The organism is Streptomyces sp. SudanB5_2050 (genome assembly GCF_964272335.1).
GTDB lineage: Bacteria > Actinomycetota > Actinomycetes > Streptomycetales > Streptomycetaceae > Streptomyces > Streptomyces rochei.
This window is the reverse complement of record NZ_OZ186760.1, coordinates 7,776,395-7,833,318: the sequence shown is the minus strand read 5'-3', so window position 1 is coordinate 7,833,318 and position 56,924 is coordinate 7,776,395. Positions and strand designations below refer to the sequence as shown.

The window sequence follows — 56,924 nt, the reverse complement described above, 5'->3', positions numbered from 1 at the left end:
GGGCCGGGCTCCGACGGGCGGGTCGCGACCGGCATGCGTGACCTGTACACCTGGCAGTCACGCCGAGTGCTTCTGCACCACGACGCGGACGGCGTCCACGGTGTCGTCCTCGGCTACGGCGATCCCCTCCCTTCCCGGAACCTGCACCGCAGCGAGCCGATGACCGCATGGCGGCGCAGCCCAGCGCAGGAGAAGAAGCTGGGGCAGTCGCCGGTGTTTCTGCCGCTCGAACACGATCCGGGCCGCTCGGCCTGGCGGGGCATCGCCGCGCTCCTCGCCGATCGGCTGGAGGAGGGCGGGGGCGGCGAGGGGCCGTCGCGGCTGCGGCCGCGGGCCCTCGAGTGGGTGGCTCGGCTGGTGACCGAGGGCCATCTGCCCCGTCGTTTCCTCGTCCGTGCCCGGGTAGTGGGTGTCAGGTACGGGACCCAGCAGTCCGTGGTCGACGAGGTGGTCGACGACCGCTTGGTGATGCCGGTCGTCCTGCTGCATGGGCAGGACCCCGCCTACGCCGCGCAGGCCATTGCTGCGGCCGAGGACGCCGACAGGGCGGTGCGGGTCTTGGGGGATCTCGCGGCCGATCTGGCCCGGGCGACCGGATCCGAGCAGGAAGGGCCGAAGGCCGCCGCTCGGGCCGAGGGGTTCGACGCGCTGGATCACCGCTACCGCGGCTGGCTGTCCGACATGGTGGAGGCTCCCGACCCCTTCGAGCACCGGTACACCTGGCAGCGACAGGTGCGTGAGGTCGTCGGCCGTCTCGGCGACCGTCTCATCGCCGTCGCGGGGGACGCCGCCTGGGAAGGACGGTTGCACACCGACAACAAGGGCGGCGTCCATTGGCTGAACGCCGGACTGGCCGACGTCTGGTTCCGTGGACGCCTGGCCAAGGCGTTGGGAGACCCCGACGCGCCGGGCTGCCCCGGCCCCGGCGGAAAGGCCACCGTCTCGGTCGACGACGGTCCGCCCGGGCCGGAGCCTGCCGACCCGACGGGAACCGAACACGCCGCGACCGACCCGGAGGTGCACCCATGACAACCACCGCATCCACATCCGTCCTGCCCGCTGCAGCCGCGGTACAGCAGCGCGTCGCGGACCTCGCCGCCACACACATAGCCCCCTGGCAGGAGGGCTACCTCAAGGACCGGTCCAACGCGGTCGCCGCTCTCGCTCGGTTGCGCCGCGGTGCGGGCCGTGAGGCGGGCGAGACACCCGACCTGTGGAGCCTGATCGACACCGATCCGCTCCACACTCCGGTCGCCGGCAGGGGACCGTTGAGCGAGCAGGAACTGGTGCGTGCCGAGAACGCGCTGCACGCGGCCCTCACCCTGTGGGCGTTCCACCAGCAGTCCCGCGGGGCCTCCATGCACCACCGGCACACGCGTGAGCGGCCGGGTGGTCTGGGCGCCGCGGTCCGGCGCCTGATGCCGGCCGACGGCGTTGACGAACCGGTCCGCAAGCGTCTGGTCCGCGCGGGAACCGCCGCCGACCTCGCCGCGCTCACCCAGCGGCTGCGCGACATCGTCGCCCTGCTGCGCCGCGAGGGCATCCCGCTCGACTACGCGCTCCTCGCCGGCCAGCTCTACGTATGGCAGTGGCCCGACGGCCCCGCCGCCGTACGCCGACAGTGGGGCCGTTCCTTCCACGAGCAGCGACGGACCCGGCCGGCTCCCGACGAGACCACCGCCCCGTCCTCCGACGAGGACACCACCCCGGACACTGACAAGGACGCCTCGTGAACCGCATCTTCCTGGACGTGCACGCCCTGCAGACCGTTCCGCCCAGCAACCTCAACCGGGACGACACGGGCGCGCCCAAGACGGCCGTCTACGGCGGAGTCCCCCGCGCCCGTGTCTCCAGCCAGGCGTGGAAGCGGGCCATCCGCACCTGCTTCGCGGATGAGCACCTGCTCGACCCCGCCGAGCTGGGCGTGCGCACCAAGAAGATCGTGGAGCTCATGGCCGAGCGGATCACCGGCCTCGACCCGTCCGTCGAGCAGGAGACGGCGCTGAAGCTCGCCGACGAGACGGTGCGGGCCGCCGGCTTCAAGACCGAGGTCCCCAAGCGGAAGGCCGACCAGGCGAAGAAGGACGGAGATCCTGCTCCCGCCCCCGAGAGCAAGTACCTGGTCTTCCTCAGCTCCCGGCAGCTCGACGGCCTGGCGCGCCTCGCGCTGGAAGGGGCGGACGACATCACGGCGTTCATGAAGGCGAAGGAGAACAAGGCCCGGGCCAAGGAGCTGGCGGACACCCGGCACTCCGTGGACATCGCCCTCTTCGGCCGGATGGTCGCCGACGTGGCCGACATCAACGTAGACGCCGCCGTGCAGGTCGCCCACGCGCTGAGCGTCCACCGGGTCGACAACGAGTCCGACTACTACACGGCCGTCGACGACAAGAACAAGGACGAGGAGACCGGCGCCGGAATGATCGGCACCGTCGACTTCAACTCCGCGACCCTCTACCGCTACGCCGCCCTGGGCGTACACCTGCTGGCCGACAACCTCGGCCAGGGCCTGCGCGACGAGGAACCGCGCACCGAGCCGGTCCGCCGCGCCGTCGAGGCGTTCGTGCAGGCCTTCGTCGACTCGCTCCCCACCGGGAAGATCAACACCTTCGGCCACCACACCGAGCCCGACGCCGTGGTCGTCAAGCTCCGCACCACACGCCCCATCAGCTACGTCGCCGCCTTCGAGGACCCGGTACGCAGCGACGGCGGCGGACATCTACGCGAGGCCGCCGACCGGCTCGCCGCCTACGCGTCCGACGTCGAGCGCGCCTACGGGGACCCCGAGACCACCCTCACCTGGGTTCTGCGTGTCGGCCCCTCCACGCAGAAGCTCGCCGACCTCGGCACCGAGTCCGGAACGCTGCGCGAACTCGCCGCAGCCGTCGGACAGGCCGTCGCCGAACGCCTGGAGAAGCCCGCATGAGCCGCACCGGCGTGCTCGTCCTTCGCCTGGCAGGCCCCCTGCAGTCCTGGGGGGCCTCCTCCCGCTTCACCCGCCGCACCACCGAATCCGCCCCGACCAAGAGCGGCGTCGTCGGCCTTCTCGCCGGCGCGGTCGGCATCGAACGCGGCGACGACACGCGCCTGGCCCCCCTGGCCGCACTGCGGTTCGGCGTCCGCATCGACCAGCCCGGCACCCGTATCCGGGACTTCCACACCGCACACCACGGCGTCACCGGTGCATCGATGCCGCTGTCCGAGCGGTTCTACCTCGCCGACGCCGTCTTCGTCGCCGCCGTCGAGGGGGACCACGCCCTCCTCACCGGCCTGCACGACGCCCTGCGCGCCCCGGTCTACCCCCCGTACCTCGGCCGGCGTTCGTGTCCGCCCTCCGAGCCGGTCGACCTCGGACGGTACGAGAACACGACGCTCGAGGACGCGCTGACGAGCGCGCCCTGGCAGGCCTCCGCCTGGTACCGCACACGCCACCGGCCCCCGCAGAACCTGACCGTGCTGCGCGAGACCACCGCCACCGAATCCGCCGAGTCAGCCGACGTCCTGCGCGACCAGCCCGTCAGCTTCGACGCCGCCCACCGCCGGCACGCGCTGCGCACCGTCGTCACCACCGCTGTACCCACTCCACTTCCCGCTGGCGACGGCAGCCCGCACAGCGCACACGACCCGTTCGCAGCCCTCGACGTTCTGGAGAATGAGAGCGCCTGATGTTCCTCTCCCGCTTCCGCGTCAACACCGCGCGGCCCGGCGCTCGCCGCCTGCTGTCCTCACCCCAGGCCATGCACGCGGCCGTCATGTCCTCCTTCCCCCACATCCTGCCCTCCGACAGCCCGCCACCCGACGCACCGCGCGTGCTGTGGCGCCTGGACCAGCGAGCCCGCGCAGAGGTGCTCCTGTACGTCGTCAGCCCCGACCGCCCCGACCTGACTCACCTAGTCGAGCAGGCCGGATGGCCCGCCGTCGCCGACCCCGAGAACCCCGGCTGGCAGACCCGGCCCTACGCCCCACTGCTCGACCGCCTGGCCGCCGGCGACCGCTGGGCGTTCCGGCTGACCGCGAACCCCGTACACACCGTCCGCCGCAAGGAGGGCGAACCCCGCAAGCTCACCGCCCACCTCACTCCCGTCCACCAGATGCGCTGGCTGGTCGACGAGGAACGGCAGAAGCGTCTCGGTTTCCGCGTCTGCGAGAAACCGGCCGACCGGCGGCTGCTGCCCGACGGCACCACCCACCACAAGCAGCCCCACCCCGGCGACCGCTACGAGCTGGCCGTACAGGACACCCGGTCCCTCGCCTTCGACAAGTCCCGCGGCTCCGACGGCCGCCGGGGCAAACCGGTCACCGTCGTCACCGCCACCTTCGAAGGGCGGCTGGAAGTCACCGACCCCCCAGCGCTGCGCCGCGCCCTCACCCAGGGCATCGGCCGGGCCCGCGCCTACGGCTGCGGGCTCCTCACCCTGGCGCCCGTCGCCCAGCCCACCCACGCACGGCCATGAGCACGGTCTCCCGCCGCCCGGCGCTCACTCCCAGGCAGCTCACCCGTACCGGTGAACGCCTCTCCTTCGTGTACCTGGAACGCTGCACGGTCCATCGCGACGCCAACGCCATCACGGCTCAGGACGCGGAGGGCACCACCCACATCCCCTCGGCGACCATCGGCACCCTCCTCCTCGGCCCCGGCACCCGCGTCACCCACCAGGCCATGAGCGTGCTCGGCGAGACCGGTGCGGCGGTCTGCTGGGTCGGCGAACACGGCGTGCGCTACTACGCGTCCGGCCGGGCCCTCAGCCGCTCCTCCGCCCTCATGGAAGCCCAGGCCCGGCAATGGGCCAACCCACGCAGCCGCCTCGCCGTGGCGCGAGCGATGTACCGGCTGCGCTTCCCGGACGAAGACCCCGCCGGCCTCACCCGCCACGAACTCCTCGGCCGCGAGGGAAAGCGCGTCAAGGACTGCTACCGGGTCCAGGCCGCCCGCACCGGCGTCCCCTGGCGCGGCCGCCGCTACACCCCCGGCGACTTCACCAGCGGCGACGCCGTCAACCAGGCCATCACCGCCGCCGCCCAGTGCATGTACGGCATCGCCCACGCCGTCGTCACCTCCCTGGGCTGCAGCCCGGCCCTCGGTTTCATCCACTCCGGACACGAACTGTCCTTCGTCCTGGACATCGCCGACCTCTACAAGACGGAGATCGGCATCCCGCTCGCCTTCGACGTGGCCGCACAGGACGAGGAAGACATCGGCCCGCGCACTCGCCGCGCCCTACGCGACCGCATCAACGAGCTATCCCTACTGAACCGATGCGTCGACGACATCAAACACCTACTTCTCCCGGAAACGACCGGCTCTTCCGCCCCGGGCGACGACCGGGACGTAGTCACCCTCCAGAGCGACCACGGCCACCAGGTCGCCTCAGGCGTCAACTACGACGGCCCAGAGGACTACGGAGACGAGCTCTGGTGACCGTCATCGTCCTGACCAACTGCCCAGCCGGCCTACGCGGCTTCCTCACCCGCTGGCTACTGGAGATCTCCGCCGGCGTGTTCGTGGGCAACCCCTCCGCCCGGGTCCGCGACGCCCTCTGGGACGAAGTCCGACAGTACGCGGACCAGGGCCGTGCTCTGCTGGCCCACACGACGAACAACGAGCAGGGCTTCACCTTCCGCACCCACGACCACGCCTGGCAGCCGACCGACCACGAAGGCATCACCTTGATCCACCGCCCAGACCCGAACGCACCCACCGCCACCCCAACTCCCCGGAACGGTCCGCCATCCGGCTGGAGCAGAGCCTCCAAACGCCGACGCTTCGGCAGAGGCTGATGCAAGCCGAGTCACGCATGCCCCATTTGCCGGAATCGCAGCAAGTGCTCGAGAACGGCCTGCAGCGCCAGTAAAGCCGCAGGTCACCCAGTCTGCTCCCCGCACCCGCGGGGATGGTCCCTGATTAGCCCAGACATGCTCATAAGACGCGTACTGCTCCCCGCACCCGCGGGGATGGTCCCCAGCCCCGCGCGATCCGGCTACTGAAGGAGGCCTGCTCCCCGCACCCGCGGGGATGGTCCCGCCGGCGGCGTCCTGGTGGACCTGTGGGAGCGCTGCTCCCCGCACCCGCGGGGATGGTCCCGCGCGCCGCGGCATGGACACCGTCACCGCCTACTGCTCCCCGCACCCGCGGGGATGGTCCCTGATATCAGTTCGCCACAACTCGCTGAGCCTCCTGCTCCCCGCACCCGCGGGGATGGTCCCGCACGGCGCAAGTAGCGTCGGAGAGGGAGGGTCTGCTCCCCGCACCCGCGGGGATGGTCCCGACTCGGGGGCGAGGCTCACGCTGCCGTAGCCCTGCTCCCCGCACCCGCGGGGATGGTCCCGGACAACCCGAGAAGCCGCAGGCCAGAACGACTGCTCCCCGCACCCGCGGGGATGGTCCCCTGGCGGGTCATGTCGCCGCCGAAGTTGGTCTCTGCTCCCCGCACCCGCGGGGATGGTCCCACCTTCGCGGTGATGTGGATGTCCGGCACGTACTGCTCCCCGCACCCGCGGGGATGGTCCCGGTGATCTGCTGCTCGCGGCCGAGGACGTGCGCTGCTCCCCGCACCCGCGGGGATGGTCCCTCGTGGCAATCATCCTCCAGACCGCGGCAGCACTGCTCCCCGCACCCGCGGGGATGGTCCCTCATCACTGAAGTTGAATCCTCGGATGAGTGTCTGCTCCCCGCACCCGCGGGGATGGTCCCACCATCGAAGCCTTCCGGATGGCCGACCAGCTCTGCTCCCCGCACCCGCAGGGATGGTCCCTCCTGCTTCAGGGTGGACAGGGCGACCGCTGCCTGCTCCCCGCACCCGCGGGGATGGTCCCCCGGCAGGCGCGACCCGCATGGCACGCCTGCCCTGCTCCCCGCACCCGCGGGGATGGTCCCGACGGCTCCTCCGTGGACGAGCCCTGGATTCCCTGCTCCCCGCACCCGCGGGGATGGTCCCGGGGCACCACACCCCCCGTCGCGCCCGCCGCGCTGCTCCCCGCACCCGCGGGGATGGTCCCACCCTCGTGGACTTCGGCCCCCGCGACGAGACCTGCTCCCCGCACCCGCGGGGATGGTCCCTCCCCGGTGTGGGTGCAGCTGAAACTGGCCGCCTGCTCCCCGCACCCGCGGGGATGGTCCCAAACCTTCGGTGTTCGGCATGGCTTCCTTGGCCTGCTCCCCGCACCCGCGGGGATGGTCCCACCGACTCGTGGGCCACGATCACCCGGGCCCGCTGCTCCCCGCACCCGCGGGGATGGTCCCCCCACCGCGGGGTCCGCCGTCGTGGCATCGGTCTGCTCCCCGCACCCGCGGGGATGGTCCCTTCTCCAGGTCCACGGGCTGCTTGCCGACGATCTGCTCCCCGCACCCGCGGGGATGGTCCCCAGTTCCAGCTTGGTAAACGGCTGGTTTTCGTCTGCTCCCCGCACCCGCGGGGATGGTCCCGCGCTGGACGCCGGGGCGTACAAGCTGCTCGGCTGCTCCCCGCACCTGCAGGGATGGTCCCCCGGCGAGGCCGTGGCCGTCGCGCACCTGGTTCTGCTCCCCGCACCCGCGGGGATGGTCCCGCCCGGCTTCAGGACGTGGTCGGCGGCGCGAACTGCTCCCCGCACCCGCGGGGATGGTCCCTGGGTGCGCGGCCTTCCGGGTCGGGCCCGGGACTGCTCCCCGCACCCGCGGGGATGGTCCCGTCCTCGATCTTGAAGCCGAGGGCTTCCAGCTCTGCTCCCCGCACGCGCGGGGATGGTCCCACCACCGACCGGCGTCTCGAGGCGGCCGCGGTCTGCTCCCCGCACCCGCGGGGATGGTCCCAGGCGCCGGCGGAACGCAGCGTCGAGGGCCTTGCTGCTCCCCGCGCCCCCGGGGATGGTCCCGTCGGCGTCTGGTGGCAGCACCCGGGCCTGAACTGCTCTCCGCACCCACGCGGGTAGCTCCAGGCGCTGCGCCGACAGCTCGCGGTACCGGTCGTCGTCCCCGCACCCTCGGAGGTAGCTCGCGGCCTGGGTGGGTCGGCGGGAAGGTCCCCCGCGACGAGGCGACCAGGTCGTCCCGGCGCCAGCGAGGGTTGTCCGGTGGTGCAGGCCCACGCCGACTCGGTATCAAGTCGTCCCCACATCTGCGGGGGTAGCTCAAAGGCCGGGGCCGGCGAGCACACACCGGGCCAGTCGCCCCCGCACCCGCGGGAGTTGCTCCGCGCTGATCGGCTCGCCCCGGACGGCGAGGCCGTTGTCCCCCCCCAACCGCGGGGTAGCTCTGTCAGCCCGGCTCGTACGGTGATCGCGAGGTCGTCCCCGTGCCGGGGGGGGGAGGGTCCCTGGAGCACCTGATCAGACGGACGCTGGGCTGGTTGTCCCCGCACTGCGGTGGTAGCTCCTGTTCGACGGTTCGCTCGGGTGGGCACACCAGGTTGTCCCCTGGGAGCCATGCCGATGGCCATTACGACAGCTCCCAAGGGATGTAGCCGAGGTTCAGGTGCCCGAGTCCAGCCAAGCGCTGCACCTGATCAATCAGGCGCACGGTGAACAGGCGCTTGGCCGACGCCTCGCCGTACCGGTCGACGTGGTCGAACACCACCTGCGGGTCCTTCATCGCGCGCACGCGCCAGTCACGGATCTGATTGCGGGTCAGGTTCTCAAGGATGAGGCCCGGCTCCTGGTCGACGACGGCCATGTCAGTCGCGGCGACCGGACGCAACCCGGGCTTCACGACCGGCCTCACCGATGCGGCCTGGTCGGCGGGTACCTGCCCGGCTGCGGCATCGACGCGGGCTTTGACTGCTGCTTGCCGGGCGTGAACCTGCTCCCGCTCGGCTACGCGGGCCCACGTCCTGGCCATCACCTCCTGGTGGAGCTGTTTGGCGGCGACCACCCGACGCTCGTCTTCGGAGACGTGCGGCAGTGCAGCCTCCACGTCGCCTGCGACCTTCCGGCGCTGCGCCCGGCGGTCTTCGCGTCGGTCCTCGCACCGGGGGCAGTCCCGGCCTGAGTCGAGCAGTATGCGATCGTCGCACCGGACGTCGCCGCACTGCTGGCGCTGTGGCAGTCCCCGGCCGATCAGCCATCCCACCGGGTCATTGATTGGGCCCCCAGTGCGCAGCTGCTAGCTCAGACGCCGGACGAGCCGGTCGGCGAGCACCTTAGGCGCGTCGGTACGGCCCGTGAAGCCCTCCACTCGGGTCAACTCGCATCGGACGGCAGCCTCCACCAGGCGGCGACTGGCCGGACGCTCCAGCCTCGCCCACACCAGGTCCACAGGGGCCAGGACGGCCCGCAGGTCCACCGGCGGCAAAGGCACCCTCCCCCGCTGCTGCCTCCCCTTGCTCCCGCCGTCCACGACCCGCATCGAGGCGCCAGCCACCGGCCGGCGGCTGGACTTCTCGCTGATCGGCGGGGACTTCTCCTGCTGTTCCCCGCGCAGCGGGCCGTCCTCGCGTACGCGCGCGAGGTCCGGCCGACGGCGGTTCCCACCACGGCCTTCGCCGGAAAAGCCATCAGTGAGCTGCGAAGGGACGACGGAAGTAACTGGGTGAGGGTGGTCAGTGTGAAGGGCTACCGCAACATCGGGATCTGCAACCTCCGCCACATCCGCCACCAGCACGCCACTGACCTGCGGTTCCGACTCCACCACAGGCGCCTCACAGGGCCCTGCCACATCGTCGGGGTCTGAAAACTCCGGCTCCAGGGCTTCCGCACGGCTCTCCTGGACATCGCCGACGACCGAACGGCCATGCGCAGCGGCGACCGCCGGCACCATCAGCCGCGACCGATGCGCCAAGCCCGAACCCGTCTTCAACCGCACACGCAGCACCCGCCGTGGAAGACCCTGATGGATTCCTCGTCCAGGTGGGCGGTGACGACCTGGTGAGCGGGCCACCACCGCTGCTGCCCCGCCCGGCCAACGGATCGCCGAGGCGTGCGTCCTCGCGGCGGTCGCGTGGGAGGATGTTGGTTGAGGGTCGGTTGTGTGCCGCTCCTTGTGAGCGGCTCTCTGCTGGGCCTTTCAACTGCCTCTTCCACTGCTGGACCTGGCGCGGGCTGCGGAGCCTGACGACCTTGACGCCGCGGTCGGCGGTCTCCGCGACCTGGCGAGCGTAACGGGGCCGGCTGCGGTACTTGCAGATGGCGAATACGCAGCAGCGACCGACAGGTGCAATGAACGAGGCCTCGCCCAGTGCGAGCATGGCCATGGCCCACGTCCGGGAGACAGGAGCGCGGACCGCACCTGGCTTCCCGCCTCGTTGCATCCGGCCTGTACCACCACACCCAAGATGACATGGTCAGTCGATGAGCACAGACTTCAGAAGGGAACGGCCAGCCCAGCTTCTCGTAGTCCAAGCAAGGCCCTGCCCATGCACTCGGCGGCCGAGGCCCCATCAGCCCTCATCCCACCCTGCAAGGGCCCACCAGAGGCTGCGAAGGTCCACGCCGGCCGGCCATCCCGCAAACGCTCCGCATCCACCCGGATCATGGCACCCACACCCTGCTCACCGAGCCATTCCAGGATGAGTACCGTCGCGTCCTCGACGCCACTGCCCAAACCCACCTCGGGCCGCCGCCCCATCCCCTTAGCCATGGCCACAACCCTACTCAGGGGCCGGGCTGGCCTTGCCGCACACTTTCAGGCCGCTCAAAGAACAAGCTGGTAAGCCATCCGCCACTTACCGGCGCCCTGGCCGAAAGCCCGGGCCCACCATCTTCAGGACGCCCTCGACAACCAGCTCCTGCGTCGGCTGAAGCACGGAGGCCCCGGGCCGACGCGCAACAGGCAAGCCCCGCCCCGATCCCCCGGCACACCCCCGTACCACCCGTCCCGCCCCTTCCCTTCTTCTTTCTTCTTTCCGGTCCCGGACCAGCGCAGGGGGTGTGCAGAGGGGGATGTCGGGCTCTCGACCACGGCCCTGTAGGTGTGGTGACCTGCGGTTACGTCGCCAGGACCGCGAAGGGCGCGGACAGTTGTCGGCGGGGTTGTCGGGCCGGTCCGCGGTGGGGTTACGGGCCTGGTCAAGGGCGGTGTTGTCGCATCGTGACCACGGTTGGGCTCTAGCTGCCCGGATGAGTCGCGTGCGGCACTCTGCCAGCCAGCCGATCACGGGTCTGGCCGTGCTGCAGAGCGACTCGCAGGGGCCGTGGATATCGCTACAGACGGCGCCTGTTGCGCAGGTACCGAGGCACGAGGAATCTGGGCCTGTTGCAGACCGCGATGGAGAGGACCCCGCCGAGAGAGGCCAGCATCAGAGCGAAGAACACCCCTCCCGCAGCCTCTAGGGGACCGCGGACCGCGCTCCAGGTCTCGGCCCCGATGAGGGTAATCACCATGAGGGCAAGGCAGGCGAACATAGCCGCTACGGGCACGATGCCACGCGTGATGGCCCACCCTGCACGCTCGCCTAGCTTGTCCCATCCGGTAGCTTCTGACCGCGCCTGGTAGGGGTCGCGCCACACCGACACGGCACGCCTGATCATGTACCCGGCCAGAGTCAGAAACCAGATGACGACCAGAATCCCCACGAGACCCCCTGCCCTAATGGTAGCCGCGCCCTCGGATGAGCGGCCTGGACAGGGCTCCTTCACAGTGCGCTGGCCGGGGCGGTGTTGTCGTTTCGTGCGACTCGTCAGGCAGAGGCAGGCCACGGTGGCAGACGATGGAGCCGGGGATTGGTGAGCTCCTGCCCAGCAGGCCGATACGGGTCCCGGCGGCTAGGGCCTGTCTCCTTGGTGAAGATGCTGGCTGTCAGTCGAACATGCCCGCGTAAGGGTTTGGTTCGCCAGTCATTGGGTCCAGGCCAGCGTGGAAGCGGCGTTCCTGCTCCTCGTGGTGAACGAAGGTGCCCACTCGTCCCCACAGAGAGAGGTCGCTCAGCGGGCACTCGTCGAATTCGGCAGTCATGAGGCGCCGTAGGAACTCGGCCATACCGCAGTCGAACAGGGCCCAGTGCGGGTTGCCGTGTCTTCTCCAGACGACGACAGGCCACTGGTCGGGGTTCGGTCCGGTCATCAGCCAACCGAGTTCGTTCGCGTTGCAGCCGCTTCCCCAGGGCAGCACTCGATCAGCACCCAGTTCAATCCCGGGTGCTCCACCCTCCGTGGTCCACAGCTCGCGGAAGCCGGCTGCGTCACCGGCGATCGATGCCTGCCAGTCGTTCCCGGTCGGCAGAGGCGGGAGGATGATCAGGTCATCGATGCAGCCGCCACCGTAGACAGCCATAAAGGCACGATAGTCGGCGGGGAGAGGAGTGTGCAGGTGTGCTTCAACTGCCGTCCAGTCCACCTGCTCGTCCGCACCCCATTCGCGGTGCAGGATCCGCTGCAGCGCCTCTGTTTCGGTTTGGCTGTCCACCTGTCCTCCTGGCTACTCGCGCTGGTGCACGATATCCGAACGAACGTCGGCAGGCGGGGGGCGACAGTCGTCAGGGTCTTGTCCACATGAGGATGGCTGCGAGGTGGAGTGCGGCCTGGTAAGCGATGGCGAGTTTGTCCGTCCGCAGCGCCAGACCGCGCCACTGCTTGAGCCGGTTGATGCATCGTTCCACCGCGTTGCGCTGCTTGTACGCCTCCGTGTCGAAGGCCGGAGGGCGACCGCCAGCGCGACCTCGCCGCAGACGATGACCAACCTGGTCGGCCGGCTGCGGAATGACAGCACGGATCCCGCGCCGACGTAGCTGCCCACGGATCGCACGGGACGAATACGCGCGATCCGCCAAGACGACCTCCGGGCGAGTCCTCGGTCTCCCACGTCCGCTCCGCGGAACGCGGATGCTGGCCATCACGGCCTCGAAGACCGGAGCATCGCCCGCCTGGCCTGCGGTGACGCGGAGGGCCACGGGACGTGCATGGCTGTCGCTGGCGAGATGAACCTTCGTGCTCAGGCCACCGCGAGAGCGTCCGAGCCCGTGATCGTCTGGTTCCGCGCGGTGCGGAGCCCCCTTTTCCTCGCTCCAGCGGCGTGCTGATGGGCCCGGCAGACGGTGGAGTCCACTGACACGGTCCAGCCGATGTCATCGCTCTCATCGGCCGCTGTCAGAACTGCGGCAAGGATCCGTTCCCAGGTGCCGTCCACGGCCCACCTGATCAGTCGCTTGTGAGCAGTCTGGAACGAGCCGAGCTCGTCCGGCAGATCGCGCCAAGGCCATCAGGTGCGGTACTTCCACGCGATGGCCTCCAAGGTGCGGCGGTGATCGGCCCATCGCCGCCCGCGGATCGGATCGGCTGGCATCAGCGGCTCGATCCGAACCCACATCGCATCAGTGATCACTAACCGGACAGACACATCTGATCAACTGACCAGCCCATCAAAGAGACACGCCCTAGCCATGCCGTGGCGGCACCTAGCTGGCTCACGGGCCACGACGGCCGGCCTACAGGTCTCCGAGGACTTCGCGGCGGGCGTCGGCGGCCTTGCGGTTGAGCCGGTTGGTCATGGTGACGGCCGCGAACGTGAGGAGCAGGAAGACGACCACGGCCAGGACCTGGGTGATGATGCCGAGGACGCCAGGACAGGGAGCGAGAGACAGCAGGATCGGACTGGAGCGACAGCGGGCTCGTCTTCACCACGCCGACCGGACGGCCTCTCGACCAGGCCAACCTCACCCGCCGCTTCCGCAGCTTCCTCGACCGGGCCGGGCTCCGCCGCATCCGCTTCCACGACCTCCGCCACTCGACTGCCAACCTGCTCCTGGAACAGGGCGTCGATCTCGTTGTGATCAAGGAGCTGTTGGGCCACGCCCACATCGGCGTCACCGCCGGCGTCTACGCCCACGTCCGACTCCGCCTGCAACGCCAAGCCATCGACGCCTTGGGTGACGCCCTCGGCGCCCAGGACGACGATCCTGACGACCCACCCGCCACAGCCGTCGTCCGCTGACGTTGCCGTCAAACGGCAAGATGCCCTCCCGGAACGTCCGGGAGGGCATCCGCCATTCACTACTCAGATGCCTTCACTAGGCGTCTGGCGATATGTCGAGTTCGCTGATTTGCCCATTTAGCGGTCGACAATTCCCGAAGGAGCTCCAAATGTTCCCGCGAGGTACCCCTATCCAGCATCCAGTGAACCGCTCGCTCCGCCCAGTGGCTACTTCGACTTCCGATCGCCACCGTTAGCACCTCTTCGATGGGAACCAGATTCTGCACATTCTCGGGCGACAGGCCGAACCGTTCAGCAGCAGCGTTCAGCCCGGCCCTAAGTGATCTCTCGTCTTCATCCAGGATCGTCACCCAAGACGAGGGCAAGCTCCCCGCTGAGGATTCGACTGCACCTTCGAGCCTTCCTAGCGTCCACACCCCTTCCCGGTCGAACCCCAACCAAATCCCCGTTGTACTGATCTGCACCAACGGTAGCCATACAACGGCTCCGGCCTGATCCGGGTAGGAAGAGACGATCCAACATGCCTCGGGCACAGCCGAGAGCTCGACCATCAGATCACTTACTGTCACCACGCCTGCCTCATGAGGAGGATCCGTCAGGGATGTCACTTCGCCTACCAATGCATGCTCGGGGTGTGGCTCACGGTTATCCCGTGTTGCCCCATGAAGTCCTGGAACGCCTTCCTCGCCGAGTCATTCCAGTTCATTCCATAATGCCCAGACCACTGATTGGTCTGCAATTCCCCATTTGACCCCCGACGCAGACGACCGCCGACCATCGTCGACTTGTCGGCGCCAACCGCGCTCCCCAGGAAATCGTGGCCACCGACACCTTGGTCGACTCCAGTCGCGAAGCGGCCCGTGGTCGGATCGAAGATGAAGTCCCTTTCACCCTTCGGGCTGAAGTTTTTCACTGCGCCGACAGACTTCACGCGGTCGCTCACCTCAAGAACACCCTTGGCCGGACCACTTCCGGCAATGAGGCAATTCGAATTGTGAACCAGGACCGGAGTCTTGCCCGCCAGCACATAGTACGTGTGCTACGCGAAGCCTTCGACCTGCTTTTTCGCTGGTCAGGCGCAGTTCGCTGGTCCGGTGAAATGCGTGGGTGTCCGTGGTTGTGCGGGGTTGTTGCCGTCAGCTACTGCCGTCAGTCGGTTCAGCCCAAGTACGGCGTCTCGCGCTGTTCCAGGAAGTGCTGGAGCCTGAGTCGTTGGGTGTGGTGCATCGGCAACTCCTCGATCTCTTCCGGCGGCACGAACCGCAGTTCGGTGGACTCGTCGGAGATCTCCAGTTGGCCGCCGGTGATGCGGGCGGTGAAGCAGACGTTGAACTGGCGGCGAACCTCGCCGTCGGCGTAGGCGATGACGTGTTTCGGGTCGGTGTAGGTGCCGACCAGGCCGGTGATCTCTACGTCCAGGCCGGTCTCTTCTTTGACTTCGCGGACGGCCGTGCCTGGCAGGGAGTCGGTGAGGTCCATTCCTCCGCCGGGCAGCGCCCACAGGTCGTTGTCGCGGCGGCGCTGGAGGAGGATGCGTCCGTGGTCGTCGGTGACGACGGCGGATGCGGCGACGACCATACTGTTCGGCTTGGGGGCGTTCGGGTCGTCGTAGTACTCGGTGCGGGCCACGATCAGCCTTCCTCTCGTACGGGGGTTGCTGTCGTCCACACGGCGTCGAAGCTCTCGGCGTAGGTGTCGAACATGCCGCCTGCCTCGTGTCGGCGAAGATGCCATACGGGGGCGGCGTACGCGTTGACGCCCCAGACATGGGCGTTGACGAGTTGCTGGTCGTCGGCGCGGTAGAGGGAGTTGTAGAGCGTAGTTTCGTGGGTGCGGACTTCGATGCCCGGGGTGCTGGCGAGCGGTCTGTAGTGCATGAGCGCGAGGCGGCAGCGGGATTCGATGCCGTGGCCGAACCGCTCCTCCTGGCCGCGGGCTTGGACGTTGTCGCTCTCGGCGTCCCCGATCGCGATGCGGACGGTGCAGCCTTCGGCGGCACGTTCGGAGAGGAGTTCGTTCAGCCGCGGGTACGCCTCGTGGAGGAAGACGGCCGCGTAGACGAGGATGTCGATCCGTTCCCGGGCCTGGGCCATCAGGTCGGTGAACGCCGAGACGGGGAGGTCGGCCCGCTGCTCGTAGAGCGCCACCAACTCAGGGCTGATGGCGCGGGCGGGGCGGGCCTGGCGGAGCGCCGGCCAGAGTGCGTGCACATCTTCTCCCAGGGCCTTGGCCGCCTGGAGGGCGGTGGCACGACGTGGGATACGCCCGAGGTTCACCCAGCGCTCGACCGACTTGGGGTCGACCTCGACCTGCTGGGCGAGTGCGGCGTACGTCCAGCCTCCCGCCTCCATGACGGCTCGTAGTCTCTCGTTCGGCACGAGTTTCCCCCCTCGTCTCAGGACGGCACTAGGGACGTTCTACACGGTGCAGGACGTCCCGAAGTGGGTTTTGGTGGAGGTTCCTTCGTCCCGGTGACCGGCGTGAGGATCGGTGCCGACTCTGCGGCACCAATAGGCCCAGGGGCACGCATCAACGCGGCCGAGGAGCGTCACCGTGCGAATGAGCGCCACCCCATGTGTTCCCGCCCTGCGACTGGACGCCCGGTCGCGCGCGGCCTCGCCGGGGTGGTCACGATGACGGCCCCCACCCCTGGTGCTTACGGGCACACCGTCTCGCCCGATACCGGCGCCCTGGTGGTCGACCGGCGGAGCGGCAAGGTGGGCGTGGTGATGGGGCATGTGGGGCCGTACGTGCAGCTTCGACCGCCATGCGGTGGCCTGGAGTGGGACGTGTCGCCCGAGGACGTTCGCCCACCGACTCCGACGGAGGAGTTGAGCGCGAAGGTGGCCGTGGCCGACCGGAGGTGGGGACGGTGACCCCTCGCTCGGTCCTGCGCTACGAGACCTGGACTATCCAGCCCGACCGCGAACCGGACGCGGAGCCAGTCCTGTACGCGATGCAGTGCGTCGTGGACGGAGAGACCTCGCCGACAAGCGAGGACTTCGCCGAACCGCAGAACTGGGTGCTGCGGCACTGCGGCCAGAACCCGTCCCACCACACCTACCGGGAGATCATCACCCGGCCCTGGCGGACCTGGCGCCAGACGTGACCTGCCTCGCTCGCTCAGGAGCCGCGCGCGCTGACCCACCCGACTCCCGTCCCTGCCGGGCGCGGCCGATCGAGGCTCCCCCGTCCTCGTCAGCCCCGGCAGGGACGCGCCTTCACGTGTGCGCCGCGCCCATGACCGTGAGGTTCTGGCCTCAGCCGCAGAAAGTCAGCCACGACGGCGGGCGCCCCGACCGATCACCCGTCACGTGTGTCTCGCTCAGCCCCGCACCGGCATCAGCCCAGTTATCTCCATCGTCACGGTCCCAGCCAGGCGCAACGGCCGCGTTCCGGACGGCAGCTCCGCCGGGGTGTCGACGCCGCACGGTACGAGCTCGCCGGACGGCCTCTCGGGAACCCAGCCGGTCTGCTGCTGAGCGGTCGGACAGCGGGGCTGCCGATTGACGTCCCGGCCTATGCCTCTGGGCCCTGCGCGCCGAGTGGTCGGCGCCGTCGCCAGCGGGGCGGCAGACAGGAGCGGGCGGCGGTCACCGACCGCGGGCGCGCGGCGACCCGCGTCAGCGGGACGCCCTTGATCAAGTAAAGAAACTCTGAACAGCTCACCCACTGGTCAAGCTGCCCGGCCGAAGGTCAGAGTCGCCGCTGCCGGCGCTTCTTCGATTCGGCCAGTGCGGTCTTCAGCTTCTCGCTCAGCGATACGTCCGGCTCGGCGTCGTCGTCATGGAGGGGTGGCAGGAACAGGCCGCGTCGGCTCTTCTCCCGCTTGACCTTCCGGCGCTCGCTGCTGGGAAGGGACGGGCGGGGTCGGCGATGACCAGGACGGCCTTGAGCTGGTTGATCCGGTGTCATCCAGGCCACTGCCGTCGCCTGGCACGTCGTGGTGGTTCCAGCTGCACTCGGTGTAGTTGAGGTACCTCTGGGTCGGGGGGCCGAAGAGGTTGGTCTCGGTGCGGCTGGTGGTGTCCCCGGCGACGCCCACGGCGTCGAAGGCCGGGGTCGTCTTGAGGGCGGCCTGGGTGGCGACGAAGGCGAGGTGCCTCGGTGACGACGTCGACCATGCGTACTACTGGGACAAGGGCCACGCCACCAACGAGGGCCCGGGCGACTTCATCAAGTGGGTCGCCAAGGTGACGGGCCACAAGAGCTAGCCACCGACACCGTCACAACGGCCACTCCCCCCTCCTTCGCCGACGACCTGCCCCTCGACGAGAGCCATTGGCGCCCCCTGCCGCATCCGCCGTGGCGCGCCCCCACCCTCAAGAGTGAGAACAGAATCGTTGACAATTCTGTTGCCCTAGATTTAGCGTCGACAGGCACTCACTCAGGGAGGGCAGATGCCGAAGGAAGCCCGTCCAGGCTCCGGAGAGCAGGCCAAGCAGTACGCGCTGGAGCGACTCAGGAAGGCAATCCTGCAGGGCGAGATGGCGCCGGCCCAGCGGCTGGTGGAGAACGAGCTCGCCGAGAGCTACGGCGTCACGCGCGCCAGCATGCGTGCCGCGCTACTGGACCTGACCTCCGAAGGGCTGGTCGAGCGGATCCGCAACCGCGGTTCGCGGGTGCGGGTGGTGACGGTCGAGGAGGCCGTGGAGATCACGGAGTGCCGGATGGTACTCGAAGGGCTGTGCGCGGCCAAGGCGGCGACCGAGGCCACCGACGCGCAGCTCGACGAGCTGACCGACCTGGGCAAGGCCATGTCCAAGGCGGTCGCCGACGGCGATCCGGTCACCTACTCCGAGCTCAACCATGACCTCCACGCCCTGATCCGGGACGCCTCAGGCCAGCACACGGCCGTGGGTCTCCTGGAGCGGCTCAACGCCCAGCTGGTGCGCCACCGCTTCCAGTTGGCGCTGCGGCCGGGCCGTCCGCAGCAGTCCCTGAGCGAGCACCTGGCCGTGATCGAAGCGATCAGGGCCAGGGATCCGCAAGCGGCCGAGACGGCCGTACGCGCCCACCTCAGCAGCGTGATCGACGCCCTGCGCGCCGATTGAGACGCGCTCCTGGGGCGGGTGCGGCACCTGTCACCAAGGAGATGCAGCATGACCCACGGCAACGGCGCACCCGCCGCCACCCCGCCCCGCTCGACGCTCGTCGTCACCGCACACGCGGGTGACTTCGTGTGGCGGGCGGGCGGCGCCATCGCCCTGGCCGCCTCCCGGGGCGAGAAGGTCACCATCGCGTGCCTGACCTTCGGCGAGCGCGGCGAGTCGGCGAAGGCGTGGCGGGAGGGGAAGAAGCTCGACGAGATCAAGGCGATCCGCCGTGAGGAGGCCGAGCGCGCCGCCGCGACGCTCGGTGCCGAGGTCCGTTTCTTCGACGCCGGAGACTACCCGCTGGTCGCCACTGCCGAGCTGACCGACCAGCTCGTCGCCGTCTACCGGGAGACGCAACCGGACGTCGTGCTCACGCACCCGGTCGAGGACCCGTACAACGGCGACCACCCGGCCGCCAACCGCATGGCCCTGGAGGCCCGGGTCCTCGCCCAGGCCATCGGCTACCCCGGCGAGGGCGAGATCATCGGCGCCCCGCCCGTGTTCTACTTCGAGCCGCACCAGCCCGAAATGAGCGGCTTCAAGCCCGAGGTCCTCCTCGACATCACCGAGGTCTGGGAGACCAAGCGCAAGGCCATGGAGTGCCTCGGTGCCCAGCAGCACCTGTGGGACTACTACACCGACCTCGCCGTCCGCCGAGGGGTGCAGCTCAAGCGAAACGCGGGCCCCAACCTGGGGCTGGCCCACAAGACCATGGCCGAGGCGTACATGCGGCCCTACCCGCAGATCGCGAAGGAGCTCGCCTGATGCCCGGCGTGATCGTCACCAATCCGCCCAAGGCCGCCCCGAAGGACGTCGAAGCGCTCGCCGGCCACGGGACAGCCACCGTCGGCGAGGCCATGGGGCGCACCGGCTTCCTCGGCACGCATCTGCGCCCGATCCAGCAAGGCGTCCGCGTCGCCGGCACCGCCGTCACGGTGCTGTGCTGGCCCGGCGACAACCTCATGATCCACGCGGCGGTCGAGCAGTGCGGCGAGGGCGACATCCTCGTCGTCACCACCACCTCGCCGTGCACGGACGGCCTGTTCGGCGAGCTGTTCGCCACCGCCCTCGTCCATCGCGGGGTGCGTGGCGTCGTCCTGAACACCGGCATCCGCGACACCGCCGAACTGCGCGCGATGGGCTTCCCCGCCTGGTCCGCCGCCGTCAGCCCGCAGGGCACGGTCAAGGCGACCGGCGGCAGCGTCAACGTACCGATCGTGATCGGCGGCCAGATGATCCACCCCGGTGACGTGATCGTCGCCGACGACGACGGCGTGGTGGTCGTCCCGCGCGAGTGCGCCCGCGACACCGTCGAAGCGTCCGAGGCCCGCGAGCAGAAGGAGGCCGCGGCCCGCGCCGCCTTCCTGGAGGGGCAACTGGGCCTGGACCGCTACGGGCTGCGGGAGACGCTCACCCGGCTCGGGGTGACCTACCGCCCGTACGAGGAGGTCGAGTCGTGAGCGGCCCCGCGGAAGTCCGCTGCATGCTGATGCGCGGCGGTACCTCCAAGGGCGCCTACTTTCTGGCCGATGACCTGCCCACCAACGAGACCGCCCGCGACGAGCTGTTGCTGCGGGTCATGGGCAGCCCGGACCCGCGCCAGATCGACGGTCTCGGCGGCGCCCACCCCCTCACGAGCAAGGTTGCCGTGGTGTCCCCGTCGACCGGCCCCGAGGCCGATGTCGACTACCTCTTCCTCCAGGTCGCCGTGGACGAGTCAGTGGTCTCGGACCGCCAGAACTGCGGCAACCTGCTCGCAGGAGTCGGCCCGTTCGCTGTCGAGCGCGGACTCGTACGAGCAGGCAGCAGCGAGACATCCGTGCGCATCCGCATGGTGAACTCCGGTGACTTGGCCACGGCGACGTTTCCGACCCCCGACGGCCGCGTCGACTACAGCGGCGACACGGCTATCTCCGGTGTTCCCGGAAGCGCAGCTGCCGTGGTCATCGAATTCCCCCCGCGGGAGGGGCAGTTGCTGCCCACGGGGAACGTGAGCGACACGGTCGCCGGCATCCAGGTCACGTGCGTCGACAACGGTATGCCAACCGTTCTTATCCCGGCCGAGGCACTCGAGGTCACCGGTCAGGAGGATCCCAAGGACCTGGAGGCCAACGGGGAACTGACCGCCCGGCTCCACGAAATCCGGCTGGCAACCGGACAGCTGATGGGACTCGGCGACGTCACCGAAGCCACCGTCCCCAAGCTCACCCTGCTCTCGCCGCCCCGCCACGGCGGCGCCGTCACCACCCGCACCTTCATCCCGGCCCGCGTCCACACCTCCATCGGCGTCCTCGGCGCCGCGAGCGTGGCGGCCGGGCTGCGGATCGAGGGAAGCGTCGCGCACGGCATCGCGGCCCTCCCCGAAGAGGGCGACCGGCTCCGCATCGAGCATCCCAGCGGATTCACAGACATCGAAAGCAGCATCGATCGCACCCCCGAAGGCGGCCTGCGGGCCCGTCGCACCGCCGTCGTCCGCACCGCCCGCAAGATCTTCGACGGCACCGTCTTCCCCGTACCACCCACAGGAGGCCGCTCATGACCCCGCCGCTCGGCGACATCGCCCACATCGGCCACGCCCAGCTGTTCACCCCGGACCTGGACGCCTCCGTCGCCTTCTTCACCGACTTCCTGGGCCTGACCGTCAACGGACAGGACGGCGACACCGTCTACCTGCGGACCTTCGACGACTACGAGCACCACAGTCTCGTCCTCACCGCCCGCGAACAGCCCGGTCTCGGCCGCCTCGCCCTGCGCACCTCCAGCGAGGAGGCGCTCCGACGGCGGGTGGAGGCCATCGAGGCGGCGGGCGGCACGGGCAAGTGGACCGAGGACGAGCCCGGCCTCGGCCGGCTCTACGTCACCACCGACCCGGACGGCCATGAACACGCCCTGTACTGGGAGAGCGAGCACTATCAGGCCCCCCAGGCGCTCAAGCCGTCTCTCAAGAACCAGCCGCAGGCGAAACCCAACCGCGGCGTCGGCGTCCGCCGCCTGGACCACATCAACTTCCTCGCCGCCGACGTCCTCGCCAACGCCGAATGGCAGGAACAGCTCCTCGGCGCCCGCCCCACCGAGCAGATCCGGCTCGACTCAGGCAAGATCGCGGCACGCTGGCTGACATACACCAACAAGTCGTACGACGTCGTCTACACGTCCGACTGGACCGGCAGCGAGGGCCGCCTGCACCACATCGCCTTCGCCACCGACACCCGCGAGGACATCCTGCGCGCCGCCGACCTCGCCATCGACACCGGCGTCTTCATCGAGACGGGACCGCACAAGCACGCCATCCAGCAGACGTTCTTCCTCTACGTCTACGAACCCGGCGGCAACCGCATCGAACTGTGCAACCCGCTCACCCGTCTCGTCCTCGCTCCCGACTGGCCGCTCATCACCTGGACCGAGGAGGAGCGCAAGAAGGGGCAGGCGTGGGGCTTGAAGACCATCGAGTCCTTCCACACGCACGGCACGCCGCCCGTGCGGCCCTGATCTGATCCGCCCTTTCCGGCCCCGGGGAACGGCTACCACCCGTACCCCGGGGCCGAATTGTTGCTTAGATTGTTAACAAAAGTGTTGACGTGATGGCTATGGCTTCTTAACGTCTACGCCACAGCGAGCTCGAGGCTCCCCACGCGGAGTCCGCAGCTCGGGGGCATGCTCCGTCCGTCCTCCCCCACCGGCCGCGCGAGCCGCACCGGCCCCACCGCCCTTGCAGCCAGGGACCAAGGCCCCGTCCTGACGTCCCGCACGAGAGGAAACAACGATGTCCTCCTCCGCCACCTCCCCGCTCGCCCAGGCGACCGGGACGACGGCCCGCCGCAGCCGCACCGTCGTCATCGCCCTGTGCTGGGCACTCGTCCTCCTCGACGGCATCGACACGTTCATCTACGGCTCCGTGCTTCCGAAGATGCTCGGAGGCCACAGCCTCGGCCTCACCCCGGACGTCGCGGGCACGATCGGCAGTTACACCAACTTCGGCATGCTGCTCGGCACGATCCTGTCCGGCACGGCCTCGAACTGGATCGGCCGTCGCGTCACCGTCTTCGCCAGCGTCGTGATCTTCACCCTCGCCACGCTGGGCACCGGCTGGTCCCAGTCCTCGGGCCAGTTCGGCTTCTTCCGCTTCGTGTGCGGCTTCGGCCTCGGCGCGCTGCTGCCGATCGCGATCTCGTACGGCATGGAGTTCACCTCGCGCGGCCGCCGCGCCCTCGCCACCGGCATCATCATGACCGCCCACCAGACCGGCGGCGCCCTGGCCCCGCTGCTCGCCCTCTGGCTGGTCGACGACCACGGCTGGCGCTGGGCCTTCATCGCCTCCGCCCTGCCCGCCCTGATCCTGCTCCCGGTCGCCTTCAAGCTGCTGCCCGAGTCGCCCACCAACCTGCTCACCCGCGGCCGCCGCGCCGACGCCGAGCTGCTCGCCACCGCCTACGGCACCGAACTGGCCGAACCGAAGGCGAGCGGCGGGGACAAGCTGGACGCGCTGAAGAACCTCTTCCGGCACGGCCAGTGGTCCACCACTCTCTGCTTCTGGCTGACCTCCTTCGCGGGTCTGCTCCTGGTCTACGGAGTCGGCCAGTGGCTGCCGAAGATCATGGTCGACCTCGGTTACGACACCGGCGACTCGCTGCTCTTCTCGACGTTCCTGAACGTCGGCGGCATCTGCGGCATGCTCATCGCCGGCCGCACCGCCGACCGCATCGGCCCGAGCAAGGTCGTCATCGCCTGGTTCGTCCTGACCGCCGTCTTCGTCTACCTCATGGGCGTCCAGATGTCGGTCGGCGTCCTCTATGCGGTGGTCTTCTTCGCCGGACTGCTGCTCTTCTCCGGCCAGACCATGGTCTACGCGACGGTCGGCACCCACCACAACGACGAGGACCGCCCCACCGCCCTCGGCTGGGTCTCCGGCATGGGCCGCTTCGGCGCCATCTTCGGCCCGTGGATCGGCGGCGCGCTGATCGCGGCCGGCAACGCCGACATCGGTTTCACCATGTACGCCTGCGCCGCCGTCTTCGGCGCACTGATGATGGCCCTGGCCGCCCTCACCATCAAGACACGCTCGGCCACGAGGCACTGACGGTCGACAGCCCGAAAGGCCGCCTCCGCGACCGGGATGGCAGCCCCGGGAGGAACGGGCGTCAGCCGATGCGTCCACCGGGGCCACCGTCGCGGCGAACCGGGCGAGGCCGACGCCCGCATTTCGCCGGGGTCGGCGACTGGGGTGGTCACCTTCCCTTTGAGGGCGGAGTGCTCGACCTCTGCCGCAACGCTCTGCAGGCGTTCGCGTCCCTCGGCTGCCGCATCGACGAGGCGACCCCGGACTTCCCGGCCGAGGACATCTGGCACACCTCCCTCACCTGGCTATGGTGGGCAGATCTGGGCCTCTGATCTCGGCAGCCAGGCGGGAGTCCGAGCATCCGAGGAGTACCGCGTACGGATGCTGGCCGGATGCTATGTCGGCGCGGCGAGCGGCGTCCTGGTTGGGGTGTCCGGGCGTTCCGTCGACGAAGCGCTGGTTGCCGGAGAGGAGCAGGTCAAGGGCTTTACGTGGGCACGACGAGGCGGTCAGAGATGTCGTCACTCATGGGCCGCAGGCTATGACCGCGTCCGGCTCACCGACGTGCCGGGGTGGGTGGGTGACGTCCGCCTGTTCAGGTGGCGGCTGCCGGCGGAGGCAGCTCACGCGACGGCCGCTCGGGCAGCGGCCGGGGATGGACGGCCTGCTTCATCACGATGGTCGAATTCCAGGTCGCCGGCCTGCTGGTCACTGTCTTCTCGCGGTGCCCGTTGCGCCAGGTGGCGGGAATGTCGGTGTATTCGCCCAACTCGGCGCGCCGGTCTTTACGGTGGCCTTTCAGTTGAGCAGAGGGCAGACACCGGCAGACGGCGCACCCTAGGGACCCGCGCACTCAACCGCGGATATCCCCTCTACCACGCCGCGGGAAGCCATCGCATGGGATGCGGCGCGGGCAGAGTTGGTTCGAACGGGCGAAAGCTCCGGTGCGGTCAGCCTCCTTCACCCTTGCTCCTCGCAGCGGCGACCGCCGGCAGTCGCTGGGACGAGTCACGTGGGATGAGTTCACACGGGACGGTCACGCGGCCTCGGTCTCGTTCCGTACGGCTGCCGAACAGTTGGTGAGCGGCTCTCCTGCCCAGTTCCTCGAGCCGCATGTCGACGCTACTGAGAGGAGGGCGGGAGCCCAGGGTGAACGCGTCCCAGTCGTCGAATCCGACGATGCCGAGGTCGTCGGGGACCCTGCGGCCCATGTCTCGGGCCGCGTCGACGGCTCCGCGTGCGAGCTGGTCGTTGCCGCAGAAGATCGCGTCGATGGACGGGTCCTCGGTGAGCAGCATGATCGTCGCGGACATGCCCCACTGTTCGCTCCACTCGCCGACGTAGGGGCGAGAACCCGCGAGTGTCAGACCGTGCTCGGCGAGTGTCTCCTTGACGCTTTCGAGGCGAACCCGTGTGGCGTGGAAGGTGCTCGGTCCGGTGATGTGGGCGATGCGGCGATAGCCCTGCTGGACCAGGTGCTCGATCGCCTGCCGTGCGCCGTCGGCCTCGTCGGGAACCACCGAGCAGTCACGCGGATCGGAGGAGGGAGCGTAGGCGTACACGATCGGCATGCGGGCGGCATGGGAGACCGGCGGGCGCGCGTCAGTGTGCTGCCCCAGCATGATCACGCCGTCGGCCTGGTGCTTGACCAACGCGTCCAGATTGCGGCGTTCCAGTTCGGGATCACCGTGGGAGTCGTACAGCAGGACTGCCATCTGCTCGGACCCGAACGCGTGGGACGCGCCCATGAGGACGGGCAGGGTGAACCTTCCGACGCCGTCGGCGGCGATGATGCCGACGGTCCGGCTCCGGCCGGTGCGCAGGTTCTGCGCGAAGGCATTGGGCGCGTAGTCGAGGTCGTGGGCGGCCGCGAGCACTCGTCGGCGGGTGGCTTCGCTGACCTGAGCCCGTCCGTTGAGCGCCTTGGATGCGGTCGAAGGGGACACCTGCGCACGCCGCGCCACGTCGGAGATGGTCACCGGGTGCTCCATGAAGCCTCCTGTCCGGGTGGGCGATGTCACCCAAGGTACTTGACATGACAAGCGGCCCTGCTGGCTAATAGCGAGCAGACAACGATTTCGGTAGGCCGCCTACAGGTGCCACATAATGCCACTTTACCTGCGTCGATAGTGCCGAAATCGTTGTTGGAGCCGACTGCTGCATGGAGGCAGATGTGCGCAATGACAGGAAGAGGCGGTGCGCCGTCGCCGCCGCGGCCCTCGCGGCACTGCTGGCGGGATGCCAGGCCGCTCCCCAGGCGAGCCAGGAGACCGCGGCGGGGGATGTGTCCGCCGTGGACGACGGCGCCGACCTGACGCTCTGGACCCGGCTGGCCGCCGACTCCTCACTCGGGCAACTGGTGAATCGTTACAACGCCACGCACCGCAACCAGGTGAAGCTGACGACCGTCCCAGGCGACTCGTATCTGCAGAAGGTGGGTATCGCCGCCGGCAGCAAGGCTCTGCCCGACCTGCTGGCCACCGACGTCACCCACGCGTCCGGCCTCGCCTCGAAGAACGTGCTGCTCGACCTCACCAGACGGGTCAACTCACTGCCGTACAGGGACAAGCTGGCGCCCGGCCCCCTCACGGCCTCGACCGTCGACCGGAAGCTCTACGCCGTACCCACCGTGGTGGACGTGTCGGCGCTGTTCTACAACAAGGTCCTCTACGAGAAGGCCGGCCTCGATCCCGACCGGCCGCCCACCACTCTCGCCGAAGAAGTTCAGCAGGCCGCGGAGATTCACGCCATCGGCGAGGGCATCGCCGGCTCCTACTTCGCGGGCAACTGCCCGGGCTGCAACATGTTCGCCGGCTGGCCCTCGATATGGGCCGACGGCGAGGAACCGCTGAGCGAGGACGGCACCACCGCGCGGCTGGAGTCCGCCTCCAGCCGCGCTTGGATGGACGCCTGGCAGCGGATGTACGCCGACGGAGTCGTGCCGAAGAAGGCGCGCGAGGAGACCGGGGCGACCTGGACCGTGGGGTTCCAGGACGGCACGGTCGGACTGCAGCGGTTCGGCGCCCTCGGCTATGCCACTCTCAAGCAGAACGACAAACTCCGTATCGGGGTGACCGCCATCCCCGGAGCGGACGGCGAACGGTCCGCCTTCGTCGGCGGTGACGTCCTGGGAATCTCCGCCACGTCCGCCAAAGCGCGCCAGGCATGGGACTTCGTCAAGTGGACCACGTCGCAGAAAGCGCAGGTCGACGTCGTGGCAAAGAGCGGCGCGCTCCCGGTGCGCACCGATCTGGCGGACAACCGCTACTCGGCGACCGACCCCAATGTCGTGACGCTGAACAAGCTGGTCGCCACCGGTCATACTCCGTCCTCGACGGCGTTCGGCCAGGTCTTCACTGACGCCAACGGGCCATGGCACAAGTTGTTCCGCGACGCTGTCTTCTCCGGTGCGGACGCCGCGGCGCTGGCCGAGGACAACTCAGCGATCACGGCCGCTCTGCAGATCGGCGGCTGACCGACATGGCCACTGCCCTTCCGCTGCGCCCGAAGGTGTCCGCGCACACCCGCAACCGGTCCCGGGCCGGCATGCTCTTCGCCCTGCCCACCGCCCTCGTCGTCGGCGTCTTCTTCGTCGTTCCGCTCGGCCTGCTGGTGTGGATGTCCTTCAACGACTGGCCACTCATCGGCGCCTCCCGCCCCAACGGTCTGAGGGACTACGAGGCGGTCACCGATCCGCTGTTCACCCGGGCCATCACGTTCACCATCGTGTGGACGGTTCTGTCCACCGCGGTGCTGCTGGTCGTCTCGCTCGCACTCGCCCTGCTCGTGCAGGAGGCACGGCGCGGCGTGGGTGTCTTCCGCACCTTGTTCCTGCTGCCCGTCGCGGTCGGCATGGCGGCCGCGACGCTGATGTTCTACTCGTTCTTCATGGATCCGGACAGCCCGCTCAACGGGGCACTCACGGTCCTGGGAATCGGCCCCGTCGACTGGATCGGCACCCGCGACCACGTCATCGCCTCCACGCTTCTGCTGGTCACCTGGCGCGTCGCCGGCTTCTACATGCTGATCCTGCTCACCGGCCTGCAGGCCATCCCCGCGCCGCTGTACGAGGCGGCACGTGTGGACGGTGCGGGCGCGTGGACGACCTTCAAGTCGGTCACGCTGCCGCTGCTGCGGCCCTCGCTCTCGCTGACCCTGTTGCTCTCGGTCACCGGCGGCCTGCTGTCCTTCGAGCAGTTCTTCATCATGACGGCCGGCGGCCCCGACAACTCCACCGTCACCCTCGTGCTCGCCGTCTACCGGCAGGCGTTCACACTGTTCGACCTGGGACGTGCCGCCGCGATGTCCGTGGTCCTGCTGATCGTCCTGCTCGGGCTGAACACGGGCCAGTTCGTCCTGATGCGCCGCGGCGCGGAAGACTAGAGGCACCTGTAGTGACCCACCCCGTGACCAAGAAGCCAACCGCACGCACAGCCGCGTACTACACCCTGACCACCGCTCTGGCCGCGCTGTTCGCCCTCCCCCTGCTCTTCCTGCTGGGCCAGTCCTTCCACGGACCGGACGGCTTCGGACTCATCAACTACCGCAAGGTGATCGACTACGGCGAAGGGCTGGGGACGTACGTCGGGAACACCTTCCAGCTCGCCGCCCTGACCGTGGCGTTCACCGTCGTCATCAGCACCACGGGCGGTTACGCCTTCGCCCGGCTGCCCTTCCGCGGACGGCGCATCCTCTTCGGCGTCACTCTGGCAATCCTGATGGTGCCCTACGCCTCGCTCCTCCTGCCCCTGTTCATCCTGCTGGGCTGGCTGGGACTGCAGAACACCATCGTCGGCGTCGCGCTCGTGATGACCACCCTCCAGCTCCCCTTCAGTCTCTTCATGATGCGCAACTCCTTCTCCGCCCTGCCGCGTGAGATGGAAGAGGCCGCCATGGTCGACGGCTGCGGCTGGACCGGCACCTTCTTCCGCGTGCTGCTGCCCGGAGTCCTGCCCGGCATCGTCACGGTCACGCTCTACGCGTTCCTCGCCGGCTGGAACGAGTTCATCGGGCCGCTGATCTTCCTGTCCGACGGCGACAAGGCAACGCTGCCGGTCGCCCTGGTCTCCCAGCGTTCCGGCACCCTCGGACACATCGACTTCGGCTCCCTCCAGGCAGGCGTCATCATCGCCGCCGTCCCCTGTGCCCTGCTGTTCCTCCTGCTCCAGCGCTACTACGTGAAGGGATTCTCCTCTGGTGCCCTCAAGGGATGACCACATCACCTGGACGTTCGGCCCAGGCCGCGTCCACCTGTACTCCGGCGCACCGCGGCAGTTCACCGACCCCGACCAGCCGGACCGCCGCTTCCTGCTGGACGCGCGCACCCCCTGGCACTCCACCGAGCACACCTGGGGGTCGGGGCACCTGGTGACGGACGCCGGCGCCGGTCGCTGGAACGCCCCCGAGAGCATCGACGCGAAACCGGACCGCGTCCGGGTCAGGCACGCCCCGATCACCGGCGTCACCGTGGAGACGACCCGCTGGATCCAGGGCGACGACTACCTGGAGCGGTACACCTTCACCAACACCGGCGGGGCCACGCGAAGCATCCGTGCCCTGGGCATCCAGACACCCTTCGCCGACCTCTACGAGAACGCCGCAGCCGCCCTGCGCACCGCCGTGCACGCCCACGTCTTCACCGGCGGCAGCCGGTCCTGGGTCCTGGCCCAGCCGATCTCCGGGAGCGGCCGCTGCCTCGGCCTTGTAGTCCGCACCGGTCGACTCGCCGGCTACTCCGTCGAGAGCCGCAACGCCAACACACTGTCGAACGCCCGCGGCCACCTCGTCCTCAACGTGACCGATCACGCCGCCCACCCGACCGCCTTCGGCGGACAGCCCGTCATCGAGCTGGCCCCCGGCCAGACCTACACCCTCGAATGGGTCCTGACCTGGTACGCCTCTCCTGACGACTTCGAGCGGCGCAATCCCGGTCCTGTCGACGGCACTTCACTGGCCACCGAGGTCGGCCACGAACTGACCATTCCGGCCACGGACGTCACCCCCCTGTCCGAGCACGTCGACGTCCGCCGCGACGGCGAGGCCACCGTCCTCACCTCCACCGTCCACGGGCCCGTCACCGTGCGCATCGGCGACGCCTTCACCGAGGTCCTCTTCCACCTGTCGCTGCCCGAACTCGTACGGCGACGCGTCACCTACATAGTGGCCCACCAGCGCTCACTCGAACGGCCCGGCCTGCTGCGCCACGCGTTCGTACCCGTGGACACCACTACCGGCCTGTCCGTCCTGACCAACGGATGGTCCGACTGGAGCGACGGCTCGGAGCGGATCGCCATGCCGCTCCTGGTGTTGCTGGCCAGACAACAGGGCTGGATCGATCCGCAGATCGCCGACCCCCTGGTGGAGGGATGGGCCGAGTTCGCCCTCGGCCACCTGCTCGACGACACCCTGGCCCCCCGCCGCGGCTCCCAGGACCAGCACACCGGGATCCGGCTCTACGACGCTCCGTGGCTGGCCTCCTTCTTCCTCGAGCACCACCGAGTCCACCGTCACCCCGAGCAACTGGAAACGGCCGCGCGCATTCTCGAACGGGCCTACGAGCTGGGCGCCGGACGCCACCTGGCGATCGGTCTGTCCGAGACTGTCGCCGAAGCCGCCGACGCGCTGGACACCGCTGGGCAGGAAGAACGGGCGGCGCGACTGCGCGAGGAGATCGTGCGCTCCGCGCGGCACTTCATCAACCTGGGTGAGCAGCTCCCCGAGCACGAAGTCGCCTACGAACACGCCATCGTCGCTCCGTTGTTGAACCTGCTCATCGACGCGTGGCGGATCAGCGCCGATCCCGTTCTGGAGAAGGAGATCGCCGAACGGCTGCCCTGGCTGCTCGCCTTCAGCGGACGCCAGCCGCACGTTCGGCTGAACGGCGTCAGTATCCGGCACTGGGACGGCTACTGGTTCGGCCAGGACCGGCTCTTCGGCGATGTCTTCCCGCACTACTGGAGCGTGCTGACCGCGTCCGTCCTGTACCGGCTCCCCTCGCGTCTGCGTAGCCCGCACACCGAGCACGTGGCCCGCTCGTCCCTGCTGGCCAACCTCATCAACTACCGCTCCGACGGCTCTGCCACCTGCGCCTTCGTCATGCCCAGCACGGTTGACGGGCGGCAGGCACACAGAGCCGACCCACTCGCCAACGACCAGGACTGGCACCTGGTCACCTGGCTAAGACTCGCCCGTAGTGAGAACGTCCCTCTCTCCTGACGCCATGGGTCACTCGTCATTTCCCCAACGGAAGGTGGTTGTGTCTCCCACAGGCCGTGGGCCCTCCCCCGGACGCTGATGCTGGTCGCGGGGCCCGTGCTCGGTCCTTCCCTCGACAGCCGAGGGCCTTGCCGAAACCGCCGGCCGGGTCGTCATCCATAGCGACTCCAGGGCACCTCGAAGGACGACACACGGTTCGGCGATGTCCGTGATGTACGGCGCGGCCGGCGCACGGGGCGAAGCACCTGCGGACTTCCCCCACGTGCGCCGTGCCCTGAAGGAACTGGCCGCACCCCGGAGGGTAGGCGTCACCGAGGCCCAAGCCCGCCTCGGCGCCCTCCTGACCGTCACGTCGACCCTCCGCGACAGCGAACGGCCTCACGTCACTGAGCCACTCGGCTTGCGCCACATCCACGTCGGCGCACGCACCGTCCCGCTCGCCACCGGCACGCCTCGATGGCGCGGCTCAGAACCGTTGTTCGCAAGAGCGTCGTCGGACGACGATTCACTTCGCGACGTCCCCGAACCGCCCAATGACAAGCCTGGCCCGCTGCGGCTGCTCACGCTGAAACAGACACCTGAGGGCCCTGACCGGCCGGGAGCAGCACCACCCCGTCCTCATCGGCATGCAGGACATCACCGACGGCGAACGTGACCCCGCCGAAGGAAACGGGCACGTCCACCGCTCCCTGCCCCGTCTTGTGCGCTCTGCGCGGATTGGTGCCCAGCGCCTGCACGCCAAGCCGTATGCCGCCCAGTGCGACGCTGTCGCGGACGGCGCCGTACACGACGACCCCTGCCCATCCATTGTCCCGGGCCCTCGTGGCCATTCGGTCGCCGAAAAGCGTGGTGTCGAGGGAGCCGCCACCATCGACCACCACGACGGCCCCGTCACCAGGTGAATGGAGCAATTCGTGCAGCAAGGCGTTGTCCTCGCGACAGGAGACGGTCCGCACCGGGCCGGCGAAGGAGCGCAGCCCCCCGTAGGTGGTGAACTGCACGCCGCAGACACGCAGTCGGTGGCCGTACTGGTCGGCCAGGTCGGCGGTGGGGACGGGAATCGACTGCATCGTTGTAGGGCTGCCTCTCATCGTTCCTGGCTTCACAGAGGCGCGAATCGGCACCCCGGGCAAACTTTGCACCACCATGACGATAGATACAATCCCTTGATGAGAGAGAGTCCAGCGACCGCGCCCGTCATACCCCGACTCGTAAGATGGGGCGTCCCACGTCCCCTTCCGAAGAGCGCAGACTGATGTCGCGGCCCAACCTGACCACCTCCATCGCCACACGCCTGGTCGATCTCCTGCGCCGCAGCGGCCTCAAGGAGGGCGCGCACATCACCGAGCAGTGGGCGGCGGACGAGCTGGACGTCTCCCGCACCCCGGCCCGGAAGGCGATGCTCTTCCTCGCCGAGGTCGGCATCCTGAGGCGGGAGCCGAATCGGGGTTTCTTCCTGGACCGTGACGCCGCCACTCTGACCGGGACGGATCTCGCGGCGGGCGCCGACCTCGAGGAGGACGCGTACTTCCGGATCGCCGACGACTACATCGGGGGACGGTTCACCGGCCCGTTCACCGCGGCCGACATCAGCCGCGGCTACGGCCTGTCGGCACGCCAGGCCGACCGGGTACTGGCCCGCATGGAGTCCGAGGACCTGGTGCGCCGCAAGGCCGGTGGACGCGGCTGGGAGTTCCAGCAGGTGCTCTCGACCGTCGAGGCGCACGACCAGAGCTACCGCTTCCGCATGATCATCGAGCCGAACGCCCTGCTGGAGCCCGGCTTCACGATCGACCCCGAGGCCGCGGCCCTGCACCGCAAGCAGCAGGAGGCCCTGCTGCGCGGAGACATCCTGCTGCTGCCCCGGGCGGAGTTGTTCCACGTCAACGCCTCGTTCCACGAGATGCTCGTGAGCTTCTCGGGCAACCAGTTCCTCCTGGACGCCGCGCGCCGGCAGCACCGGCTGCGCCGCCTCATCGAGTACCGCCACCAGGTCGACCGCTCCCGCCTGGCCGGCCAGGCCCGCGAGCACCTGCACATGCTCGACCTGATCGAGGACGGGAAGCTCGAGGAGGCGGCCGCCTTCCTGCGCCGCCACCTGGACAAGGTCCGCGCCATCAAGACGCAGGGCTGAGCACCTCACTCCACGAGCGCCCTTCTCCGCCATCGGGGGTTTCCGAGAATCCGGCGCTCCAACAGTTGTATCAATCAGCGGCTTGAGACAATATGGGCCGCGCCCGGCGCCATGCGCCCGTGGGCTCCTCTTCCCGGAACGACAGCAGGGACCATGAGCACAGACCCCCGCACGGACCCCACCGCCACCGCCGTCCTGACCGTCGCAGGGCACTCGTACCGGTACCAGCCGCTGGCCGGGCTGCTGCCCGCCGAGCGGCTCGCCGAACTGCCGTACGCGGTCCGGGTGCTGCTGGAGAACGTCGCCCGCCGTTCCCCCGCCGCGCTCGGCGACGTACTCGCCCGTGCCCGCTCGGGCCACGGCGACTGCGAGCTCCCGGTGCACCCGAACCGGATCATGCTGCACGACACCACGTGTCTGCCCGCCCTCGCCGACTTCGCCGCCCTGCGCGACAGCGTCGCCGAACTCGGCGGCGACCCGGAACGGCTGCAACCGGCCGTCCCCGTGGACCTGACCGTCGATCACTCGGTCATCGTCGAGGAGTACGGGCACCCCGACGCCGTCGAGCGCAACCTGCTCATCGACTTCCGCCGCAACAGCGAGCGCTACGCGTTCGTGAAGTGGGCCGAACGCAGCCTGCGCGGCTTCCGGGTCGTGCCGCCCGGCACCGGCATCATCCACCAGGTCAACATGGAGGTCCTGGCCCGCGTGGTCTGGCGCGACGAGGACCCGGCCGAGGGCGGCCTGCCATGGCTGCACCCGGACGTGCTCGTCGCCACCGACAGCCACACCCCGATGATCAACGCCCTGGGCGTCGTCGGCTGGGGCGTGGGCGGACTGGAGGGGCAGGCCGCCATGCTGGGCGAGGCGGTCACCATCCCGTACCCGCGCGTGGTGGGCGTGCGTCTGACCGGGCGGCTGCGGCCCGGCGTCGGCGCCACCGACCTGGCGCTCACCCTCACCGAGCTGCTGCGCGCCAAGGGCGTGGTGGACCGGTTCGTGGAGTTCTGCGGCCCCGGTGCGACCACCCTCGGGTGGGCGGAGCGTGCCGCGGTCTCCAACATGGCGCCCGAGTACGGGGCGACCTGCGTCTACTTCCCGTACGACGACGAGACCGCCGCCTACCTGCGGCTGACCGGCCGCGACGAGGCACACGTACGACTGGTCGACGCCTACCTGACCGCGCAGGGCCTCAAGCGCACCACCGACCGGCCCGAGCCGCGCTACGACGACGTCATCGACCTCGATCTGGCGACGGTGGAGCCGAGCGTGGCCGGCCCCGATCTGCCCCATCAGCGGCTTCCGCTGTCCCGGGTGCCCAAGTCCTTCCGGTCCACCACCGCCGGTCGGCCTGCACACACGACGGAGTTCGCAGAGCGGCTCCCCGAGGGGCCGGTCGCCATCGCGGCCATCACCAGTTGCACCAACACCGCCAATCCGACGCTGGTCGTGCAGGCGGCGCTCCTCGCCGAACGGGCACAGCGGGCCGGGCTCACGGCGAAGCCGTGGGTGAAGACATCCCTGTCACCCGGCTCGCGGGTCGTCGAGGACTACCTGCGCGAGGCCGAGCTCCTGGACCCCTTGGCGCAGACCGGCTTCCACATCGTCGGCTTCGGCTGCATGACCTGCATCGGCAACTCGGGCCCGCTCCACCCCGAACTGGAGCGGCTCGCCGCCGACGCCCACATCGATCCGGTGGCCGTCCTGTCCGGCAACCGCAACTTCGCCGGCCGCGTCAACCCGCGCGTCGCCCAGTCCTACCTCGCCTCGCCACCACTGGTCGTGGCGTACGCGCTGGCCGGCTCGATCCTGCACGACTTCGAGCGCGACCCGCTCGGTACCGGCGCGGACGGCACCCCCGCGTTCCTCAAGGACCTGTGGCCCACCGACGAGGAGGTCGCCGCGCGCGTCGCCGCCTCCGTACGGCCCGAGATGTTCCGGACCAACGCCACCCGGCTGCGCGAGGGCTCCCGGGCGTGGCACGAGATCGAGGCGCCCGACGGCGTCCGCTTCTCCTGGGATCCGGACTCCACCTACATCCGCCGCCCCCCGCACCTCACGGGCCTGTCCGCCTCACCGCCCGACCGACTGCGCGTCGAGCGGGCCAAGGCGCTGATGGTGCTGGGCGACGACGTCACCACGGACCACATCTCACCGGCCGGCGCGATTCCGGCGCGCAGCGCCGCCGGGCGCTGGCTGACGGACCGCGGGGTCGCCCGCCGCGACCTCAACCAGTACTCGACCCGCCGCAGCAATCACGAGGTCATGCTGCGCGGGGCCTTCACCAATGCGGCCGTCCGCAACCTGCTTCTCCCGTCGGCGGACGCCTTCACGGGCGGTCACGCCCACACCGCCGACCGCTCCGCCGTCCTGCCCGTCCACGAAGCCGCCGCGACCTACCGTGCCGCGGGCCACGATCTGGTCGTCGTCGCGGGCCGCAACTACGGTGCCGGCTCCAGCCGCGACTGGGCCGCCAAAGCACAGGCACTGCTGGGAGTGCGGGCGGTGATCGCCGAGTCGTACGAACGCATCCACCGCAACAACCTGATCGGCATGGGCGTGCTGCCCCTGGAGTTCGCGGACGGCGACACGGCATCGGCCCACGCCTTCACCGGAGAGGAGGAACTCACCTTCGACGGCCTCGCCGACCTGCGCGTCGGCACGAACCCCGTCACCCTGTCCCTCACCCGGCCCGACGCCTCCCGCACCACGGTCCGCCTCCGGCTGCGCCTCCACTCGCGCCAGGAACTCGCCTACCTCCGGCACGGCGGAATCCTGCCGTACGTAGTGCGCCGCGCCATCGCGGCGTCGTAACCGGACGGCACCGCGCCCGCCCCTCGCCACCCCCACGCCCACCGGCGTCACCCGACCCCGCCGGTCTCTCGAAGCAGCTGACAGCGCCGTTGCGCCCCCTACGAGAAGAGCCGCCATGTCCACCATCCCCCGCACACCCGCACCGGGACCATCGTCCAGCCCCGGCCCCTCCCGCCGTCACCTCCTACGGGGTGCCGCGGCCGTCGGAAGCCTCACCTCCCTGGGCGGCACACTCTCCGCCTGCACGGCCGACGAGGCGAACGCCGCCGCCCCACAATCCCCCGCGTACTACCCCGCCGCCTACGACACGATCGTCGACGCCTCACGGCGGGAGCGGAAACTCCTCATCTACTCGAACACCTCGCAGACCAACTGGCAGCCTGTCTTCGACGCGTTCGCCCGGCGCTACCCCTGGCTGTCGGACATCCGGGCGACCAACCTCGGCGGCTCCGCCGTCTACGAGCGCTACTACAGCGAATCCGCCGCCGGCACCTCCCCCGCCGACGTGCTGGCCAACAACGCGGGCCCCCTCTGGGGCGACTACGCGACCCGGAAAGCCGCCGACGACTACCGCTCGCCGGAGAAGGACCACCTGCCCGACTGGGCCGAACTGCTGCCCGGCGTATGGACCATGTCGACGGACCCGGTCGCCCTCATCTACAACCGCAAGACCCTCGCCCCGGACCAGTTCCCCGACGGTCTCCGGACACTGGCGGCGATCGTGGAAGCGCAGCCGTCCCGCTTCCGCGGGAAGATCGGCGTCTACGACCCGACCAACGCCTACGGCTACGCCAGCAACCAGGGCTACACCTCGAACGTCGCGGGCGGCTGGGACACGTTCCGACGGCTGCTGCCGTTCGCCCACGCCGACCATTCCTCCGGCACGCTCGTGGAAAAGGTCGTCTCCGGCGAGTACGACTTCTCCATCAACCTCAGTGGTGGCGTCGCGATCCCGGCCGCCGAGCACAGCGGGGGCCTGCTGGGGTGGAGCTACTACGCGGAGGGCACCGTCGTCATGCCACGTGGAGTGTCCATCGTGAAGACCGCCCCGCACCCCAACGCGGCCCGCCTCTTCCTGGACTTCCTGCTCTCCGCCGAAGGGCAGGCGGCGGTCGCCGAGGGCGGCCTGGTGCCGTACCGGCCGGACGTGCGCCAGGACGCCATGGACAGCCTGCAGGACATGCGGCGCAAGCTCGGCGCGGAGCGCGTCCACATGTACCGGCCCGTGCAGGTCCCCGAGCGTGTGCAGGAGGCATACGTCGCGCGCTGGCAGAAGGCAGCGAGCTGAGCCGACCGCGCCCGCCCCAACGCCCCCTGCACCCGCCCCGTCCGTACGGAGTCGCCATGGCCATCCAGACACCCCAGGCGCCACCCGCCCCGTCCCGCACCCCGCGCGCGGGCGAGCTGGGCACGCCCCAGTACCGGCGCCTGTTCGGCGCCGGACGTGAAGTCACCATCCACTGGCTGACGTTCCTCGTCACCGCCGTGCTCGTCCTCGCCCCCGTCGTACCGATCCTCTACCAGTCGGTCCGCAACCAGCCCCTGTACGCGGCCGGCGGCGCCTTCACCCTCTCGAACTACACCCACCTGTTCACGTCGGCGGGCTTCGGTTCGATCATCCTCGACACCCTCCTCTTCGCCGTCCTGACGACCGTGTTCGCGCTCGCCATCGCGGTGCCGATGGCGATCCTGCTGGAGCGCACCCGCTTCCCCGCCGCCCGCCTGTTCGGCCAGGTGCTGCGCTGGCCCATCTACATCTCCCCGCTCGTCCTGGCCTTCGGCTGGATCGTCGTCTACGGCCCGGCCGGCTTCCTGACCAGCGCGGTGCGCGAGGGCCTCGGCTGGGTGCCCTGGAACCTTTACTCGCTGCCCGGCATGGCGTTCGTCGAGGCCGTCGCCCAGGTCCCCATCGCCTATCTGTTCTGCGCCAACGCGCTGGCCGCCTCCGACACCTCGCTGGAGAACGCGGCCCGGAGCGTCGGCGCGGGACCTCTGCGCATCCTGCGCTCGGTCGTGGTGCCGATGCTGCGTCCACCGATGCTCTACGCGGGCCTGCTGATCTTCGGCACGGCGATCGAGACACTGTCCATCCCACTCATCCTGGGCGAGCCCGCCGGCATCACCCTCTTCTCCAACTTCCTCTACGAGCAGGGCATCGACTCGATCAACCCGGACTACGGCCTGCTGGGCGCGGCGTCCACCTTCATGCTGCTCACCACCATCGGCCTGGTCGTGTTCCAGACGCGGCTGCTCAAGCACGCCCAGCGGTTCGTGTCGGTGCGCGGCAAGGCCACCCGCTCCGACCTGCTCGACATCGGTGCCTGGAAGTGGCTGGGCTTCGCCTTCGTCGGTCTGTACGTCGTCTTCGGCGCGCTGCTGCCGATGCTCGCGCTCATCCTGCGCGCGTTCACCTCGCTGCTCACTCCGCTGGTGAACCCGTTCGACCTGCTCACCCTGGACAACTTCCGTCTGATCTTCGACTACGCGCCCTACACCGAGTCGATCGTGAACAGCATCACCGTGGCCTACGTGGGGGCGGTGGCCGTGACCCTGTTCGGCACGGTGGTGGTCTTCGTGGCGCGTCGTTCCGACTTCCGCTTCGCCCGGCTCCTGGAGACGACCGCGCAGTCGCCGCACGCGGTCCCGGGCCTGATCGTCGGCATCGGCCTGTTCTGGGCCTTCACCTGGATGCCCGGCGGCGACCTGGTGCGCGGCACGCTCTTCGCGCTGATCATCGCCTTCGGCATCCGGGCACTCCCGTCGGCGTACGGCGCGATCTCCCCGGCGACCATGCAGCTCGGAGCCGAACTCGACAACGCCGCACGCGTCGCCGGCGCCGACTGGTGGCGCACGGTGTCCCGGATCATGCTCCGTCTCCTCTTGCCCGCGATGCTCGCCTCGTTCCTGCTCATCTGGACTCAGATGATCCGCGAGTACGCCCCCGCCATGTTCCTCGCCGGAGCCGAGTCACAGGTCATCGGCACCACTGCCATCGACCTGTGGACCCAGGGTGAGACCGGCTCTGTCGCCGCCCTCGCCACCCTGCAGATCGCCGTCACCGCCGTCGTCGCCGGCCTCGCCGGTCTCCTCCTGAAGGGGAAGAAGCATGCCTGAGCTGGTCGTCGAGAACATCAAGAAGTCCTTCCACGGGACCGCGGTCCTGGAGGACATCAACTTCACCGTCGCCGACGGGGAGTTCTTCACGCTGCTCGGCCCGTCGGGCTGCGGCAAGTCCACCACCTTGTCGTGCGTCGCGGGTCTGGAGACCCCCGATTCGGGCACCATCCGCGTCGGCGACCAGGTCTTCTTCGACGGCACCCCGCGCCACACGGTGCCCCCCGAGGGCCGCAATCTCGGCTTGGTCTTCCAGTCGTACGCGCTCTGGCCGCACATGACCATCGCCGACAACCTCGCACTGCCGCTGAAGCTCCGCAAGGTCGCCAAGGACGAGCGACGGCGCCTCATCGACGACGCCCTCACCAAGGTCGACATGGCCCACCTGCGCGACCGCTACCCCCACCAGCTCTCCGGCGGACAGCAGCAGCGCGTCGCCCTCGCCCGAGGCATCGTCTACTCCCCCGGTGTCCTGCTCCTGGACGAACCGCTCTCCAACCTGGACGCCAAGATGCGCGACCAGGCCCGCGTCTGGCTGAAAGACCTCCAACGCGAGGTCGGCATCACCACCGTGTACGTCACCCATGACCAGGTCGAGGCGATGTCCCTGTCCGACCGCATCGCTGTGTTCATGCACGGCCGCCTCCAGCAGGTGGGCACACCGACCGAGATCTACGAGACCCCCGCCACCCCCGAGGTAGCCGGCTTCATCGGCCGCTGCAATCTCCTGGAGGGGCGCGTCGACTCCACCGAGGGCCAAACCGTACAGGTCGAATTGGGTAAGACCGGCCAGCGCTTGAGGGTGGCCGGCGTCTGCTCCGCGGGGTCGTCCGCCACCGTGGGCCTGCGCTCCGAACGCATCACGCTCACCGACCGCGCGGACGCCCCGCACGACGGTGCCGTCAATGTGCTCCGGGCGAGGATCGAACAGTGTTCTTACACTGGAGCTCGATTCGAGTACGAACTCAGCGTCGGCGACCTGCGCGTCCACGCCGAGAGCCCCGTCCGGCACACCGACGGCGAGATCAACCTGATCATCCGCCCGGACGACTGCCTGTTGTTCCCCGCACAGGTCTGATCCGGCGCGCAGCACGCGGCCGGTCCTGGCAGGCATCGGCTTCACACGACGCCTACCGGGACCGGGCTGCCCGCACCCCTACGGCACGGGTGTCGGAACGCGGCACGTCACCGTCACGGACGTCAGGTGTCAGTGGTCGGTTTCCAGGTGGAGCTTGAGCAGGTCCACGCCGTAGTCACCGCCGTTGGGCGTGCGGATGATGGTGTGGATGTGCTGCTGGGTGGGGGTGCCACCCATACCCATGCCGCCACCGCCCGGGCCGCCGCTGGGCATGCCGGTGGGCTGACCGCTCGGCATGCCGGACGGCCGGCCGCTGGGGGCGCCACCGCCGCCCATCTGCGCGTTCTCGCCGTAGGCCAGCGGAGACTGGGCGTCGTACTCGATGAGCACGACCGGGCTGTGCACCCGGTAGTAGAAGGCGGAGGAGTCCTCGCTCTCGCCGATCCAGAAGAAGTACGTGTCGTCGAGGTGCTCCTCCACCTCCTTCATCTTCACCGCGGCGTGGCCGTCGTCCATGTAACCGACGTAGACGCCGACCAGGTCGAGCAGCTTCTGGCGCTGGGCGGACGTGAACTCCTTGGCGGCGAGGCCCTGGTAGGCCAGCTTCAGGTTGTCCTGGCCGGCCCCGGCCACCATGTCGGTGCCGCCCTTCTCGTCGGCGGAGACCACCTTCTTGCGCTGCGCCGAGGTCAGGGACCGCAGCAGGGCCAGACCGGCCTTGGTCTCCGGCTTGAAGAGGGTGATCTTCTCGCCGTTGTACGTGGCCGAGGTCGGCTCCGAGCCCATGAAGGTCGGGGACATGACGACCTGGTCGCCGAGGACGAAGTAGTTGATGGCCACGTGGTGGCCCTCGTACTGGAAGCCCCAGGGCTTGGACGTGGACGGGGTTCCCATGAAGGTGAAGTAATAGTGCCCCTCGGTCAGCGTCTCCTTGCCACCACCGTTGTAGTCACCGAGGAAGGCGTTGAGCTTCATGATGTTGCGGGTCTGGGCCAGCCCGTCGGCCGACAGAGCTGCACCGAGCAGGGCGTAGCCGAGGTTGCGCTGCTTCTCGGTCAGGTCGCCCATGCGGGCACCCTCGCGTTCGTAGCCGTCGACGTTGCTCCAGGCCAGCCACTCGTCGTCGTCCACGTCGAACACGGACGCCCGGCGCACCTTGGTGCTGAGTCCGTCCAGGAACGCCTGCGCGGCCTTCACCACCGCATCCGTCGAGACACCGGTGGAGTGGATCGAGAACAGATCGTCGACGACCTTTCCATCGGTGGTGACCCCCTTGAAGTCGGCGTACTTCACCTCGGTGGCACCGGGGCCCATGCCCCCGGCGCCGCCGGGCCCACCGGACGGCGTCCCGCTCTGGGCGCCGCCGGACGCGGAGCCGCTCGTGTCGGACGCCCCGGCGGAACAGCCGGTCATGGTCGCCACGGCGGCGGCGCCTCCCAGCAGCAGGGAACGGTTCATGAACCAGCGGCGCGTGCGCTCGGTGGCGGGGGTACGGGGACGGTGTGCGTGCATGTGAGTGACCTTCGCCCAGGACCCTGATTTTTCCGTGAGGTCTACCTGTCAGACGCCTATGAGATCGCGACGGTGACAGCAGTCGACGACTCCCTGCGGCGCGTCTTCTCGGTCAAGGCCGGACCGGTGAGAGCGACGGTGCAGCCGCCCCGTTCGGCGGCGGCCACCACTCCATCGTCCCCAGCGGATGCAGGGCCTGGCGGACCGGTGAGCGCGAGACCCTCAGCTGTTCGGCCAGGGCCCGTTCGACCAGGCGCGCGCCGACGGGCATGCCGATCGACGCGCGCTGTACTCCACGATGCGGGCGGCCGTCCGCCGGGTGAGCGGGGTGGGGCCGTGAGCCCTGGGCGCTGTCATCCTCTGATGCCTCCGCGTGGGCCGGGGCCCGGTCGGTCCCGGCCGCCGACGTCATGGTGCAAGGACGGAATGTACGTGTTCGACCTGCGGCGGAGTCGCGAAGTGCGGTCCGGCCAGGGTCCGCCACTTGGCGAAGCCCTCAGAGGCGCGGAAGGTGACGGTGTGATGCTCGACGGTCTCCCAGCGGACCATCAGCCGGTAGCGCGAGGGGTGTTCGACGCTGCGGTGCAGGTCGACCCCGTCGCAGCCGTCGGCCGCGAGGAAGTAGGGAAGGGCCTGGGCGACGGCCTCTTCGAACCGTTGCTCCTGGCCGGGGTGAATCTCGATCTGGGCGATCTCGGTGATCAATGGGTGCTTCTTTCTTGGTCTCAGCCGTGGTTCTGGGTGGCGGCATTGGCGTGCTCGGCGTCTACCCGTGCGGTGACGCCGGTCTCGACGATGGTGCGGGTGGCGTCGACGGTGGCGTAGATCCACAGGATGCGCATCGGCTCGGTGGCGGAGGCGTTGCGGAAGCAGTGGGGCATGCCGGCGGGGACGTAGGTGGTGTCGAAGCGGGTGACGTGGTGTTCGGTGCCGTCGATCTCCACGATGGCGTCGCCTTCGAGGATGGTGACGCTCTCCGGGCAGTTGTGGGTGTGCAGGGCGATGCCCGCGCCGCCGTCGAAGAGGGTCTGTCCGGTGAGGAAGACTTCGGCTCCGGTCGCCTTGGTCACCAGGGGGATCGTTCGGGCGCCGCCACCGCGGCTGAAAGCGGTCAGTTCGGCCGGTCGCAACACGGCGGGCGGGAAGGAGCTGAAGCAGGGCTGGTCGCAAGGGTGGTCGTGCACGGTGTTACTCCGGGTGGGGGTGGTCAGGCGGCGGGGCCGATCCAGACAGTCTTGGTGTTGGTGAACTCGCGGATGCCCTCGGCGCCGAGTTCGCGGCCGTAGCCGGACTTCTTGATACCGCCGAAGGGCAGCCGGGGGTCGGAGGCAACCATGCCGTTGACGAAGACGGCACCGGCGTCGATGACGCGGGTGAGCCGACGGGCGCGCTCCAGGTCTGTGGTCCACAGGGCGGCGCCGAGGCCGTACTCGGTCCGGTTGGCCAGCGTGATCGCCTCGTCGGCGTCGGCGACGCGGGTGATGGCGGCGACCGGGCCGAAGGTCTCCTCGTCGAAAGCGGCCATCCCGGGGCGGACGTGGTCGAGGACGGTGGGCGGGTAGTAGCAGCCCGGGCCGTCAGGGACCTCGCCGCCGAGGACGAGGACAGCGCCGGCGTCGACGGTGCGACGGACCTGGTCGTGCAGGGTGTCGCGGAGATTGGCGCGGGCCATCGGGCCGATCGCCGTCTCGGGGTCGGAGGGGTCGCCTACCTTCAGTTCCGCGGCCGCGGCCGTGAAGGCGGCGACGAACGCGTCGGCCACTGCCTCCTCGACGATGAACCGCTTGGCGTTGACGCAGGACTGGCCGACGTTGACGTACCGGGCCTTGACGGCGGTGGCGGCGGCGGCCGCTATGTCCGCGTCGGCGAGCACGATGAACGGGTCGGAGCCGCCGAGTTCGAGGACCTGCTTCTTCAGCACGGCCGCGGCCTGGGCGGCGACGATCGCACCGACCTCGGTGGACCCGGTGAGGGTGACCGCCGCGACGCGCGGGTCGGTGATGATTCCGGCGACTTGGTCGACCTCGATGAGCAAGGTGCGGCACAGGCCCTCGGGGGCGCCTGCCTTACGGACCACCTCCTCGACGGCGAGGGCGCATTGCGGCACGTTGTTGGCGTGCTTGAGCAGGGTGCCGTTGCCAGCCGCCAGGGCGGGAGCGGCGAAGCGGAAGAACTGCCAGAAGGGGTAGTTCCACGGCATGACGGCGAGGACGACACCGAGCGGGTCGTAGACGACGGCGCTCTCGGTGGCGTTGGAGGCGACGGGTCGGTCGGCGAGCTGCTCGGGGGCGTGCTCGGCGTAGTACTCGCAGGTCGTCGCGCACTTCTCGATCTCGGCGCGGGCCTCGGTGACCGACTTGCCCATCTCTGCGGTGATGAGCGCCGCGTAGTGGTCCTTGCCCTCGCGCAGGACACGGGCCATCTCCCGCAGCAGGGGCACCCGGTCGGTGATGTCACGCCGTCGCCAGGCTGCCTGGGCGTCGGCCACCGCGTCGAGGACGCCGTCGACCTCCTCGGCGGACTGGGGAGTGTAGCGGGCGAGTTCGGTGCCGGTGGCCGGGTCGGTGGAGACGATCATCAGGCGGCTTCTCCGGTGTGCTCGATGGTGCGGCGGATCTCGGCGGCGAAGTCGGCCGTGCCGAGGGTGCCGCCGATGTCGCGGGTACGGGTGGCGGGGTTGTCCAGCACGGTGCCGAATGCGCCGGCGAGAAGTCTTCGACAGGGTGTGCCAGCGGTCCGGGGAACGAAGGACACGCACACGGCTCAGGTGATACTGATGGCGCCGGTGAGAAGGGCGAAGGCGATGTAAGCGAAGGAGACCAGGACACCCCAGCGCAGGGCGTGCTTCTGGAAGTCGCCCAGTTCCGCCTTGACCAGGCCGAGGAGGACCCACAGGGGCGCGCTGGTGGGGCCCATCATGTGGAGGATCTGGCCGATGGCTCCGGCGCGGGCGATCTCGTTGGCCGGGATGCCGTAGTGGGCCGCGGATTCGGCGAGGACGGGGACCACACCGAACCAGTAGCCGTCGTTCGACATGAAGAAGCCGAGGGGAAGCGCGAGGACCGCGGTGAACAGCGGTATGACGTTGCCCCAGCCGTCGGGGACGATCGACAGCGCCGCGTCGGCCATCGCCTTGATCATGCCGGAGTCGGTCATGATGCCGGTGAAGACGCCGGCGGCCAGGACGAGGATCATCACCGGGACCGCGTTCGCGGCCTGGCGCTTGATGAGGTCCTGCTGGTCGCCGATGGAGCGGATGTTGACGAGCAGGGCGATGACGAAGGCGACCATGAACAGCACCAGGAGGTCGGCGACCTCGGCGATGAGCAGGACCATCAGGAGCAGGGTGAGCGCGGCGTTGAACCACAGACGCCAGTCCACCTTGATCGGCTCGAACGCCTCGCCGGAGGCGATCTCCAACTTGTAGGCGGCCAGCTTCTCGGCGTCGATCTTGTGGCGTTCGCGCAGGCCGAGCCAGTAGGCGACGGCGATGATGGCCAGGCTGGTGAGCGCCATGGGGCCGATCATGTGGACGAAGTACTCGCTCGCGTTCAGATGCAGGACGCTGATGCCGCGGGTGGCCGCGCCGCCCCAGGGGGTGGTGCCGGAGATGGTGCCCAGCGCCATGGCCGCCAGGGTCGCCAGGATGAGGGGATTCATGCCGAGGCGGCGGTAGATGGGCAGGAACGCCGAGCAGACGATCATGTAGCTGGTGGTGCCGTCGCCGTCGAGGGCGACCAGGAGGGCGAGCACGGCGGTGCCGACCACGATGCGGACCGGGTCGCCCTTGGAGGCGCGGACGATGGCCTGGACGATCGGCTCGAAGAGTTTCACCTCCATCATCAGGCCGAAGTAGAGGACGGCGAACAGCAGGAGGGCGGCGGTCGGCGCGACCGTGTCCAGCCCGTTCATGATCATGTCGCCGAGTTGGCTCCCCTTGCCCGCGATGACGGCGGCGACGAGGGGGGTGAGCATGATGGCGGTGAAGGCGGAGAGGTACTTCCGCATCACGAGCAGCATGAAGCTGCCCAGGGTGGCGAAGCCGAGGACGGCGAGCATCGTTGCTCCTTGCTCCTTGGGGCAGGGCTGAGGGCCGCCGGGCGGGCGGCGGCGCGGAACGGCGCGTGAGGTCAGTGCGTGTCGGTTCGGGTGGCGACCGGCAGCGCACACAAGGCCGTGCTCGGCTCGTGCGTCGGGTCGGTCATGGTACGTGCGGCTCCTGTACGGCGGGCTCGGCGGGCGCACGGTCGTGGCGGGGCTGGGCCCGGTGGGGAGGTCAGGGGTGCGCCTGGCATGGCTGGGACGTCCGGGGTGGCCGACACGGGGAAGGCGGGTGACTCGGACCCGCCGGCTTCCGGACAACCGGTTTACCGGATTGCCGGTAGGTAACTAGAATCCGGCCATCGCGTCAATACCGAAGTGAGGAAATCGATGACCGAACTCGCCAGAATCACGGTCGAGCCGCGCGAGCCGCTGGCCGCCGAGGTCTCCCGCCGCCTGATCGACTACCTGATGTCCGGCGAGGTCCAGCCCGGCGACCGCATCCCCTCGGAGCGACAGCTCACCGAGATGCTCGGGGTGAACCGGCCCACCGTGCGCGAGGCGATCAAGTCACTGGGCTTTCTCGGCCTGCTGGAGATCCGGCAGTCGAGCGGCACGTACTTCCGCGGCACCGACTCGGACGTGCTCTACCGGCTCTTCGAACTGGGGCTGGTGCTCGGCGAGCGGGGCGCCCGGGACATGGTGCAGGCCCGCGCGGAGCTGGAGGTGATCGTCGCGGGACTGGCCGCACAGGCCCGCGACGAGGCGGGCGTCGAACTGCTCCGGACCCGACTGACGGCGATGCGGGAGTGCCCGGACGCGGAGTTCCCGGAGGCGGACACCGCCTTCCACGCCGCCCTGGGCGAACTGGCCGGCAACACCGTGCTGCGGGACATGCTCAAGGGGATGCGGGCGATGATCCAGCGCGGCTGGGTGGAGCGCACAGGGGCGGTCCGCTCCCGCAAGGTGGCCTACGACGACCACGTACCGATCTTCGAGGCGGTCGCGAACGGTGACGCGGAGGCCGCCCGCGCGGCGATGGCCCGGCACATGGACGGCGCCTCCCGGCGCCTGATGAAGGCGCTCGAACAGCGCGAGGGCTAGGGGCCACGGGGGCTGCCGGACCTCTTCCGGCAGCCGGAGGCCCAGCCCTGCACACAACCGGTTGACCGGTTGACCGGTTGGACCTAGAGTGGCGGCGCGGCACCGATACACCACGCTGCCGCCCCCATCTCGGGCCCGTGTCCTCCGCCGTCGGGAAACATTTCCCGCGTCGTCCGGAGACCGGTCCTCGGTCGGGACCCTTGCCGGTCCCCGCCTACCGGAAGAGGTAAGAACCCGGTGATCGAATCCCCTCCCCTGGTCGCCATGATCCACGCCGTGCCGGCCGCCCACCGCATCGCCCAGGACGCGTTCGCCCAGGAGTTTCCGCAGGCCACGGTCTGGAACGTGCTGGACGACCGCCTGCTGGACGACGCCAACGCGACCGGCGGCCTCACCGACGCACTGCGTCGCCGCATGCTCCGGCTGATCGCACACGTCATGGACGGTGGCGCCCAGGGTCTGCTGCTGACCTGCTCCTCCTACGGGGAGGTGGTGGACACCGCCCGCGTCCTGTGGGACGTGCCGGTGCTGAAGTCGGACGAGTCGATGTTCAAGGCCGCCCTGGCCGGCCCGTACCGGCAGATCGCCGTCGTCGCCTCCACCCCGCCGGCCGTACCGGCGGCAGTCGCCCAGCTGGAAGCGCTCGTCCCGGCCGTCCGCCCGGGCCGCCCGGTCGACATCGTGACCGCGCTGAGCGAGGCTGCCGCCGGTGCCGGCCCCGAGGAGGCGGCCCGGCTCCTGGCGGACGCCCTCCGTACGGTCGGGGGCACAGACGCCGACGCGGTGCTCCTGGCGCAGTACTCGCTCACGCCGGTCCGCGATGCCCTGGCGGCCCTGCTCGGTGTGCCGGTACTGGACGGCGCCGGTGCCGCCGCCCGTGAGCTGCGCGGCCTGCTCGTCCCGGTCGGGGCGCAGGTGGTCACGCCATGAGCGCAGTACTGCCCTGGCCGGTGGCCTACACGGTCTCCGGGAACGACTGTGTCTCATCCATGCCGCTCGGCCACTCGGCGCCGCTCGCCGAGGCCGTCCGCGATCTGGCCGAACTCGGTTACGACGGGGTGGAGGTACAGGTCCGGGAGACCGGCGCGCACGACACCGAGACGCTGGCCCGGACCGTCGAGGCCGCCGGCCTGAAGGTCCTGGGCATCGGCACCGGACCGGTGGCGGCGCAGGACCGGCTGACCCTGACCGACCCGTCCCCCGACGTCCGCCGGCATGCGCTGCTCCGGCTGCTTGGCGCGGCCCGGCTGGCCGGGGAACTGGGCGTGCCGGTCTCGCTCGGCCAGACCCGGGGCACCTTCCTGCCCGGCCTCGCGGACATGCAGCGCTTGTGGGCCGAGCGTGCCGTGGAGCAACTGGCCGAGGAGGCCGCCACGCGCGGAAGCCGGCTGCTGCTGGAGCCGCAGTCGCGGGCCAACACCTCGCTGTGGCACACCCCGGCCGAGGCCCTCGCCGTCCTCGACTCGCTCGACGCCCCGACCGGCCTGGTGCTGGACACCCACCACCTCGACGCCGAGGGCGTCGACGTGGTCCGGGCTGTCACCGACCACGCCGCCGTCACCGGCTGCCTGCAACTCGCCGCCGCCCCGACCCGGGGGCCCCTGACGGTCGGTGATCCCCGGCTCCCCGAGCTCCTCACCGCACTGCACGCCGGCGGCTTCACCGGCTGGCTGGCTCTGGAGCACACCCAGGACGGCGACAGCAATAAGGCCGCCGCCCGTTCCTGGACCGCGCTCACCGACGCCGCCTCGGCACTGTCCTGATCATTTCTTGTTCTGAGAGGAACCCGCACCATGAGCAGCAAGACCTACCGCCTCGGCGTCCTCGACGGCGACGGCATCGGCCCCGAGATCGTCCCGTCCTCCGTCGAGATCGCCACCGCCGCCGCCGAGGCCGCCGGCGTCTCCGTCGACTGGGTGACGCTGCCGCTGGGCGCCTCCGCCATCGAGACCCACGGCACCCCCGTCCCCGAGGAGACCAAGGACGCCCTCGCCGGCCTCGACGGCTGGTACCTCGGCCCGCACGACTCGGTCAGCTACCCAGAGCCGCACAAGTCCGCCCTCAATCCCTCGGGCACCCTGCGCAAGCACTTCCAGCTCTTCGCCAACATCCGCCCCGCCAAGTCCTTCCCCGGCGCGAAGGCCGTCTGCGACAACGCCGACCTGGTCATCGTCCGGGAGAACACCGAGGGCTTCTACGCCGACCGCAACACCTTCGCGGGCACCGGCGAGTTCATGCCCACCCCGGACACCGCGATCATGCTGGGCATCATCACCCGCGAGGCCACCGAGCGCGTCGCCCGCGTCGCCTTCGACCTGGCCCGCTCGCGCCGCAAGAAGCTCACCATCGTCCACAAGGCCAACGTCCTCAAGCTGACGACCGGCCTGTTCCGCACCGTGTGCCAGGAAGTCGCCAAGGACTACCCGGACGTCGCCGTGGACGACTTCCACATCGACGCCATGACCGTCCACCTGGTGCGCCGCGCCCAGGACTTCGACGTCATCGTCACCGAGAACATGTTCGGCGACATCCTCTCCGACCTGGCCGGCGAGATCTCCGGCTCGCTCGGCACCGCCCCGTCCATCAACTCCTCCGCCACCACCGCCATGGCCCAGGCGTCCCACGGTTCCGCCCCCGACATCGCCGGGCAGAACATCGCCAACCCGGTCGCCATGATCCTCTCCGGCGCCATGCTCTTCGAGTGGCTCGCCGCCAAGCACGGCGACGAGAAGCTCGCCACCGTCGCGAAGATCATCGAGAAGGGCGTGGCCGACGCGATCGCTGCTGGCACCTCCACCCGCGACCTCGGCGGCTCCGCCTCCACCACCGAGTTCACCGCCGCCGTCATCAAGGCCATCGGCGCCGGGCAGAACTGACCCGCCCACTCCGGGGCGGGTGCCTCCGCCGCCCGCCCCGATCCGCCTCCCGTACCACCCGCACGTTCGAGGAGAGACCCCGACCATGACCCTGCGCATCGGCTGCATAGCCGACGACTTCACCGGCGGCACCGATGTCGCCGCGGCCTTCCGGCGTGCCGACCTGCGCACCGCCCTGGTCTTCGGCACCCCGGACGACACGACCGCGCTTCCTGCGGACTGCGACGCCGCCGTGGTCGCCCTCAAGTCGCGTTCGACGCCCGCCGACGAGGCCGTCGCCGACTCCCTCGCCGCCCAGCGCTGGCTGTGGTCCAAGGGCGCGGCGCAGGTGTACTTCAAGTACTGCTCGACCTTCGACTCCACTCCGCAGGGCAACATCGGTCCGGTCGCCGACGCCCTGATGGACGCCGCCGGCGCCGGCGTCACCCTGCACTGCCCGGCCTCCCCTCCCAACGGGCGCACGGTCTACCAGGGCCACCTCTTCGTCCACGACCAGCTGCTGTCCGACTCCCCGCTGCGCCACCACCCCCTCAACCCCATGACAGACTCCGCGCTGGTACGCCTGCTGTCCGCGCAGACCCGCCACCAGGTGGCCCTGATCGGCTGGACCACCGTCCGCCGCGGAGTCGAAGCCGTCCGAGACGCCGTCGTAGCCCACCAGCAGTCCGGCGTCCGGCACATCATCGCCGACGCCCTCACCGACGAGGACCTCGCCGTTCTGGGGGCCGCCGCGCTCGAACTGCCGGTCGTCGCCGGTGCCGCCGGCCTCGCCGAAGGACTCGGACACGCCTACCCGGCCGCCGGTACGGCCGCCGCCGAAGCCTGGCCGCGCGACGGTCGGGCGGCCGTCCTTGCCGGCAGCTGCTCGGCCCGCACCCTGGAGCAGATCGCCCAGTTCTACGCCGCCGGTCTGCCTTCCCTCCACCTCGACGTCCTCGCCGCCGCTGCCGGCCGCGACGTCACCGGCGAGGCCCTCGCCTGGTACGATGGACAGGACACTGACCTGCCCGTCCTGATATACGCCTCCGCGTCACCGGACGAACTGGCTGCTGTGCAGGCCCAATTGGGTGTCGCCGAGGCCGCCGCGCAGGTCGAAGAACTGCTCGGCACCCTCGCCACCCACCTGGTCGAACGCGGCGTACGCCGTCTTCTGGTGGCCGGCGGGGAGACCTCCGGTGCCGTCACCACCGCCCTCGGCATCCGCGCCGTCCTCGTCGGCGAGGAGGCCGACCCGGGGGTGCCGTGGACCTACGCCACCACCAAGAGCGGCGACCTCGCCCTCATGCTGAAGTCCGGCAACTTCGGCGCCCCCGACCTGTTCACCCGCGCCCTCACGGAGGCCGAGTGACCGCCTACACCGACGAGCCGGCCGCCCGCACGCTCATCGTCCGTACCGCCCGCTCCCTGTTCACCCGCGGCCTGACCCACGGCTCGACCGGCAACCTGTCCGTCCGTCTGGCCGACGGCACCCTGCTGCTCACCCCCACCGGTTCCAGCCTCGGCACCGTCGAGGAAGGCGAGCTGTCGCGCACCGACCTGCACGGCAAGCACCTCGACGGACCCCGGCCCACCAAGGAGGCGTTCCTGCACGCCGCCTTCTACCGGGTCCGCCCCGGCGCCCAGGCAGTCGTCCACCTGCACTCCACCCACGCCGCCGCCGTCTCCTGCCTCGCCGACGTGAACCCTGCCGACGCGCTGCCCCCGCTCACCGCCTACTACGCCATGCGCGTCGGAAAGCTCCCCCTCCTCCCCTACCACGCCCCAGGTGACAGCGGCCTCGAACCGCTCGCCGAACGGACGGCCCGCACTCACCACGCCCTCCTCCTCGCCAACCACGGGCCCGTCATAGCCGGCACGTCGATGGAACAGGCCGCCGACGCGATCGAGGAGCTGGAGGAGACCGCCAAACTCCACCTCCTCCTGCGAGGACACGCCACCCGTCCCCTCACCCCCGAGCAGGCTGCCGCGCTCGCGCCATCCTCCTGACGGCCGGATGAGAAACGGGCGCGGCAGCCCCGAACGAAGAGGAGCATCACCATGCCCGAGACGGTCACCCCCGTCCCCACCGCCGACCTCGTCGACCAGTACGGCACAGACCTGCGCGTCTGCGACATGCAGTTCCGCCAGTTCGGCGCCCACCGGAGCTTCGCCGGCCGCGTCCGGACTGTCTCCTGCCACGAGGACAACGGCCTCCTGCGCGACCTGCTGCGCACCCCGGGCGACGGCGCCGTCCTGGTCGTCGACGGCGGCGGCTCCCTGCGCACCGCCCTGGTCGGCGACCTCATCGCCGGCGCCGCCCAGGACAACGGCTGGGCCGGCCTCGTCCTGCACGGCGCAGTCCGCGACAGCACCGCACTCGCCGGACTACGGCTCGGCATCAAGGCGCTGGGCACCATCCCCCGCAAGAGCGCCAAGGACTCCGCCGGAGCCGTCGACGTCCCCGTCACCATCGGGGACATCACCTTCCGCCCCGGCGACATCCTGCACGCCGACGACGACGGCATCGCCCTCCTCCCCGAAGGCACGGTGAACTGACCGGTGATCCTGAAGACCTTCGGGTGGTCGTTCGCGGTCACCGCGCTCGGCCTGGTGGCCGCGATCTTCTACGGGGGGTGGGCCGCCTTCGGAGTGGTGGCGATCCTGTCCATCCTGGAGATCTCGCTGTCCTTCGACAACGCGGTGGTCAACGCCGGGATCCTGAAGAAGATGAATGCCTTCTGGCAGAAGATCTTCCTCACCATCGGCATCCTGATCGCCGTCTTCGGTATGCGTCTGGTCTTCCCGGTCGTCATCGTCGCGGTCAGCGCGTCCCTCGGCCCGATCGAGGCCGTCGACCTCGCCCTCACCGACAAGAACCGCTACCAGGAACTGGTGACCGACGCGCATCCGTCGATCGCCGCGTTCGGTGGCATGTTCCTCCTCATGATCTTCCTGGACTTCATCTTCGAGGACCGGGACATCAAGTGGCTCGGCTGGCTGGAGCGCCCGCTGGCCAAGCTGGGCAAGGTCGACATGCTGTCGGTCTGCATCGCCCTGATCGTGCTGCTGATCTCCGCGATCACCTTCGGTGCCCATGCCCACCAGCACGGCGGCACCCACGCCGACAAGGCGGAGACGGTCCTGCTCTCCGGCATCGCCGGTCTGATCACCTATCTGGTCGTCGGCGGTCTCTCCGGCTTCTTCGAGGACAAGCTCGAGGAAGAGGAGGAGCGCGAGCACGAGGCGGAAGAGGCCGCCGAGCGGGCGGGCAAGCCGAAGTCGGCGGTCAAGCTGGCCGGCAAGGCCGCGTTCTTCATGTTCCTCTACCTGGAGGTCCTGGACGCGTCGTTCTCCTTCGACGGCGTCATCGGCGCCTTCGCCATCACCAACGACATCGTCCTGATGGCCCTGGGCCTCGGCATCGGCGCCATGTACGTACGGTCCCTGACCGTCTACCTGGTCCGCGAGGGCACCCTCGACGACTACGTCTACCTGGAGCACGGCGCCCACTACGCCATCGGCGCCCTCGCCGCCGTCCTCCTGGTCACCATCCAGTACGAGATCAACGAGTTCATCACCGGCATGATCGGTGTCGTCCTCATCGGTGCCTCCTTCTGGTCCTCGGTCCGCCGCAACAAGCGGCTCCCCGTGGCCGGGGGTGAAAGCGAAAAGGACGATACCGAAGTGGTTGTCACGCCATAAGCGCTATTGACGCGCCGAACTCTGGTAACCGACCTGTGAGTAGACGATGCGGCTGGGTCCACACGGGGGCCCAGCTGCTGGATCGTTCATGGCGACGAGACTCAGAACAGGTTGATGGCGTGACGCCCCGACCGGGTGATGCTATTCAGCTAAGAAGGCCAGTGGACGTGCCGACCGTCCGCTGGAGGATGCCTCGCCAGCCGATCTTGTGCCGGTGTCCTCATCTGCGCCGGCTCATGCCATCTCGCTGCGAAACCGCACCGGAGTAGTCTGGTGCGGCTTCGCAGTCTCGCAGTTCCGCTGAGAAATCTCGCCAAGGGGACGGACCTCGGTGGGGCCTCGCCGTATCACCCTCGTGTCACACCGCAATCACCAACTGGGCGGACCCTCTCGGACCAAAGGGCCCTGGCCTGCAACTTCATGCCCGGGCTGGACTGGCGTAGACCCCCCTGGACGGTCTCTACAACCTGTGCCATGTAGTGCGCGCCACCGAGCAGCCAGGCGTCGTTCACGAGGATCGTCCACTTGCTGGAGTCCAGGACCTGCCCTACCCCACGCTCGGTGGCCTCGCTCATGGTTCTGAAGTTCTTGATCACTTCGGCGTCGATGCCGGGGATCTTCTCCGGGGCGATCACTTCGTCCTGGTCCAGCCGGTTCCCGGCGATCAGTCCCTTGTCCTTGTGGCTTTCCATGGCCCACTGGGCGGCCTTGTAGACGTTGAAAGCCACGCGTACGCGCTCTTCGGAGAAGGAGGTTTCCAGGCCCTTTTTATCCTCTTCTCTGGCCGAGTTGATGTACAGAGGGCGGGCTTCGGCCGCCGCCCGCTTGAATTCATCTCAGTTCTGCTACATTTCCGGTTTCCTCTCGTGAGCGCATTACTGGGTTCCGTTGCTTTCCCGGCGGACAACCGTCGGCATGCCGACATCGCCCGCACGTACGTGGCGAGCGTCCGTCCCCGGCCGGGCGGCGGCGAGATCGTCCTCAAGCTCGGTGATTCGTTGCTGAAGCCGGGAGTTCTTGATGCTTGGGCTCCGTCCGGGCAGTAGAAACAGCTAACACGAGGCGGCTCGTCATGTCCCACCGCCTGCGGTACAACGGGGCGTGCTCGCGGCAGAAGGCCATGGGACGGGCAGAGATACGGGGGTGGTTTATGAACAGACAGGACCGAGCGAATGCGGTGGACCGGGAGATGTCTGCGCGACTGCTGCCAGATGCGGCTCTCGAGGCTCTGGGGGGGTGGTGGGGCCAGAATGCCGTACGGCTCACGGACGGGACGCCCGGCGCCCACACGGTCCGCTACACACCCAGCCGGTGGGCGCACATCACTACGTGGCCCTCGATGATGGCATCGACCTTCCAGGCGGGTGACGCCGACGTCAGCCGGACACAGGTGGCCTCCATCGTCGCGGACGCGCTGGAGCGCGGAGCCTATGAGGAGGCGCTGGTGGCTACCTATGTGTGGGGAAAGGGCAAAGGCGGCTCCCCGGCCGGAAGCGGACCTGCCACGTTGCACAAGATTCTGCTGGGCACAGAGGGCCTGAACGCGATACTCGCCAGCGTCGTCAATACGCTGAGGGAGCAGGACGCCGAAGCAGCCTACGCGGAACTGCGGGGTCGCATCGCCGGGTTCGGCCCGTCGTTTTACTCCAAGTTCCTGTACTTCGCCGGTAAATCGGTCCGGGCGGCGTCCGGTACCCAGCCGCTCATCCTTGATCAGGTCCTGGCCCGGCGCATGCGGTCGCTGGCCCAGGCGGTGGGTCGGGAGACCGGCTACGACCCTGACGGCTCGATCGCCAGGTGGGTCTGGCGGGACACAAACTGGTCACCGCACCGCTACGCGATCTACCTCTCCTTCATGCAGGCGGCTTCCCGTCAGGTAGCAGCAACTCATTCCTGGCCCTCCAATGCGACGCCCGACCTGCTCGAGTACGCGCTGTTCACGACCTCGTGGGTCGAGAGCGCCGAGGCCACATGAAACCGAGGGACGACCCCGGCAGTCCCGGCCGCCAGGGATAGGACCTGGGACAGGTGGTCGATCCAAGGTGGTTCGCGAGCGTCTGCGCCGCACGCCCCCACGACGTCTGCGCACCGGCCTGGGCCGACCGCTGACCAGACAACGCATGAACAGACACGGCCCAGGAGGACGCGCGCCTCACACGGGAAGGGTGCTTGGGACAACTGACTAGCTCCACTCAGACCGGGGCTGGCTGTCGCGCTCAGCATGGGAAGGGGCTTCTGGACCTGGGTCTGACGATCCTGTTGCTGGGGCTCGAGACGGCGTCCCTGGCTGCGTTCCTGTTCGTCTAAAGTTCTACAAGCGTGGGCTGCACAAGGAGGACCGGTTCCGGTGGGAAGCCTCGCCTCCCCTCTGCCCTGAACGGCGCAGCGGCGGCGTCGGCCTCGGTCGTGTCCCGGATCAGCCGCAGCGAAACCTCGGAGACCAGCGCGCCTTCGGCTCGTCGCTGCCGTCGACCGTCCGGATCCGCTGGTTCACCGACTCCGCGAGGTCGGCGAGGCGGGCCCGACACTGGTCGGGCGGCATGGAACTACTCCCACAAACGCGGTACGGCTCATAGGCCCGGACCGCGACCTGCCCCGACCTGGAGCTGCCCCCGGCGAGCGCAGGGACGACGGTTCTGCCCGTTGCGCGGCCTCGCCTCCCAGGACGACGGGCCGACCCAGCCGACGTTCCCGCCTGGGACACGGCACCGTCCCGGGCAGTGCCAGGTCGGACGACGACCGCGAGCGGTAAGACACGCTTGACGTGATGCGGTGCCCGGGAACCTGACTGCTCCCCCGAGCCTCCGTGATCTGGATCAAGGAGTTCACGTGAGCGGCCCCTTGATCGCAACCGAATGCGCTCTCTAGGAGGAGATGGTCTCTTCGCCGGCTGCCATGGCGGTCGCGACGGGGTCTGGACCGTGGCGTCCGTCGAACTCCTCGTAGGCACGTTCGATCTCTCGATGCACATGTGCCGCGAAGGGTCCCCACTCGCGGTGGGTGACGACCATGAATTGTCCCTGCTGCATGGCTTCGACCACCTGCTCGCCGACCCGGCCGGGGTCAGCTCCCTGGAGGAGCAGCACGCTGTTCTTCTCGGCGACGGCGGCGTCCATCTCGCGGCCGAGCAGCTTCGCCTCGGCGGCGCCGGCGTTGAAGTTGATCGGGGTGGCGACCGCGCCGGGGACGAGCAGTGAAACGCCGACGTCCGTGCCCGCGAGCTCCTCGCGGAGCGCCATCGACAGCCCCACGCTTGCGAATTTCGAGGAGGTGTAAGCGGCCACTCCCGCCATGGGTATCAGGCCGGAGATCGAAGAGGTGTTCACGATGTGGCTGCGGCCGCCGCGACTCTTGAACCGCGGCAGG

The 56,924-nt window shown here is 69.4% G+C and carries 52 protein-coding genes, 3 pseudogenes and 1 CRISPR repeat array (2 of these 56 running past the window's edge); of the genes and pseudogenes, 37 read left to right on the top strand and 18 right to left on the bottom strand.

Annotated elements, in window-relative coordinates:
• The 7 genes in view from casA to cas2e are tightly spaced (each overlapping or abutting the next) and all read left to right on the top strand, a layout consistent with a single transcriptional unit that may run on beyond the window.
• A protein-coding gene (gene casA / locus ACFZP7_RS34365) for a type I-E CRISPR-associated protein Cse1/CasA (RefSeq protein WP_385638224.1) crosses the window boundary here: on the top strand, positions 1-1,029 show its 3' portion. 741 nt of this gene lie to the left of the window's left edge; only the last 1,029 of its 1,770 coding nucleotides appear in the window; its start codon lies beyond the left edge, outside the window; the stop codon is at positions 1,027-1,029.
• Entirely contained in the window at positions 1,026-1,733 is a 708-nt protein-coding gene (casB, locus tag ACFZP7_RS34360; RefSeq protein WP_385638222.1) for a type I-E CRISPR-associated protein Cse2/CasB, read from the top strand. The genes casA and casB overlap by 4 nt, the downstream gene beginning before the upstream one ends.
• A complete protein-coding gene (gene cas7e, locus ACFZP7_RS34355) occupies positions 1,730-2,926 on the top strand; it encodes a type I-E CRISPR-associated protein Cas7/Cse4/CasC (protein WP_109203807.1) in 1,197 nt (398 codons plus the stop codon). Before casB ends, cas7e begins: the two co-directional genes overlap by 4 nt.
• Complete coding sequence (cas5e, locus tag ACFZP7_RS34350) at positions 2,923-3,666, top strand: type I-E CRISPR-associated protein Cas5/CasD (RefSeq protein ID WP_030978542.1); 744 nt, start codon at positions 2,923-2,925, stop codon at positions 3,664-3,666. The genes cas7e and cas5e overlap by 4 nt, the downstream gene beginning before the upstream one ends.
• On the top strand, positions 3,666-4,454 hold the full coding sequence (gene cas6e / locus ACFZP7_RS34345) for a type I-E CRISPR-associated protein Cas6/Cse3/CasE (protein ID WP_228901774.1): 789 nt from the start codon (positions 3,666-3,668) through the stop codon (positions 4,452-4,454). The genes cas5e and cas6e overlap by 1 nt, the downstream gene beginning before the upstream one ends.
• Positions 4,451-5,419: a type I-E CRISPR-associated endonuclease Cas1e gene (gene cas1e, locus ACFZP7_RS34340; protein ID WP_385638218.1), complete on the top strand. Its 969-nt coding sequence runs from the start codon at positions 4,451-4,453 to the stop codon at positions 5,417-5,419. Before cas6e ends, cas1e begins: the two co-directional genes overlap by 4 nt.
• Positions 5,416-5,778 carry a type I-E CRISPR-associated endoribonuclease Cas2e gene (gene cas2e, locus ACFZP7_RS34335; protein ID WP_030978536.1) on the top strand — a complete coding sequence of 121 codons (363 nt, stop codon included), beginning with the start codon at positions 5,416-5,418 and terminating at the stop codon, positions 5,776-5,778. The genes cas1e and cas2e overlap by 4 nt, the downstream gene beginning before the upstream one ends.
• Positions 5,779-5,870: 92 nt before the next feature.
• Positions 5,871-7,973: direct repeats of the CRISPR family, unit length 29 nt; unit sequence CTGCTCCCCGCACCCGCGGGGATGGTCCC.
• Positions 7,974-8,413: 440 nt separating this feature from the next.
• Here cas2e and ACFZP7_RS34330 read toward each other — a convergent pair.
• From ACFZP7_RS34330 to ACFZP7_RS34315, 4 genes and pseudogenes are all read right to left on the bottom strand, one after another.
• Positions 8,414-8,887 (bottom strand): hypothetical protein, encoded by a 474-nt coding sequence (locus tag ACFZP7_RS34330; protein ID WP_385638215.1) that lies wholly within the window; start codon positions 8,885-8,887, stop codon positions 8,414-8,416.
• Between the two features lie 189 nt (positions 8,888-9,076).
• On the bottom strand, positions 9,077-9,775 hold the full coding sequence (locus tag ACFZP7_RS34325; RefSeq protein WP_385638212.1) for a hypothetical protein: 699 nt from the start codon (positions 9,773-9,775) through the stop codon (positions 9,077-9,079).
• 1,932 nt (positions 9,776-11,707) lie between these two features.
• Positions 11,708-12,313, bottom strand: a complete 606-nt coding sequence (locus ACFZP7_RS34320; protein ID WP_385638209.1) for an SMI1/KNR4 family protein — start codon at positions 12,311-12,313, stop codon at positions 11,708-11,710.
• 70 nt (positions 12,314-12,383) lie between these two features.
• Positions 12,384-13,243, bottom strand: a pseudogene (locus ACFZP7_RS34315) (IS5 family transposase).
• A 219-nt stretch (positions 13,244-13,462) separates the two neighbouring features.
• Between ACFZP7_RS34315 and ACFZP7_RS34310 the strand changes: the two are divergent.
• A pseudogene (locus ACFZP7_RS34310) lies at positions 13,463-13,837 on the top strand (tyrosine-type recombinase/integrase); the annotation flags it as partial.
• A gap of 613 nt (positions 13,838-14,450) precedes the next feature.
• Here the strand turns inward: ACFZP7_RS34310 and ACFZP7_RS34305 are convergent.
• From ACFZP7_RS34305 to ACFZP7_RS34295, 3 genes are all read right to left on the bottom strand, one after another.
• On the bottom strand, positions 14,451-14,864 hold the full coding sequence (locus ACFZP7_RS34305; protein WP_385638206.1) for a polymorphic toxin type 43 domain-containing protein: 414 nt from the start codon (positions 14,862-14,864) through the stop codon (positions 14,451-14,453).
• A gap of 131 nt (positions 14,865-14,995) precedes the next feature.
• Complete coding sequence (locus tag ACFZP7_RS34300; protein WP_385638203.1) at positions 14,996-15,466, bottom strand: NUDIX domain-containing protein; 471 nt, start codon at positions 15,464-15,466, stop codon at positions 14,996-14,998.
• A 2-nt stretch (positions 15,467-15,468) separates the two neighbouring features.
• On the bottom strand, positions 15,469-16,215 hold the full coding sequence (locus ACFZP7_RS34295; protein WP_385638200.1) for a helix-turn-helix domain-containing protein: 747 nt from the start codon (positions 16,213-16,215) through the stop codon (positions 15,469-15,471).
• A 246-nt stretch (positions 16,216-16,461) separates the two neighbouring features.
• Here ACFZP7_RS34295 and ACFZP7_RS34290 point away from each other — a divergent pair, with 246 nt between their 5' ends.
• From ACFZP7_RS34290 to ACFZP7_RS34245, 10 genes are all read left to right on the top strand, one after another.
• Entirely contained in the window at positions 16,462-16,713 is a 252-nt protein-coding gene (locus ACFZP7_RS34290) for a hypothetical protein (protein ID WP_385638197.1), read from the top strand.
• On the top strand, positions 16,701-16,946 hold the full coding sequence (locus tag ACFZP7_RS34285) for a hypothetical protein (protein ID WP_125538215.1): 246 nt from the start codon (positions 16,701-16,703) through the stop codon (positions 16,944-16,946). The genes ACFZP7_RS34290 and ACFZP7_RS34285 overlap by 13 nt, the downstream gene beginning before the upstream one ends.
• 904 nt (positions 16,947-17,850) lie before the next feature.
• Entirely contained in the window at positions 17,851-18,051 is a 201-nt protein-coding gene (locus ACFZP7_RS34280; RefSeq protein ID WP_385638195.1) for a hypothetical protein, read from the top strand.
• Between the two features lie 186 nt (positions 18,052-18,237).
• Entirely contained in the window at positions 18,238-18,891 is a 654-nt protein-coding gene (locus ACFZP7_RS34275) for a GntR family transcriptional regulator (RefSeq protein ID WP_046248361.1), read from the top strand.
• A gap of 48 nt (positions 18,892-18,939) precedes the next feature.
• Positions 18,940-19,698, top strand: a complete 759-nt coding sequence (locus ACFZP7_RS34270; protein ID WP_385638193.1) for a PIG-L deacetylase family protein — start codon at positions 18,940-18,942, stop codon at positions 19,696-19,698.
• Entirely contained in the window at positions 19,698-20,393 is a 696-nt protein-coding gene (locus ACFZP7_RS34265; RefSeq protein ID WP_385638191.1) for a 4-carboxy-4-hydroxy-2-oxoadipate aldolase/oxaloacetate decarboxylase, read from the top strand. The genes ACFZP7_RS34270 and ACFZP7_RS34265 overlap by 1 nt, the downstream gene beginning before the upstream one ends.
• The gene (locus ACFZP7_RS34260; protein WP_385638188.1) at positions 20,390-21,472 is read left to right on the top strand and encodes a 4-oxalomesaconate tautomerase; all 1,083 of its coding nucleotides are present in this window, start codon (positions 20,390-20,392) and stop codon (positions 21,470-21,472) included. The genes ACFZP7_RS34265 and ACFZP7_RS34260 overlap by 4 nt, the downstream gene beginning before the upstream one ends.
• Positions 21,469-22,422, top strand: coding sequence for a catechol 2,3-dioxygenase (locus tag ACFZP7_RS34255; protein ID WP_385638186.1), 954 nt, complete (start codon positions 21,469-21,471; stop codon positions 22,420-22,422). Before ACFZP7_RS34260 ends, ACFZP7_RS34255 begins: the two co-directional genes overlap by 4 nt.
• Before the next feature lie 274 nt (positions 22,423-22,696).
• A complete protein-coding gene (locus tag ACFZP7_RS34250) occupies positions 22,697-24,010 on the top strand; it encodes an MFS transporter (protein ID WP_385638183.1) in 1,314 nt (437 codons plus the stop codon).
• Positions 24,011-24,180: 170 nt separating this feature from the next.
• Positions 24,181-24,321: a hypothetical protein gene (locus ACFZP7_RS34245; protein ID WP_385638592.1), complete on the top strand. Its 141-nt coding sequence runs from the start codon at positions 24,181-24,183 to the stop codon at positions 24,319-24,321.
• Here ACFZP7_RS34245 and ACFZP7_RS34240 read toward each other — a convergent pair.
• Both ACFZP7_RS34240 and ACFZP7_RS34235 read right to left on the bottom strand, forming a co-directional pair.
• Positions 24,320-24,502: pseudogene (locus ACFZP7_RS34240) on the bottom strand (carbonic anhydrase); the annotation flags it as partial. The gene ACFZP7_RS34245 and the pseudogene ACFZP7_RS34240 sit on opposite strands and share 2 nt — an antisense overlap.
• A 437-nt stretch (positions 24,503-24,939) precedes the next feature.
• Positions 24,940-25,980 carry a LacI family DNA-binding transcriptional regulator gene (locus ACFZP7_RS34235; protein ID WP_385638180.1) on the bottom strand — a complete coding sequence of 347 codons (1,041 nt, stop codon included), beginning with the start codon at positions 25,978-25,980 and terminating at the stop codon, positions 24,940-24,942.
• Positions 25,981-26,162: 182 nt separating this feature from the next.
• On the opposite strand from ACFZP7_RS34235, the gene ACFZP7_RS34230 reads away from it, so the two are divergent.
• The 5 genes from ACFZP7_RS34230 to ACFZP7_RS34210 all read left to right on the top strand — a co-directional run bounded on the left by ACFZP7_RS34230 (position 26,163) and on the right by ACFZP7_RS34210 (position 31,859).
• On the top strand, positions 26,163-27,464 hold the full coding sequence (locus ACFZP7_RS34230; RefSeq protein WP_385638178.1) for an ABC transporter substrate-binding protein: 1,302 nt from the start codon (positions 26,163-26,165) through the stop codon (positions 27,462-27,464).
• A gap of 5 nt (positions 27,465-27,469) precedes the next feature.
• Entirely contained in the window at positions 27,470-28,372 is a 903-nt protein-coding gene (locus ACFZP7_RS34225; RefSeq protein WP_385638175.1) for a carbohydrate ABC transporter permease, read from the top strand.
• A 23-nt stretch (positions 28,373-28,395) separates the two neighbouring features.
• Positions 28,396-29,202 (top strand): carbohydrate ABC transporter permease, encoded by an 807-nt coding sequence (locus tag ACFZP7_RS34220; RefSeq protein ID WP_385638173.1) that lies wholly within the window; start codon positions 28,396-28,398, stop codon positions 29,200-29,202.
• A complete protein-coding gene (locus ACFZP7_RS34215; RefSeq protein ID WP_385638170.1) occupies positions 29,186-31,204 on the top strand; it encodes a hypothetical protein in 2,019 nt (672 codons plus the stop codon). Before ACFZP7_RS34220 ends, ACFZP7_RS34215 begins: the two co-directional genes overlap by 17 nt.
• 154 nt (positions 31,205-31,358) lie before the next feature.
• Entirely contained in the window at positions 31,359-31,859 is a 501-nt protein-coding gene (locus ACFZP7_RS34210; RefSeq protein ID WP_385638580.1) for a triphosphoribosyl-dephospho-CoA synthase, read from the top strand.
• Here the strand turns inward: ACFZP7_RS34210 and rraA (ACFZP7_RS34205) are convergent.
• Complete coding sequence (rraA, locus tag ACFZP7_RS34205; protein ID WP_385638167.1) at positions 31,765-32,274, bottom strand: ribonuclease E activity regulator RraA; 510 nt, start codon at positions 32,272-32,274, stop codon at positions 31,765-31,767. The two genes, ACFZP7_RS34210 and rraA (ACFZP7_RS34205), sit on opposite strands and share 95 nt — an antisense overlap.
• 185 nt (positions 32,275-32,459) lie before the next feature.
• Between rraA (ACFZP7_RS34205) and ACFZP7_RS34200 the strand changes: the two genes are divergently transcribed.
• From ACFZP7_RS34200 to ACFZP7_RS34180, 5 genes are all read left to right on the top strand, one after another.
• On the top strand, positions 32,460-33,338 hold the full coding sequence (locus ACFZP7_RS34200) for an FCD domain-containing protein (protein WP_385638164.1): 879 nt from the start codon (positions 32,460-32,462) through the stop codon (positions 33,336-33,338).
• 153 nt (positions 33,339-33,491) lie between these two features.
• Positions 33,492-36,152, top strand: coding sequence for an aconitate hydratase AcnA (acnA, locus tag ACFZP7_RS34195; protein WP_385638161.1), 2,661 nt, complete (start codon positions 33,492-33,494; stop codon positions 36,150-36,152).
• Between the two features lie 115 nt (positions 36,153-36,267).
• Positions 36,268-37,440: an extracellular solute-binding protein gene (locus tag ACFZP7_RS34190; protein ID WP_385638158.1), complete on the top strand. Its 1,173-nt coding sequence runs from the start codon at positions 36,268-36,270 to the stop codon at positions 37,438-37,440.
• 56 nt (positions 37,441-37,496) lie between these two features.
• A complete protein-coding gene (locus ACFZP7_RS34185; RefSeq protein ID WP_385638155.1) occupies positions 37,497-39,266 on the top strand; it encodes an ABC transporter permease in 1,770 nt (589 codons plus the stop codon).
• Positions 39,259-40,344 (top strand): ABC transporter ATP-binding protein, encoded by a 1,086-nt coding sequence (locus ACFZP7_RS34180; protein ID WP_385638152.1) that lies wholly within the window; start codon positions 39,259-39,261, stop codon positions 40,342-40,344. The genes ACFZP7_RS34185 and ACFZP7_RS34180 overlap by 8 nt, the downstream gene beginning before the upstream one ends.
• A 129-nt stretch (positions 40,345-40,473) precedes the next feature.
• Here ACFZP7_RS34180 and ACFZP7_RS34175 read toward each other — a convergent pair whose 3' ends face one another.
• The 6 genes from ACFZP7_RS34175 to ACFZP7_RS34150 form a co-directional block, all read right to left on the bottom strand.
• Positions 40,474-41,856, bottom strand: coding sequence for a DUF3500 domain-containing protein (locus ACFZP7_RS34175; RefSeq protein WP_385638150.1), 1,383 nt, complete (start codon positions 41,854-41,856; stop codon positions 40,474-40,476).
• 112 nt (positions 41,857-41,968) lie between these two features.
• The gene (locus tag ACFZP7_RS34170; protein WP_385638578.1) at positions 41,969-42,127 is read right to left on the bottom strand and encodes a GntR family transcriptional regulator; all 159 of its coding nucleotides are present in this window, start codon (positions 42,125-42,127) and stop codon (positions 41,969-41,971) included.
• A 137-nt stretch (positions 42,128-42,264) separates the two neighbouring features.
• Complete coding sequence (locus tag ACFZP7_RS34165; RefSeq protein ID WP_385638148.1) at positions 42,265-42,561, bottom strand: antibiotic biosynthesis monooxygenase family protein; 297 nt, start codon at positions 42,559-42,561, stop codon at positions 42,265-42,267.
• A 20-nt stretch (positions 42,562-42,581) separates the two neighbouring features.
• The gene (locus ACFZP7_RS34160) at positions 42,582-42,926 is read right to left on the bottom strand and encodes a cupin domain-containing protein (RefSeq protein ID WP_385638145.1); all 345 of its coding nucleotides are present in this window, start codon (positions 42,924-42,926) and stop codon (positions 42,582-42,584) included.
• 137 nt (positions 42,927-43,063) lie between these two features.
• Positions 43,064-44,434, bottom strand: coding sequence for an NAD-dependent succinate-semialdehyde dehydrogenase (locus ACFZP7_RS34155; RefSeq protein ID WP_385638142.1), 1,371 nt, complete (start codon positions 44,432-44,434; stop codon positions 43,064-43,066).
• A gap of 185 nt (positions 44,435-44,619) precedes the next feature.
• Positions 44,620-45,915 (bottom strand): CitMHS family transporter, encoded by a 1,296-nt coding sequence (locus tag ACFZP7_RS34150; RefSeq protein ID WP_385638139.1) that lies wholly within the window; start codon positions 45,913-45,915, stop codon positions 44,620-44,622.
• Positions 45,916-46,287: 372 nt separating this feature from the next.
• Here ACFZP7_RS34150 and ACFZP7_RS34145 point away from each other — a divergent pair, with 372 nt between their 5' ends.
• The 8 genes from ACFZP7_RS34145 (at position 46,288) to ACFZP7_RS34110 (ending at position 53,558) form a co-directional block, all read left to right on the top strand.
• Complete coding sequence (locus ACFZP7_RS34145) at positions 46,288-47,001, top strand: FadR/GntR family transcriptional regulator (protein WP_385638137.1); 714 nt, start codon at positions 46,288-46,290, stop codon at positions 46,999-47,001.
• Positions 47,002-47,238: 237 nt separating this feature from the next.
• Positions 47,239-47,931 (top strand): aspartate/glutamate racemase family protein, encoded by a 693-nt coding sequence (locus ACFZP7_RS34140; protein WP_385638134.1) that lies wholly within the window; start codon positions 47,239-47,241, stop codon positions 47,929-47,931.
• Entirely contained in the window at positions 47,928-48,764 is an 837-nt protein-coding gene (locus ACFZP7_RS34135) for a sugar phosphate isomerase/epimerase family protein (RefSeq protein ID WP_385638131.1), read from the top strand. Before ACFZP7_RS34140 ends, ACFZP7_RS34135 begins: the two co-directional genes overlap by 4 nt.
• 30 nt (positions 48,765-48,794) lie before the next feature.
• Positions 48,795-49,877: an isocitrate/isopropylmalate dehydrogenase family protein gene (locus ACFZP7_RS34130; RefSeq protein ID WP_239099474.1), complete on the top strand. Its 1,083-nt coding sequence runs from the start codon at positions 48,795-48,797 to the stop codon at positions 49,875-49,877.
• A gap of 85 nt (positions 49,878-49,962) precedes the next feature.
• Positions 49,963-51,225, top strand: coding sequence for a 3-oxo-tetronate kinase (gene otnK / locus ACFZP7_RS34125; RefSeq protein WP_385638129.1), 1,263 nt, complete (start codon positions 49,963-49,965; stop codon positions 51,223-51,225).
• Positions 51,222-51,863, top strand: a complete 642-nt coding sequence (otnC, locus tag ACFZP7_RS34120) for a 3-oxo-tetronate 4-phosphate decarboxylase (protein ID WP_385638126.1) — start codon at positions 51,222-51,224, stop codon at positions 51,861-51,863. The genes otnK and otnC overlap by 4 nt, the downstream gene beginning before the upstream one ends.
• A 51-nt stretch (positions 51,864-51,914) precedes the next feature.
• The gene (gene rraA, locus ACFZP7_RS34115; protein ID WP_385638123.1) at positions 51,915-52,412 is read left to right on the top strand and encodes a ribonuclease E activity regulator RraA; all 498 of its coding nucleotides are present in this window, start codon (positions 51,915-51,917) and stop codon (positions 52,410-52,412) included.
• Between the two features lie 3 nt (positions 52,413-52,415).
• Positions 52,416-53,558, top strand: coding sequence for a DUF475 domain-containing protein (locus tag ACFZP7_RS34110; RefSeq protein WP_385638120.1), 1,143 nt, complete (start codon positions 52,416-52,418; stop codon positions 53,556-53,558).
• Positions 53,559-53,905: 347 nt separating this feature from the next.
• Here the strand turns inward: ACFZP7_RS34110 and ACFZP7_RS34105 are convergent, their stop codons facing one another.
• Positions 53,906-54,286 (bottom strand): hypothetical protein, encoded by a 381-nt coding sequence (locus ACFZP7_RS34105; protein ID WP_385638118.1) that lies wholly within the window; start codon positions 54,284-54,286, stop codon positions 53,906-53,908.
• 344 nt (positions 54,287-54,630) lie between these two features.
• On the opposite strand from ACFZP7_RS34105, the gene ACFZP7_RS34100 reads away from it, so the two are divergent.
• Positions 54,631-55,533: a hypothetical protein gene (locus ACFZP7_RS34100; RefSeq protein ID WP_385638117.1), complete on the top strand. Its 903-nt coding sequence runs from the start codon at positions 54,631-54,633 to the stop codon at positions 55,531-55,533.
• A gap of 889 nt (positions 55,534-56,422) precedes the next feature.
• Here ACFZP7_RS34100 and ACFZP7_RS34095 read toward each other — a convergent pair.
• Positions 56,423-56,924, bottom strand: partial view of an SDR family NAD(P)-dependent oxidoreductase gene (locus tag ACFZP7_RS34095; RefSeq protein ID WP_385638114.1) — the 3' portion only. Its footprint extends 374 nt past the window's final position; the window shows 502 of its 876 coding nt (coding positions 375-876); its start codon lies beyond the right edge, outside the window; the stop codon is at positions 56,423-56,425.

Bases quoted from the DNA above. Each gene is read 5' to 3' on its own strand.
- cas1e (WP_385638218.1), top strand. From the start codon at position 4,451: ATGAGCACGGTCTCCCGCCGCCCGGCGCTCACTCCCAGGCAGCTCACC.
- ACFZP7_RS34185 (WP_385638155.1), top strand. From the start codon at position 37,497: ATGGCCATCCAGACACCCCAGGCGCCACCCGCCCCGTCCCGCACCCCG.
- ACFZP7_RS34145 (WP_385638137.1), top strand. From the start codon at position 46,288: ATGACCGAACTCGCCAGAATCACGGTCGAGCCGCGCGAGCCGCTGGCC.
- ACFZP7_RS34100 (WP_385638117.1), top strand. From the start codon at position 54,631: ATGTCCCACCGCCTGCGGTACAACGGGGCGTGCTCGCGGCAGAAGGCC.
- ACFZP7_RS34200 (WP_385638164.1), top strand. From the start codon at position 32,460: ATGTCGCGGCCCAACCTGACCACCTCCATCGCCACACGCCTGGTCGAT.
- ACFZP7_RS34175 (WP_385638150.1), bottom strand. From the start codon at position 41,856: ATGCACGCACACCGTCCCCGTACCCCCGCCACCGAGCGCACGCGCCGC.
- ACFZP7_RS34170 (WP_385638578.1), bottom strand. From the start codon at position 42,127: ATGCCCGTCGGCGCGCGCCTGGTCGAACGGGCCCTGGCCGAACAGCTG.
- ACFZP7_RS34190 (WP_385638158.1), top strand. From the start codon at position 36,268: ATGTCCACCATCCCCCGCACACCCGCACCGGGACCATCGTCCAGCCCC.
- cas5e (WP_030978542.1), top strand. From the start codon at position 2,923: ATGAGCCGCACCGGCGTGCTCGTCCTTCGCCTGGCAGGCCCCCTGCAG.
- ACFZP7_RS34270 (WP_385638193.1), top strand. From the start codon at position 18,940: ATGACCCACGGCAACGGCGCACCCGCCGCCACCCCGCCCCGCTCGACG.
- ACFZP7_RS34235 (WP_385638180.1), bottom strand. From the start codon at position 25,980: ATGGAGCACCCGGTGACCATCTCCGACGTGGCGCGGCGTGCGCAGGTG.
- ACFZP7_RS34250 (WP_385638183.1), top strand. From the start codon at position 22,697: ATGTCCTCCTCCGCCACCTCCCCGCTCGCCCAGGCGACCGGGACGACG.
- ACFZP7_RS34155 (WP_385638142.1), bottom strand. From the start codon at position 44,434: ATGATCGTCTCCACCGACCCGGCCACCGGCACCGAACTCGCCCGCTAC.
- cas6e (WP_228901774.1), top strand. From the start codon at position 3,666: ATGTTCCTCTCCCGCTTCCGCGTCAACACCGCGCGGCCCGGCGCTCGC.
- acnA (WP_385638161.1), top strand. From the start codon at position 33,492: ATGAGCACAGACCCCCGCACGGACCCCACCGCCACCGCCGTCCTGACC.
- casB (WP_385638222.1), top strand. From the start codon at position 1,026: ATGACAACCACCGCATCCACATCCGTCCTGCCCGCTGCAGCCGCGGTA.
- rraA (WP_385638123.1), top strand. From the start codon at position 51,915: ATGCCCGAGACGGTCACCCCCGTCCCCACCGCCGACCTCGTCGACCAG.
- ACFZP7_RS34255 (WP_385638186.1), top strand. From the start codon at position 21,469: ATGACCCCGCCGCTCGGCGACATCGCCCACATCGGCCACGCCCAGCTG.
- rraA (WP_385638167.1), bottom strand. From the start codon at position 32,274: ATGCAGTCGATTCCCGTCCCCACCGCCGACCTGGCCGACCAGTACGGC.
- ACFZP7_RS34135 (WP_385638131.1), top strand. From the start codon at position 47,928: ATGAGCGCAGTACTGCCCTGGCCGGTGGCCTACACGGTCTCCGGGAAC.
- ACFZP7_RS34130 (WP_239099474.1), top strand. From the start codon at position 48,795: ATGAGCAGCAAGACCTACCGCCTCGGCGTCCTCGACGGCGACGGCATC.
- ACFZP7_RS34265 (WP_385638191.1), top strand. From the start codon at position 19,698: ATGCCCGGCGTGATCGTCACCAATCCGCCCAAGGCCGCCCCGAAGGAC.
- ACFZP7_RS34225 (WP_385638175.1), top strand. From the start codon at position 27,470: ATGGCCACTGCCCTTCCGCTGCGCCCGAAGGTGTCCGCGCACACCCGC.
- ACFZP7_RS34150 (WP_385638139.1), bottom strand. From the start codon at position 45,915: ATGCTCGCCGTCCTCGGCTTCGCCACCCTGGGCAGCTTCATGCTGCTC.
- ACFZP7_RS34275 (WP_046248361.1), top strand. From the start codon at position 18,238: ATGCCGAAGGAAGCCCGTCCAGGCTCCGGAGAGCAGGCCAAGCAGTAC.
- otnK (WP_385638129.1), top strand. From the start codon at position 49,963: ATGACCCTGCGCATCGGCTGCATAGCCGACGACTTCACCGGCGGCACC.
- ACFZP7_RS34180 (WP_385638152.1), top strand. From the start codon at position 39,259: ATGCCTGAGCTGGTCGTCGAGAACATCAAGAAGTCCTTCCACGGGACC.